This is a genomic window from Methyloversatilis sp. (assembly GCF_030698125.1).
Classification (GTDB): Bacteria; Pseudomonadota; Gammaproteobacteria; order Burkholderiales; family Rhodocyclaceae; genus Methyloversatilis.
The window spans coordinates 55,925-112,498 of sequence record NZ_JAUYNV010000004.1; the positions used below are offsets into that span (position 1 = coordinate 55,925).

Annotated in this window: 52 protein-coding genes and 1 tRNA gene (2 of these 53 only partly in view); 33 read left to right on the forward strand and 20 right to left on the reverse strand. The window is 66.1% G+C overall.

Annotated features, from left to right (window positions below):
* A protein-coding gene (locus Q8Q80_RS00945; RefSeq protein WP_305631129.1) for a type 1 glutamine amidotransferase crosses the window boundary here: on the reverse strand, positions 1–383 show its 5' portion. The gene continues 322 nt to the left of window position 1, outside the view; the window shows 383 of its 705 coding nt (coding positions 1–383); the start codon lies at positions 381–383; the stop codon falls past the left edge of the window.
* Between the two features lie 28 nt (positions 384–411).
* Between Q8Q80_RS00945 and Q8Q80_RS00950 the strand changes: the two genes are divergently transcribed.
* The 15 genes from Q8Q80_RS00950 (at position 412) to pelG (ending at position 20,866) form a co-directional block, all read left to right on the forward strand.
* Positions 412–1,029: a TIGR02281 family clan AA aspartic protease gene (locus Q8Q80_RS00950; protein ID WP_305631130.1), complete on the forward strand. Its 618-nt coding sequence runs from the start codon at positions 412–414 to the stop codon at positions 1,027–1,029.
* The gene (locus Q8Q80_RS00955) at positions 1,029–1,643 is read left to right on the forward strand and encodes a CoA pyrophosphatase (protein WP_305631131.1); all 615 of its coding nucleotides are present in this window, start codon (positions 1,029–1,031) and stop codon (positions 1,641–1,643) included. Before Q8Q80_RS00950 ends, Q8Q80_RS00955 begins: the two co-directional genes overlap by 1 nt.
* A 99-nt stretch (positions 1,644–1,742) precedes the next feature.
* The gene (locus Q8Q80_RS00960) at positions 1,743–2,669 is read left to right on the forward strand and encodes a CobD/CbiB family protein (RefSeq protein ID WP_305631132.1); all 927 of its coding nucleotides are present in this window, start codon (positions 1,743–1,745) and stop codon (positions 2,667–2,669) included.
* Between the two features lie 43 nt (positions 2,670–2,712).
* The gene (gene bktB / locus Q8Q80_RS00965; protein WP_305631133.1) at positions 2,713–3,900 is read left to right on the forward strand and encodes a beta-ketothiolase BktB; all 1,188 of its coding nucleotides are present in this window, start codon (positions 2,713–2,715) and stop codon (positions 3,898–3,900) included.
* Between the two features lie 222 nt (positions 3,901–4,122).
* Complete coding sequence (locus Q8Q80_RS00970) at positions 4,123–5,544, forward strand: circularly permuted type 2 ATP-grasp protein (RefSeq protein ID WP_305631134.1); 1,422 nt, start codon at positions 4,123–4,125, stop codon at positions 5,542–5,544.
* Between the two features lies 1 nt (position 5,545).
* Positions 5,546–6,496 carry an alpha-E domain-containing protein gene (locus tag Q8Q80_RS00975; protein ID WP_305631135.1) on the forward strand — a complete coding sequence of 317 codons (951 nt, stop codon included), beginning with the start codon at positions 5,546–5,548 and terminating at the stop codon, positions 6,494–6,496.
* 139 nt (positions 6,497–6,635) lie between these two features.
* A complete protein-coding gene (locus tag Q8Q80_RS00980; RefSeq protein WP_305631136.1) occupies positions 6,636–7,448 on the forward strand; it encodes a transglutaminase family protein in 813 nt (270 codons plus the stop codon).
* 112 nt (positions 7,449–7,560) lie between these two features.
* A complete protein-coding gene (locus Q8Q80_RS00985; RefSeq protein ID WP_305631137.1) occupies positions 7,561–8,292 on the forward strand; it encodes a proteasome-type protease in 732 nt (243 codons plus the stop codon).
* Between the two features lie 282 nt (positions 8,293–8,574).
* The gene (locus Q8Q80_RS00990) at positions 8,575–11,316 is read left to right on the forward strand and encodes a bifunctional glycoside hydrolase 114/ polysaccharide deacetylase family protein (RefSeq protein ID WP_305631138.1); all 2,742 of its coding nucleotides are present in this window, start codon (positions 8,575–8,577) and stop codon (positions 11,314–11,316) included.
* On the forward strand, positions 11,279–14,992 hold the full coding sequence (locus Q8Q80_RS00995; RefSeq protein ID WP_305631139.1) for a tetratricopeptide repeat protein: 3,714 nt from the start codon (positions 11,279–11,281) through the stop codon (positions 14,990–14,992). The genes Q8Q80_RS00990 and Q8Q80_RS00995 overlap by 38 nt, the downstream gene beginning before the upstream one ends.
* A gap of 31 nt (positions 14,993–15,023) precedes the next feature.
* Entirely contained in the window at positions 15,024–15,551 is a 528-nt protein-coding gene (locus Q8Q80_RS01000) for a penicillin-binding protein activator LpoB (RefSeq protein ID WP_305631140.1), read from the forward strand.
* Positions 15,552–16,943 carry a PelD GGDEF domain-containing protein gene (locus Q8Q80_RS01005; protein ID WP_305631141.1) on the forward strand — a complete coding sequence of 464 codons (1,392 nt, stop codon included), beginning with the start codon at positions 15,552–15,554 and terminating at the stop codon, positions 16,941–16,943.
* Positions 16,933–17,934, forward strand: coding sequence for a hypothetical protein (locus tag Q8Q80_RS01010; protein ID WP_305631142.1), 1,002 nt, complete (start codon positions 16,933–16,935; stop codon positions 17,932–17,934). Before Q8Q80_RS01005 ends, Q8Q80_RS01010 begins: the two co-directional genes overlap by 11 nt.
* A complete protein-coding gene (pelF, locus tag Q8Q80_RS01015; RefSeq protein ID WP_305631143.1) occupies positions 17,931–19,496 on the forward strand; it encodes a GT4 family glycosyltransferase PelF in 1,566 nt (521 codons plus the stop codon). Before Q8Q80_RS01010 ends, pelF begins: the two co-directional genes overlap by 4 nt.
* Positions 19,496–20,866 carry an exopolysaccharide Pel transporter PelG gene (gene pelG / locus Q8Q80_RS01020; protein ID WP_305631144.1) on the forward strand — a complete coding sequence of 457 codons (1,371 nt, stop codon included), beginning with the start codon at positions 19,496–19,498 and terminating at the stop codon, positions 20,864–20,866. Before pelF ends, pelG begins: the two co-directional genes overlap by 1 nt.
* A gap of 28 nt (positions 20,867–20,894) precedes the next feature.
* Here pelG and Q8Q80_RS01025 read toward each other — a convergent pair whose 3' ends face one another.
* The 4 genes from Q8Q80_RS01025 to Q8Q80_RS01040 form a co-directional block, all read right to left on the reverse strand.
* Positions 20,895–21,806: a transglutaminase family protein gene (locus Q8Q80_RS01025; protein ID WP_305631145.1), complete on the reverse strand. Its 912-nt coding sequence runs from the start codon at positions 21,804–21,806 to the stop codon at positions 20,895–20,897.
* Positions 21,807–22,002: 196 nt separating this feature from the next.
* On the reverse strand, positions 22,003–22,818 hold the full coding sequence (gene rsgA, locus Q8Q80_RS01030; protein WP_305631285.1) for a ribosome small subunit-dependent GTPase A: 816 nt from the start codon (positions 22,816–22,818) through the stop codon (positions 22,003–22,005).
* Between the two features lie 44 nt (positions 22,819–22,862).
* On the reverse strand, positions 22,863–23,198 hold the full coding sequence (locus Q8Q80_RS01035; RefSeq protein WP_305631146.1) for a 4a-hydroxytetrahydrobiopterin dehydratase: 336 nt from the start codon (positions 23,196–23,198) through the stop codon (positions 22,863–22,865).
* Positions 23,199–23,216: 18 nt separating this feature from the next.
* The gene (locus Q8Q80_RS01040) at positions 23,217–24,449 is read right to left on the reverse strand and encodes a M48 family metallopeptidase (protein WP_305631147.1); all 1,233 of its coding nucleotides are present in this window, start codon (positions 24,447–24,449) and stop codon (positions 23,217–23,219) included.
* Between the two features lie 136 nt (positions 24,450–24,585).
* Here Q8Q80_RS01040 and orn point away from each other — a divergent pair, with 136 nt between their 5' ends.
* Entirely contained in the window at positions 24,586–25,134 is a 549-nt protein-coding gene (orn, locus tag Q8Q80_RS01045; protein WP_305612859.1) for an oligoribonuclease, read from the forward strand.
* Between the two features lie 4 nt (positions 25,135–25,138).
* Positions 25,139–26,755, forward strand: a complete 1,617-nt coding sequence (locus Q8Q80_RS01050) for an NAD+ synthase (RefSeq protein ID WP_305631148.1) — start codon at positions 25,139–25,141, stop codon at positions 26,753–26,755.
* Here Q8Q80_RS01050 and Q8Q80_RS01055 read toward each other — a convergent pair.
* A complete protein-coding gene (locus Q8Q80_RS01055; protein WP_305631286.1) occupies positions 26,737–26,970 on the reverse strand; it encodes a response regulator in 234 nt (77 codons plus the stop codon). The genes Q8Q80_RS01050 and Q8Q80_RS01055 overlap by 19 nt on opposite strands.
* A 108-nt stretch (positions 26,971–27,078) precedes the next feature.
* On the opposite strand from Q8Q80_RS01055, the gene Q8Q80_RS01060 reads away from it, so the two are divergent.
* Positions 27,079–27,417: a P-II family nitrogen regulator gene (locus tag Q8Q80_RS01060; RefSeq protein WP_069039828.1), complete on the forward strand. Its 339-nt coding sequence runs from the start codon at positions 27,079–27,081 to the stop codon at positions 27,415–27,417.
* Positions 27,418–27,445: 28 nt separating this feature from the next.
* Here the strand turns inward: Q8Q80_RS01060 and Q8Q80_RS01065 are convergent, their stop codons facing one another.
* Together Q8Q80_RS01065 and trxB are read right to left on the reverse strand one after the other, a co-directional pair.
* Positions 27,446–28,024: a Smr/MutS family protein gene (locus Q8Q80_RS01065; RefSeq protein ID WP_305631149.1), complete on the reverse strand. Its 579-nt coding sequence runs from the start codon at positions 28,022–28,024 to the stop codon at positions 27,446–27,448.
* 22 nt (positions 28,025–28,046) lie between these two features.
* On the reverse strand, positions 28,047–29,003 hold the full coding sequence (trxB, locus tag Q8Q80_RS01070) for a thioredoxin-disulfide reductase (RefSeq protein WP_305631150.1): 957 nt from the start codon (positions 29,001–29,003) through the stop codon (positions 28,047–28,049).
* Between the two features lie 415 nt (positions 29,004–29,418).
* Between trxB and Q8Q80_RS01075 the strand changes: the two genes are divergently transcribed.
* From Q8Q80_RS01075 to Q8Q80_RS01090, 4 genes are all read left to right on the forward strand, one after another.
* Entirely contained in the window at positions 29,419–30,042 is a 624-nt protein-coding gene (locus Q8Q80_RS01075) for a Crp/Fnr family transcriptional regulator (protein ID WP_257079929.1), read from the forward strand.
* Between the two features lie 143 nt (positions 30,043–30,185).
* Positions 30,186–32,414, forward strand: coding sequence for a DNA translocase FtsK (locus Q8Q80_RS01080; RefSeq protein WP_305631287.1), 2,229 nt, complete (start codon positions 30,186–30,188; stop codon positions 32,412–32,414).
* A gap of 2 nt (positions 32,415–32,416) precedes the next feature.
* Positions 32,417–33,052 carry an outer membrane lipoprotein chaperone LolA gene (gene lolA / locus Q8Q80_RS01085; protein WP_305631151.1) on the forward strand — a complete coding sequence of 212 codons (636 nt, stop codon included), beginning with the start codon at positions 32,417–32,419 and terminating at the stop codon, positions 33,050–33,052.
* A 24-nt stretch (positions 33,053–33,076) separates the two neighbouring features.
* Entirely contained in the window at positions 33,077–34,441 is a 1,365-nt protein-coding gene (locus Q8Q80_RS01090) for a replication-associated recombination protein A (RefSeq protein ID WP_305631152.1), read from the forward strand.
* Between the two features lie 214 nt (positions 34,442–34,655).
* On the opposite strand, the gene Q8Q80_RS01095 is transcribed toward Q8Q80_RS01090, so the two are convergent.
* From Q8Q80_RS01095 to Q8Q80_RS01115, 5 genes are all read right to left on the reverse strand, one after another.
* Positions 34,656–35,420 (reverse strand): TIGR01458 family HAD-type hydrolase, encoded by a 765-nt coding sequence (locus tag Q8Q80_RS01095; RefSeq protein ID WP_305631153.1) that lies wholly within the window; start codon positions 35,418–35,420, stop codon positions 34,656–34,658.
* 102 nt (positions 35,421–35,522) lie between these two features.
* On the reverse strand, positions 35,523–36,185 hold the full coding sequence (locus Q8Q80_RS01100) for a response regulator transcription factor (RefSeq protein ID WP_305631154.1): 663 nt from the start codon (positions 36,183–36,185) through the stop codon (positions 35,523–35,525).
* Entirely contained in the window at positions 36,182–37,369 is a 1,188-nt protein-coding gene (locus Q8Q80_RS01105; protein ID WP_305631155.1) for a PAS domain-containing sensor histidine kinase, read from the reverse strand. The genes Q8Q80_RS01100 and Q8Q80_RS01105 overlap by 4 nt, the downstream gene beginning before the upstream one ends.
* Before the next feature lie 113 nt (positions 37,370–37,482).
* The gene (locus tag Q8Q80_RS01110) at positions 37,483–38,895 is read right to left on the reverse strand and encodes a sigma-54 dependent transcriptional regulator (RefSeq protein WP_305631156.1); all 1,413 of its coding nucleotides are present in this window, start codon (positions 38,893–38,895) and stop codon (positions 37,483–37,485) included.
* A complete protein-coding gene (locus Q8Q80_RS01115) occupies positions 38,892–40,388 on the reverse strand; it encodes an ATP-binding protein (RefSeq protein ID WP_305631157.1) in 1,497 nt (498 codons plus the stop codon). The genes Q8Q80_RS01110 and Q8Q80_RS01115 overlap by 4 nt, the downstream gene beginning before the upstream one ends.
* Before the next feature lie 466 nt (positions 40,389–40,854).
* Between Q8Q80_RS01115 and ccmA the strand changes: the two genes are divergently transcribed.
* The 9 genes from ccmA (at position 40,855) to ccmI (ending at position 47,686) form a co-directional block, all read left to right on the forward strand.
* The gene (ccmA, locus tag Q8Q80_RS01120) at positions 40,855–41,505 is read left to right on the forward strand and encodes a cytochrome c biogenesis heme-transporting ATPase CcmA (RefSeq protein WP_305631158.1); all 651 of its coding nucleotides are present in this window, start codon (positions 40,855–40,857) and stop codon (positions 41,503–41,505) included.
* A complete protein-coding gene (gene ccmB / locus Q8Q80_RS01125; protein ID WP_305631159.1) occupies positions 41,499–42,167 on the forward strand; it encodes a heme exporter protein CcmB in 669 nt (222 codons plus the stop codon). Before ccmA ends, ccmB begins: the two co-directional genes overlap by 7 nt.
* 173 nt (positions 42,168–42,340) lie before the next feature.
* Entirely contained in the window at positions 42,341–43,135 is a 795-nt protein-coding gene (gene ccmC, locus Q8Q80_RS01130) for a heme ABC transporter permease CcmC (RefSeq protein ID WP_305631160.1), read from the forward strand.
* Positions 43,132–43,329, forward strand: coding sequence for a heme exporter protein CcmD (gene ccmD, locus Q8Q80_RS01135; RefSeq protein WP_305631161.1), 198 nt, complete (start codon positions 43,132–43,134; stop codon positions 43,327–43,329). The genes ccmC and ccmD overlap by 4 nt, the downstream gene beginning before the upstream one ends.
* Entirely contained in the window at positions 43,326–43,772 is a 447-nt protein-coding gene (ccmE, locus tag Q8Q80_RS01140) for a cytochrome c maturation protein CcmE (RefSeq protein WP_069039841.1), read from the forward strand. The genes ccmD and ccmE overlap by 4 nt, the downstream gene beginning before the upstream one ends.
* Before the next feature lie 51 nt (positions 43,773–43,823).
* Positions 43,824–45,839 carry a heme lyase CcmF/NrfE family subunit gene (locus Q8Q80_RS01145; protein ID WP_305631162.1) on the forward strand — a complete coding sequence of 672 codons (2,016 nt, stop codon included), beginning with the start codon at positions 43,824–43,826 and terminating at the stop codon, positions 45,837–45,839.
* Positions 45,836–46,363: a DsbE family thiol:disulfide interchange protein gene (locus tag Q8Q80_RS01150; RefSeq protein ID WP_305631163.1), complete on the forward strand. Its 528-nt coding sequence runs from the start codon at positions 45,836–45,838 to the stop codon at positions 46,361–46,363. Before Q8Q80_RS01145 ends, Q8Q80_RS01150 begins: the two co-directional genes overlap by 4 nt.
* A gap of 1 nt (position 46,364) precedes the next feature.
* Positions 46,365–46,838 carry a cytochrome c-type biogenesis protein gene (locus Q8Q80_RS01155; RefSeq protein WP_305631164.1) on the forward strand — a complete coding sequence of 158 codons (474 nt, stop codon included), beginning with the start codon at positions 46,365–46,367 and terminating at the stop codon, positions 46,836–46,838.
* The gene (ccmI, locus tag Q8Q80_RS01160; RefSeq protein ID WP_305631165.1) at positions 46,835–47,686 is read left to right on the forward strand and encodes a c-type cytochrome biogenesis protein CcmI; all 852 of its coding nucleotides are present in this window, start codon (positions 46,835–46,837) and stop codon (positions 47,684–47,686) included. Before Q8Q80_RS01155 ends, ccmI begins: the two co-directional genes overlap by 4 nt.
* Positions 47,687–47,826: 140 nt before the next feature.
* Here the strand turns inward: ccmI and Q8Q80_RS01165 are convergent, their stop codons facing one another.
* The 3 genes from Q8Q80_RS01165 to Q8Q80_RS01175 all read right to left on the reverse strand — a co-directional run bounded on the left by Q8Q80_RS01165 (position 47,827) and on the right by Q8Q80_RS01175 (position 49,875).
* Positions 47,827–48,141, reverse strand: coding sequence for a hypothetical protein (locus Q8Q80_RS01165; RefSeq protein WP_305631166.1), 315 nt, complete (start codon positions 48,139–48,141; stop codon positions 47,827–47,829).
* Between the two features lie 125 nt (positions 48,142–48,266).
* On the reverse strand, positions 48,267–48,755 hold the full coding sequence (locus Q8Q80_RS01170) for a hypothetical protein (protein WP_305631167.1): 489 nt from the start codon (positions 48,753–48,755) through the stop codon (positions 48,267–48,269).
* Entirely contained in the window at positions 48,748–49,875 is a 1,128-nt protein-coding gene (locus Q8Q80_RS01175) for a cupin domain-containing protein (protein WP_305631168.1), read from the reverse strand. Before Q8Q80_RS01175 ends, Q8Q80_RS01170 begins: the two co-directional genes overlap by 8 nt.
* A gap of 83 nt (positions 49,876–49,958) precedes the next feature.
* On the opposite strand from Q8Q80_RS01175, the gene rlmD reads away from it, so the two are divergent.
* The gene (rlmD, locus tag Q8Q80_RS01180) at positions 49,959–51,278 is read left to right on the forward strand and encodes a 23S rRNA (uracil(1939)-C(5))-methyltransferase RlmD (protein ID WP_305631169.1); all 1,320 of its coding nucleotides are present in this window, start codon (positions 49,959–49,961) and stop codon (positions 51,276–51,278) included.
* A gap of 70 nt (positions 51,279–51,348) precedes the next feature.
* On the opposite strand, the gene Q8Q80_RS01185 is transcribed toward rlmD, so the two are convergent.
* On the reverse strand, positions 51,349–52,038 hold the full coding sequence (locus Q8Q80_RS01185; RefSeq protein ID WP_305631170.1) for a Bax inhibitor-1/YccA family protein: 690 nt from the start codon (positions 52,036–52,038) through the stop codon (positions 51,349–51,351).
* 148 nt (positions 52,039–52,186) lie between these two features.
* Here Q8Q80_RS01185 and Q8Q80_RS01190 point away from each other — a divergent pair.
* Positions 52,187–52,274: transfer RNA gene (locus Q8Q80_RS01190), tRNA-Ser, on the forward strand.
* A 135-nt stretch (positions 52,275–52,409) separates the two neighbouring features.
* Here the strand turns inward: Q8Q80_RS01190 and Q8Q80_RS01195 are convergent.
* The 3 genes from Q8Q80_RS01195 to Q8Q80_RS01205 all read right to left on the reverse strand — a co-directional run.
* Positions 52,410–53,738, reverse strand: a complete 1,329-nt coding sequence (locus tag Q8Q80_RS01195) for a DASS family sodium-coupled anion symporter (protein WP_305631171.1) — start codon at positions 53,736–53,738, stop codon at positions 52,410–52,412.
* A 187-nt stretch (positions 53,739–53,925) separates the two neighbouring features.
* On the reverse strand, positions 53,926–54,582 hold the full coding sequence (locus tag Q8Q80_RS01200; protein ID WP_305631172.1) for a hemolysin III family protein: 657 nt from the start codon (positions 54,580–54,582) through the stop codon (positions 53,926–53,928).
* Positions 54,583–54,846: 264 nt separating this feature from the next.
* Positions 54,847–56,574 carry the 3' portion of an adenosylcobalamin-dependent ribonucleoside-diphosphate reductase gene (locus tag Q8Q80_RS01205; RefSeq protein ID WP_305631173.1) on the reverse strand. The gene runs 1,161 nt beyond the window's last position, so only the last 1,728 of its 2,889 coding nucleotides appear in the window; its start codon lies beyond the right edge, outside the window — the gene reads right to left on this strand; the stop codon is at positions 54,847–54,849.

Here is a 56,574-nt window from a genome sequence, read left to right on the forward strand (position 1 = left end):
CGGTCGCCGAACCACTCGCGCGCAGCCGGACCTTTGAGCGTCACGTCGTGCCAGCCGATTTCCTTGACCGGATTGGCGCCCACCGTGCCACCCAGCGCCTTCGACATCAGCTGCCCGCCCAGACAGTGACCGATGACCGGGATGTCGGCGTCCATCGCGCGGCGGATCAACGCAAGCACCTCAGGTATCCAGGGTAGCGGGTCGTTAACACTCATCGGGCCGCCCATGAAACACAGGCCGGCGAACGCTGTCGGATCGTGTGGAACGGCATCACCGCGGTCGATGGCGACCATCTTGATGTCGCGGCCTATGCCTTTCATGTATGTTGCGATATGCCCTGGCCCCTCGGTCAGGCTGTGACGGAAAACTGCAATGGGCTTCATCAATAGACCTCCTGCGCACATTCTAGCGATGCTTCTGTCGCTGGCGGGCGGTTCTGCCTACTCGGCGGACCTCTCGCTGGCCGGCGTGTTCGGCGGCAAGGCGGTGCTGGTGGTCGATGGCGGCGCGCCGCGCACGCTCGCCGTCGGAGCCCGGTCGCCGGAAGGCATCCGGCTGTTGTCGGTCGACCGCGACAGCGCGTGGGTTGAAGTCGAAGGGCGGCGCGTGCAGTTGCGCATCGGCGAAAACGTCGCGTCGTCGCGCAGCAGCGACGCCGGCGCGGCCGCCATCCACCTGAACGCCGATTCGCAGGGGCACTTCCTGTCCGATGGCGCCATCAACGGCACGCCGGTGCGTTTCCTGCTCGATACCGGCGCCACGGTCATCGCGCTCGGGCGCAGCGATGCGCTGCGCGCCAACATCCGCACCGCGTCTGCCCCGGTCATGACGGTGCAGACCGCCAATGGCGTGGTGCGCGCCTGGCGGGTCAAGCTGGCCAGCGTCAAACTGGGCAGCGTGACGCTGAGCAATGTCGAGGCGGCAGTGATGGAAGCCGACATGCCGCATGTGCTGCTGGGCATGAGTTTCCTGAACCGCATGGACATGCAGCGCTCGGGCCAGATCATGACGCTGAAGCAGCGCTTCTGATGGACACGCCCCTGCTTTCGTCTGCGGGTTTCGATCCGCAAGGTTTGCGCAGTCGCCTGCGCGCATTGCCGTCGTGTCCGATCGACGAGCGCTTCGCCGGCTTCACGCCGGCCGCCGTGCTGGTCCCGGTGGTCATCGGCGGTGCCGAGCCGACCTTGCTGCTGACCCGTCGCAGCGCGCATCTTTACGATCACCCGGGCCAGATCGCGTTTCCGGGGGGCCGGGTCGATCCCGGCGATGTGTCGCCCGAAGCCACCGCGTTGCGCGAAGCGCAGGAAGAAATCGGTCTGGCGGCCGAACAGGTCGAACTGCTCGGACGCCTGCCCGACTATTTCATCACGGCGAGCGGATTCCGCGTGACGCCGGTGGTCGCCCTGCTGCGTACGCCGCTTGCGTTGCAGCTCGACCCGTTCGAGGTTGCCGAGGCCTTCGAAACCCCGCTGTCCTTCCTGCTCGATCCGTCCAACCGCAAGCGCGGCCGCATCGAGCACGAAGGCGTGATGCGCGAGTATTGGGCCATGCCCTGGCAGGGCTACGACATCTGGGGGGCGACCGCCGGCATGATCGTCAGTTTCACCGAGCACCTGCGCGCCGATCAACCACTGCGGCGGTGACAACGGGCTGTGTTGACTTCTGGCCGCTGACGCCCGCCCGGCGCCGGATTCCGCGGTGTGCTATCGTCCGCAGGCTGGCACGGCAACTGACGCTTCTTCATGACCTGGCTGTCCCTCTTCGTCGCACTCCTGATTGAGCAGTTCAAACCGCTGTCCTACGAACGCGTAGTGGCGGGGCCGCTTGCGCGCTACGCCTTCTGGTTCGAGCAGCGGCTCAATGCCGGTGAAGCCCGGCATGGCGTGATCGCGTGGGTGCTCGCTGTCGGTCTGCCGGTGTTCGCCGTGTGGTGCCTCTACCTAGTGCTGGTGTGGGTCAACCCCTTGCTCGGCTGGGCACTCAACGTACTGGTGCTCTACGCCACCATGGGTTTCCGCCAGTTCAGCCATCATTTCGAAGCGATTGCCGATGCATTGCGCGCCGACGACCCGGACACGGCGCGACGCGAGCTGTCGGACTGGCTGCAGCGCAATACCGACCGCCTGAAGACCGAGGAAATCGCCCGGCTGTCGATTGAGCAGGGCATCCTCGCGGCGCACCGGCACGTGCTGGCCCCGCTGGCGCTGTTCGCGCTGCTGCCCGGACCGACCGGCCCGCTGCTGTATCGCCTTACGGAACGCCTGTCGTGGTCGTGGGCGCGGCGGGAAAATATCGAATTCGGTGCATTCGGCCGCTTTGCGCGCCGCATGTACGAATGGCTGGACTGGGTACCCGTGCGCATGACCGCCGCCACGTTCGCCATCGTCGGCGATTTCGAGGATGCGGTGCATTGCTGGCGTACTCAGGCGGCAAAGTGGCCTGAACAGGCGGCCGGCATCCTGCTGGCCAGTGGCGCCGGCGCACTGGGCGTCAAGCTCGGCGCGCCGTTGTTCGAGCTCGGCGAGGTGGCCGATCGGCCCGAACTGGGCGTGGGCACCGACGCCGATGTTGATCTGATGCAAAGCGCGATTGGCCTGGTCTGGCGCACACTGGTGTTTTGTCTGATCCTGCTTGGCTTGCTGACGCTGGCCGGCTATATCGGAAACTGATTCGAAACGTGTTCGGAAACTGATTTCAAGGGAGGTTGTGGCGATGGCTGACAAGAGAGAAGTGGTGATCGTGGGTGCAGCGCGTACGCCGATCGGTGCCTACGGCGGTTCGCTGAAGGATTTCACGGCATGTGATCTGGGCGCGCACGTCGTCAAGGCCGCCTTTGCGCGCGCCGGTGTCGATGCCAAGGAAGCACAGCACCTGGTGTTCGGCAACGTGATCCACACCGAAGCACGCGACATGTACGTTTCGCGCGTGGTCGCGCTCAATGCCGGCATGGCCCAGGAATCCTGCGCAATGGGCGTGAACCGCCTGTGCGGGTCCGGCTTCCAGGCCATCGTGTCGGCCGCCAACGCCATCCAGCTCGGCGACGCCGAATGTGCAGTCGGCGGTGGCGTCGAAACCATGAGCCGCGGCGGCTACCTGATGCCCGCTGCGCGCTGGGGCGCCCGCATGAACGACACCAAGATGATCGACATGATGGTCGGTGCGCTGACCGATCCGTTCGAAACGACCCACATGGGCATCACGGCCGAAAACATCGCCAGCCAGTTCGGTTTCGGTCGTGAAGAGCAGGACGCGTTCGCTGTCGAATCGCACCGCCGCGCTGCCGCCGCAACCGATGCCGGCCATTTCAAGTCGCAGATCGCGCCGCTTGAAGTGCAGACCAAGAAGGGCACGACGGTCATCGACACCGACGAGCATTTCCGGCGCGACGCCACGGTCGAAGGCATGGCCAAGCTGCGCCCGGTGTTCAAGAAGGACGGCTCGGTGACTGCCGGCAATGCTTCGGGCATCAACGACGGCGCGGCCGCCATCGTCATGATGGAAGCCGGTGCTGCTGCGCGCGCCGGTGCCAGGCCGCTGGCCCGCCTGGTGTCCTATGCGGTCGCCGGCGTCGCGCCCAGCATCATGGGCACGGGCCCGATTCCGGCCGTCAAGCTGGCGCTCGCGCGCGCCGGCCTGAAGGCGTCCGATCTCGACGTGATCGAATCGAACGAGGCGTTTGCTGTGCAGGCAATGTGCGTGACACGCGAACTCGGTCTCGATCCGGCCAAGGTGAACGTCAATGGCGGCGCGGTGGGCCTCGGTCATCCGGTCGGTGCGACGGGTGCCGTCCTGACCGTCAAGTGCCTGTACGAACTGCAGCGCACGGGCGGCCGATACGGCCTGATCACGATGTGCATCGGCGGCGGGCAGGGCATTGCCGGCATCATCGAACGCATCTGAGCGCGGGTTGCTTCAACACTCCGGAACGCCCCGCACATTGCGGGGCGTTTTGTTTTGCGGCTCTGCACCAGATGAATCCGGGTGCTGCACCGTTGTGGTGCAAAAAGCCACTCGGGCCAGAGGTTTTCAGGTATCGACGCGGCTTTGGGGCATGGCACATTTCTCGCTGTGCTCCCGATGAAGTCAGCACAAGCGCCACATCACCACCGAGACAACACGATCATGGCAAATCCGTCGTCGATCTATGACGAAATGAACAGTGCCGACGGCACGGTGCGCAGTCACTACGCCGGATACAAGAAGTGGCTTGCGGAAACGCCCCCCGAGCGCATCGCCCAGAAGCGTGCCGAAGCCGACCTTGTCTTTCACCGCGTCGGCATCACGTTCGCCGTCTACGGCGAAGAGTCCGGCAAGGAACGCCTGATCCCGTTCGACATCGTGCCGCGCATCATTCCGGCCCAGGAATGGAAGCAGCTTGCGGCCGGCCTGCGCCAGCGGGTCAAGGCGCTGAACATGTTCCTGAATGACGTCTATCACGACCAGGAAATCATCAAGGCCGGTCACATGCCGGCCGAACAGATCCTGTCCAACAGCCAGTACCGCCCGGAAATGCAGGGCGTCGATGTGCCCGGCGGCATCTATGCCCACATCGCCGGGGTCGACGTGGTGCGCGCCGGCGCCGGCGAGTTCTACGTGCTGGAAGACAATCTGCGCGTGCCCTCCGGCGTGTCCTACATGCTGGAAGACCGGCGCATGATGATGCGGCTGTTCCCGGAACTGTTCTCGCGCTATCGCGTGGCGCCGGTCGAGCACTACCCGGACATGCTGCTGACCAATCTGCGCGCTGTCGCACCGGCCGGGGTCATCGACCCGACCGTCGTCGTGCTCACGCCGGGCGCCTACAACTCGGCCTACTTCGAACACGCTTTCCTCGCGCAGCAGATGGGCGTCGAACTGGTCGAGGGGCAGGACCTGTTCGTGCGCGACGAGCACCTGTACATGCGCACCACGCAGGGTCCGCAGCGGGTGGACGTGATCTACCGCCGCATCGACGACGACTTCCTTGACCCGCTCGCCTTCCGGCCCGATTCCATGCTCGGCGTGCCGGGTCTGCTGCAGGTCTATCGCGACGGACACGTCACGCTGGCCAATGCGATCGGTACCGGCGTGGCCGACGACAAGTCGATCTACCCCTACGTGCCGGACATGATCCGTTTCTACCTTGGCGAAGAACCGTTGCTGAACAACGTGCCGACCTTCATGTGCCGCAAGCCGGACGATCTGGCTTACGTGCTGTCCCATCTGGACGAACTGGTCGTCAAGGAGACGCACGGCGCAGGCGGCTACGGCATGCTGATCGGCCCGCGTGCCACGAAGGAGGAGATCGAACGCTTCCGGCAGCTCATCATCGACACGCCGGAGCGCTACATCGCCCAGCCTACGCTGGCGCTGTCTGCCTGCCCGACCTTCGTCGATGCCGGCATCGCGCCGCGCCACATCGACCTTCGCCCCTTCGTGCTGTCCGGCAAGGACATCAACATGGTGCCGGGCGGCCTGACCCGCGTGGCACTGCGCGAAGGATCTCTGGTGGTGAATTCGTCGCAGGGCGGCGGCACCAAGGACACCTGGATACTGGAAATCTGACATGCTGAGCCGCACCGCAGATCACCTCTACTGGATGGCGCGCTACATCGAGCGCGCCGAAAACGTCGCCCGCATGCTGGACGTGAATTACCGCATGTCCATGGTGCCGCAGGCAGAAGGCGGCATCGACGCCGGCTGGGGGGCGACACTGTCGATCACCGGTCTGGAAGACGCTTTCCGCTCCAAGCACAGTGCGGCCACGATGGAAGCGGTGCTCGAATTCATGGTGTTTGACGGCACGAATTCGTGCTCCATCATGAGCTGCCTGCGCATGGCACGGGAAAACGCCCATGCGGTGCGTGGCACCATCACGTCGGAAATGTGGGAAACCACCAACGACACCTGGCTCAAGATGCGCGACTACCCGCGCTGGAAACTCGCCGGCAGCGAAATCGGCGAGTTTTTCGAATGGGTCAAGTTCCGCTCGCACCTGTCGCGCGGCGTCACGCTGGGCACCATGCTGCGCGACGAGGCCTTTCACTTCATCCGTCTCGGTACCTTCCTCGAACGGGCCGACGCGACCGCGCGCTTCATCGACGTGAAGTACCACATGCTGGTCGACGGTGCGGCACCGCCCGATACCGCGGCCGATTACTACCAGTGGAGCGCGCTGCTGCGCTCGGTGTCGGCATTCGAGGTCTATCGCAAGGTCTACCGTGACCTGATCACGCCGGTCAAGGTCGCCGAACTGCTCATCCTGAACGACCAGATGCCGCGCTCGCTGCGCACCAGCATGGTCGAAGTGTTCGAAAACCTGAATGCGCTGTCGAACTACCGTTCGAGCGAAACCGAAAGGCGAGCCGGCGAACTGCAGGCCAGCCTGAAGTTCGGCCGCATCGAGGATGTGTTCGCGCGTGGCCTGCACGAATACCTGACGCAGTTCATCGTGCGTGTCATCGATCTGGGCAACCGGGTGTCCGAAGACTTCCTGGTGCCGATGTCGTCAAGTTGATCACCCCTCGGGGGGGCGGGCCGGCGACGAATTGACTGCCCCCTGGGCCGTCCTGCGTCCGTCCCGCCCGCGAGGGGGGGGCAAGTCGTCTTGGGGCGGCCCGGCGACGACTTGTCTGCCGAAATCAGAGGAGATAACCATGCTGCTCGACATCCGCCACGAAACCACGCTGCGCTACACGCGGCCGGTGCAGTACAGCATCCAGCAACTGCGACTGACGCCGCGCGAAGATTCGACCCAGCGGGCGCTGGCCTGGAAGGTTCAGGCGCCGGGCAACGCACGCCGCTCGATCGATGCGCATGGCAATGTCGGCCACCTGCTGACGCTTGACCGCCCGCACAGCGAGTTGTCCATCCTGGTCAGCGGTACGGTTCGCATGACCGACGCTGCGGCGTGGATGCCGCGTGATGCGGGCACGCTGTCGCCGCTGTCCTATCTGGCGACCAGCCGTCTGACGGAAAGCGACGAGCAGGCACATGCGATGGCGGCCACCCATCTTCGCGCCCGACGCGACACCGTGGGCGAACTGCTCGATCTGAGCGGCGCGGTCTGCGGCGCGGTACGTCACCAGCCTGAATGCGTACCGCCGGCCGGTGCCGCCAGTGCATTCGAAGCCGGGCGCGGCTGCGGCGCCGACATCGCGCACGCTTTCATCGCATGCTGCCGTGCCGCCGGGCTGCCGGCGCGTTTCGTCAGCGGCTATCTGGTCGACGCGGCAGGAGAATGGGCTGCGCCGCACACCTGGGTCGACGTCTGGCTGGCCAGCGGCCCCGCCGCCGGCGGCGAAGCAGGCTGGGTCAGCGTCGATGTTCTGGAACGATCGCTGGCCGGGCAGGGCTACTGCAGGCTGGCCGTCGGTCGCGATCATCTCGATGCCTGCCCGGTGCGTCTGAGCGACACGGCTGACCATGCCGTGATGACGGTGACGCGGGTGTCTGTGCACCGCCACTGAACGGTCGGCCTTTCCGGATGGGCTCGCCCGGCTGTGGCTTTTCTGGCCGCACCGCGCACAGGCCCGCCGACACGGATAACATTCCTTTCCCACACCTGCCGGAACTTCTGCCATGACTTACTGCGTGGGCATGCTGCTCGACGCCGGGCTGGTCTGCCTGTCCGATTCCCGTACCAATGCGGGGGTCGATCACATCAATACCTTCCGCAAGATGAATGTGTTCGAGCGGACGGGCGAACGCGTGCTCGTGCTGATGAGCGCCGGCAATCTCGCGGTCACGCAGACGCTGGTGAGCCTGTTGCGCGAGCGCCTGACCACCGACGGCCCGAACCTGCACACTGTGGCGAACCTGTTCGAAGCGGCCCGCCATGTCGGCGACTGCCTGCGCGAGGTGTATGCGCGCGACGCCGATGCGCTGCAGGAATTCGGCATCGAATTCAACGCGTCCTTCATCCTCGGCGGTCAGATACTGGGTGAGGTGCCGCGGCTGTTCCAGATCTACTCGGCCGGCAATTTCATCGAGGCGACACGCGACACGCCTTACTTCCAGATCGGTGAGGCAAAGTACGGCAAGCCCATCATCGACCGCGTCATCCGCCCGGAAACCTTGCTCGACGATGCGGCCAAGTGCGCGCTGATCTCGATGGATTCGACCATACGGTCCAACCTGTCGGTCGGACTGCCGCTCGACCTGCTGGTGCTGCGCCGCGACGGACTCAAGGTGTGCTCAAGCCTGCGCATCGACAGCGATAACGCCTACTTCGAAATGATCCGCAGCCGCTGGGGCGAAAGCCTGCGCGAGGCCTTCCACGCGCTGCCCTCGCCGGACTGGATACCGGGCTGATACGCTCGGGCCCGGTGCGCTGCGCTGAATCGTGCGTTGCGCGGAACGGGGCGTTGTCCTTCCGGGCATTTCTGCCGGCCCGCCCGTAAAGCTAAAGGTTCCCGCAAGGCCGTCGTTAATCGGGATTCCAACCACGAACCTGTCCGGAGCATGTCCGCTCAAGCCGACTGGCACTGCGCACGCGCAACCGATGTGTGCGTTACACCGCATACCCTTGTGCCACGGGGGTTGCGAGGTGTTCTGTACTTCCTGCTGTGTCTGAGCGCTGCAAGCTTCGCATGCGTGGCTGCAGCGCGCGCAGCTGATCTGCCGTCCATCGCTTTGCACTATGGCAAGCAGGCGCCGCTGGCTTCGCTGAAGGCGTTCGACATTGCGGTAGTCGAACCCGACCACGGGTTCGATCCGGCCGCCTACCGTGCCGGCAAGGCAGGCGGTACCGGCGGTGAACTGTTCGCCTATGTCAGCGTCGGCGAAGTGCATCCGTCGCGCGGCTACGCCTCGCGCATTCCTGCAGCGTGGCGCATCGGCAGCAACACCGACTGGCAGTCCATCGTGATCGATCAGGCGCAGCCGGACTGGCCGGCCTTCTTCGCCGAACAGGTCATCGCACCGCTGTGGACGCGCGGCTACCGCGGCTTCTTTCTCGATACGCTCGATTCCTACCACCTGGTGAAGAACGCAGACGTTGCGGCACAGCAGGCCGGTCTGGTGGCGGTCATCCGCCTGATGCGAACGCGCTTTCCGGGCATCCGCCTCATCATGAACCGCGGCTTCGAAGTGCTGCCCGCGCTGCAGGGCGAGGTGTTTGCCGTGGCCGCCGAGTCGCTCTACCGCGGCTGGGACGCGAAGAAGAAACGCTATGTCGAGGTGTCGCAGGCGGATCGCGACTGGCTGCTTGGCCAACTCGTGGCGGCACGCGAGCAGCACGGCGCCGCAGTGCTGGCGATCGACTACGTGGCGCCGACAGACCGCGCGCTGGCGCGCGACACGGCCAAACGTATCCTGTCGCACGGCATCGTGCCCTATGTCACCGATGCGGCGCTCGAAACCACCGGCGTCGGCCTGATCGAAGTGCTGCCGCGCAAGGTGATGTTCCTCTACAACAGCCGTGAGTCGTCGCGCATCAACGCGTCGAGTGCGCATCGCTATGCTGAAATGCCGGTCAATCATCTGGGTTATGTGGCCGAGTATGTCGACGTCAATGGCAGCCTGCCGGACGTGGTGTCCGCCGGCGACTACGCCGGCGTCGTCGCCTGGTTCGATGGTTACGTTGCGCCGGATCGGACCGGCGCGCTGTCGAACTGGCTGGCCGCGCGCATCGCCGAAGGTACGCGGGTTGCGGTATTCGGCAGTTTCGGCTTCCAGCCAGCCGGCAGCTTCGTCCGCGCCGCGGGGCTCGAAGACGCCGGGCCGCCGAAAGGCGCGCTGAAGGTTGTCACCAGCGATGCGCTGATCGGCTACGAATCACCGGCACTTCCGGAGCGTCGGGGCGTCGAGGCGATACGGGTGTCGGCGCCCGGCGCACGGGCGCTGCTGCGCCTGTCGGACGCCAACGGCACGCACTACGACGCGGCGGCCTTCACCGCCTGGGGTGGCTATGTGCTGAACCCGTTCGTCGTGCGCGTGCTGCCGGGCGAGGACGAACAGTCGCGCTGGATCGTCGAACCTTTCGCCTTCATCCGTCAGGCGCTGGCGCTGCCCGCGCTGCCGGTCGCCGACACCACGACCGCGACCGGCCGCCGCATGTTCTTCGCCCACATCGACGGCGATGGCTTTCCGTCGCGTGCCGAAATGCCGGGCCGCCGTCTGGCCGCCGAAGTGCTGCTCGACGATGTGCTCAAGCGCTACGCGGTGCCGCATGCGATGTCCGTGATCGAGGTCGAAACCAGCCCTCAGGGCGCGTATCCGAAAGAGTCGCCGCTGATGGAAGAGGTGGCGCGCCGCATGTTCGCGTTGCCGCACGTCGAAATCGCGTCGCACAGCTACACGCACCCGTTCTTCTGGGACAGCGTGGAACGCGGCGAAGTGCGCGAGTCACTGCAGGGCTATTCACTGGCACCCAAGGGCTATGTGCCGAGCCTGCAGCGCGAAATACTGGGTTCGAGCGAATACATCCGCAGTCGTCTGGCACCGCCCGGCAAACCGGTCGGACTGATGTTGTGGACCGGCGATGCGTCGCCGACCGAAGCGGCGCTGGACATCGTCGACGCGGCAGGCATGGTGCAGATGAATGGCGGCTACACGGTGGCCACCCGCAACTACGCCAGTCTTGCCGCGGTGTCCGCGCTGGGGTCGTGGCAGGGCCGGCGCTTCCATGTGCATGCGCCGATCATGAACGAGAACGTCTATACGAACTTGTGGACCGGCCCGTTCTACGGCTTCCAGCGCGTCATCGAAACCTTCGACTACACCGGCGCGCCGCGCCGCCTGAAGCCGATCAACATCTACTACCACACGTATTCGGCCAGCAAGCGTGCGGCGCTCGACGCGCTGCACAAGGTGTACCGCCATGCGCTGGCGCAGGACGTTCACCCGGTCTTTCCGAGCGAGTACGTGCGCATCGCGATGAACTTCAACGATCTGGTGCTGGCGCGCTCGCTGGATGGCCAACGCTACCTGGTGCGCAATGCGCCGCATCTGCGCACGCTGCGCCTGCCGCCCGAACTGGGTTATCCGGATCTCGCCGCAGCGTCCGGTGTGGCCGGTTTCAACGCCGGGCCGGAAGGCCGCTATCTGCATCTGGCCGCCGAAGAGGCGAGCTTCGGCCTGCTGCCGACGGCGCCGGCGGCACCCGCGCTGTCGAGCAGCAACGGGCGCATCGCCGCCATGACGCGCGACGGCGACCGGCTGGTGCTGGACCTGCGGGCCCACGTACCGCTTGAATTCGTGCTCGCGAACATCGACCATTGCACCGCCAGCGCGGATGGCAAGGCGCTCAAGCCCTACCGCCGCGACGCAGCACTTTCACACTTCAGACTGACCGCGCATGCTGCGACGATCGAATTACGCTGCCGCCTCGCTTGAGCGGCCGCGGCTGGTCGCGCCGCATGTGCTGCTGGGCATCGCGCTGCTGGTGGCGCTGCTGCTGGTCGTGCTCTATCCGTATCGCGAGCTGGTGCAATACACGCTGAATGCGACCCGCGGCGACACGCTGACGATCGCCTATCTGCGCAATCTGCTGCGCACCGATCCGGACAATCCAGAATTGCGCCTGGCGCTGGTGCGACAGGCGCTGGCACGGCGCGACTACGACGGTGCGCGCCTCGCGCTCGCGCCCCTGCTGTCCGCTACGCCAGCCGGCGCTGCTGGCACCGAAGCGCGCTGGGTCGAATGGACGGTGTTCGAAAGCGAACTGCTGGCCAGCCTGCCCGGATCTGCACGGCGCGCCGAACTCGAGGCGACCTTGCCCGAAAAGTTGCGCCGCACCGTGCTGATCGATGGCCTGACCGACCAGAACCGCATGGCGCTGGTCGAACGTGCGCTGTCCTGGGGGCAGGCGGTGCTGGCGCTGGAATTGCTGTCGGGCTTCACGCGCGAAGGTGTGCGGCCCGACGCGCGCATCTATCGCGAGGCGGCGAAGGAATTGCTGGGTCATGGCGAATACCAGAACGCCGCGAAAATCCTGCTGCTGCTGCGTGCCGCCGAACCTGATCCCGCCAGCCGCCGCCAGCTCTACCTGCAGGCCATCCGCATACTGCAGTCGGGCAATCTGCTGGCGCTGGCGCTCGAAACGGCCGAACGCGAACTGGGCGAACTGTCGGGCGACACCGAAGTGCTGTACTACCTGGTCACGCTGGCGCGCGCCGCCAACCGTCCCGACGCGGCAGCGCGCTTTGCGCGCTCCATGCTGAAGCTGTCGCTGCAGCAGCAATTGCGCCGCATGCTGCTGGCGCAGTCGGGTTTCGACGCGCGGCCCTGGCGGGTGGCGACGAATGGCGCGCCCGAGCTGCCGTTCGACGACCGCATCTACACGCTCGGTTTCGAGGCCTTCCTCGGCAACCGCCAGCTCGACGACGCGCAGCGCGTCGCCGCATCGGCGGTGCGCCAGGCGCCCGACAGCATGATCTGGCGCGAGCGCCTGGCCACGTCGTCCGAGTGGTCCGGCAAGCCGCAGGAAGGGCTGGATCAGTGGCTGGTCATCGCCCGGCGCACCGGCCGCGAAGACGCGTGGGACGCAGTGCTGAGGCTGGCGCCCGGCCTGCTCGACGACGAGGCGCTGCTGGCCGGCCTGCGCCACCGCATTGCGCGCCAGCCCGGCGACAGCCGCCTGCTGAGCGCCATCATCGCCACCTATGAACGGCTCGGCAAACCGCGCGAGGGCATCGAATTCCTGCAGGGCGTGGGCGGTGCGAACCCGCCACTGCCGGTACTGGTTGCGCTGGCCGATCTGGCCGAGCGCGCAGCCGACATCGATCTCGCACTGGCCACGCTGGCGCGCATCGATGCCACCGCCACGCCGGACGTGCGTCGCACATCGCGCCGCGCGGGCCTGCTGATCTCACGCAATCGCTTCGATGAGGCCATGGCGGCGCTCGAAGCAGTCCGCCCGGCGGCCACCGACGCCGACCGTGATTACTGGCGACTGTATTCGTCGCTGGCACAGCTACTGCAGGACGACGACCGGGCGCGCGATGCGCTGGCCCGCATCACGCGCTTCGACGATGTCGAGGTGTCCGAACTGCAGGATCTGGTCGAACTGCTGCTGGATGTCGCACCGCTGCAGGCGGCGCGCGAAGCCGAGCGCGGCTGGCGCCTCCATGGCGATCGCGTGTGGCTGATGCGTACGCTGGATCTGTATGTGTTCACCGGCCGGCCGCAGGACATCGGCCGCATCATCGGTGAGCTGTCGGACGCCCAGCGGCGCGATGCGGAACGCCTTCCGCTGTTCCTGCAGATCCGTGCGCGCTGGCATCAGGCCGCGGGCCGCAAGGCGCAGGCGCTGGACGATTTCAGCGCCGCGCTGGCCATCGACCCGGGCTCGGTCGACGTGCGCTCGGCGCTGCTGTGGCTGTTCATCGACGGCAACGACACGCTGGCGCTGCGCGAACTGCTGGCGCGCCACGAACAGGCGTGGGCGCGCGAACCGCTGCTGCATGACGCGCTGGCTGCGTCCTGGCAGGCGTTGTCGCGCCCGCAGACTGCGCTCGAACGCTATCTGCTGCCGCGCATCGGCGCGCAGCGCGGCGACTTCCTGTGGATGATGAACGTTGCCGATGCACTGGAACAGAATCAGGAAACCGAGCGCGCCTGGCGGCTGCGCGAACAGCTGTGGCGCGCCGAACGGCCGAAGCTGCGCGTGCTGGCCGCCGACGACATCGCGCAGCTGCAGCGACTGGCGCGCGTGCGCCTGGCGCGCGCACAGCAGCCGGGTGACGCGTCGCATGCGCTGCTGCGCGAGGTGCTGCGGCTCGATCGAGCGCCCGATGGCGAATGGCTGCCCGCGGCGAAGGAACTGGCGCTGTCATGGTTCATCGATCATGGCGAGTACGAAGCGGTGCGCGGCTTTCTGTGGCACCAGTACGGTCGCGCGCTGAACCGTCCGCTGTGGGCCGACATCACGGCCGCGCTCGGTCAGGGCGACGTCGCGGCGGTCGGCGCGCTGCTCGAGCAGTGGGACGAACGCCTGCCGCGCTACGACCGCGTCAACAGCGCGCGTCTGGTCGGCGACGTGCGGCGTGCCCAGACAGCCGCCTTCGAAACGATGGACGCACAGCGCGACGACGCGCCGCTGCACCTGCAACTGAGCGACGCGCTGCTCGATTACGCCGACCGCTTCGACCTCGACATCGCACAGCGGGAACTGGCCGGCATCGACGAGCGCCAGCAGTCGGCCACGCTCGACATCGGTGTCGCGCCCGACCTGCGGTTCAGCGTCGAATTCGGCTCGATCACGCGCGGTCGCGGTGACAACGTCGATTTTTCGGCAGTGCCCGACGAACGCGAATACCTGCTCGGCCGGCTGGCCTGGGTGCACGATGATGGCGTGACCCGCATCACCGTCGGCCAGCGCGACGGCTTCGAAACGATTCATCCGTTCGCCATCGAGCGCGAGCAGCGCATCGACCGGCGCCTGTCCGGATCGCTGGGCATCGGCCTGAACATGCCGGCCACCGAAAACCTCGGCCTGCGCGTCGCCGGCATGCGCGACCAGGTCGAACTGCGCGGCACCTATCGCGTGTCGCGCTACGACCGCATCGGTCTGCAGCTGTCGCGCTACCGCTACCAGGCGCAGAACGATCTCGACATCGGCCGCGGCCGGCTGTGGCAGGCGGAATACGTGCACTCGATCCGCACCGAACTGCCCGACCTTGAAGTCAGTGCCTATGTGGCGGGCTACCGCTTCAATCCGTCCGACATTGATCTTGCCGATGCGCGTGCCGTAGATCTCAAGAACCGGCTGTTCTTCGCCAGTGCCGCCGACGCCACCGCGCTGCGGCCGCAAAGTTTCAACCTGCACGGCGTGCGCCTGACCCACAACGTGCGGCTGGTGCGCGACTACACCAAGGCGCTGCGGCCCTTCGGCTCGGTCGGCGTGCTCAACAACAGCGTGTCGGGTGCCGGTTACGACGTGGCATTCGGGCTGGCCGGCAGCGTGCTCGGCACCGATCATTTTTCGCTGTCCTGGCGACAGAACAAGGGCGGTGGCGGGCTGTTCGCGCGCACCACCGAATTTGCGCTTCACTACCGGCTGTTCTTCTGACGGCCGCCTTTCTAGAACAGGGAGATACACCATGACCCGCCTGATCCATCGCACTCTCGGCCTGCTGGCCTGCGTCACGCTGCTTGGCGGCTGTGCCGTCATCGACCACTCGCCGCCGTCCGGCGCCGACAAGAGCGCCGCCTGGGTGGTGCTGCCGTTCGCCAACGCGACCGAAACGCCGTTCGCCGGCCAGCGCGCCGAAAGCGTCACCGAAGGGCTGTTGCGTTCGCTCGGCGTGGCCAACCTGAAGCGCTACCCGGTGAGCCTGCAGAACGACAACCTGTTCGAATCCGGCAAGCCGAAGGACGCCGACAAGGCGATGGACTGGGCGAAGGAGCAGGGCGCGCGCTACGCGGTCACCGGCACCGTCGACGAGTGGCGCTACAAGGTCGGCGTCGATGGCGAACCGGCGGTGGGCGTGGCGCTGCAGATCGTCGAGATCGACGGCGGCAAGGTGGTGTGGAGCGGCGTCGGCGGCAAGAGCGGCTGGAGCCGCGAATCGCTGTCCGGCGTGGCGCAGGAACTGATCAAGTCGCTGCTCGTGCCGGCCCTGAAATAAATGAATCCGCGCGCGCCCGGCGAGAAGCCGGTCATCCGCCGTGTCGATGAGCCGCTGGTCCGGCGCATCATCGACCGCTTCACGCCGACCGGCTCCGGGGCCGGCGCATCGGCGCTGACCGAAACGCTGGTGCTGCCGGTGCTGGCACTGGCACTGGCGTTCTGGCTGAATCCGCTCGACCCCTTCTTCCTGCGCTCGCAGTTCGCGTGGGTGTGGCTGGGCCCGGTGCTGGTGGCGCTGCGCTACGGCCCGATACCGGGCCTGGCTGGCAGCGCCATCGTGTTCGGTGCCTGGTTCGTGTTCGCCGAGCTGGGCGTGGCGCTGGGCGAACTGCCCAAGCTGTACTTCCTCGGCTGGCTGATCACGGTGATGATCAGCGGCGAGTTCTCATCGCTGTGGCGTGGTCGCGTGCGGCGTGCCGAAAGCGTGCAGGCCTATCTCGAACAGCGGCTCGAATACCTGACGCACCAGCACTATCTGCTGCGCCTGTCGCATGACCGGCTGGAACAGGACCTCATTTCGCGCCCGGTGTCGATGCGCGATGCGCTGGTGAGCCTGCGCGGGCTGGCGTCGGCACCGGCGGCAGCGGGTACCTCGCTGCCCGGAGCAGCCGAACTGCTGCGGCTGGTGTCCCAGTACTGCCAGATCGAGCGCGCCGCCCTGTTGCAGGTCGATCAGAACGGCCATGCGGACGGTGCCGTGCCGGTTCATCTGGGCGCGCCTTTCGACATCGACATGGCGGACCCGCTGGTGGGCTTCGCCTGCGAACGTCGCCGCCTTGCCCACATTGCGCTTGATGAGGAACGCGCGCTCAGCGGCTCGCGCTACCTGGTCGTGGCGCCGCTGACCGACATGAGCGGCGACATGCGCGCGCTGCTGGTGGTCGACGGCATGCCGTTCTTCGCGCTGCATGACGAAACGCTGCAGATGCTCAACCTGCTGCTCGGCTATTACGCCGACGGCCTGTCGGCGAGCGAACTGGCGGCGCCGGTCCGCGCGGTGTACCCGGACTGCCCGCCCGACTTCGCCTTCGAACTGGCGCGCATGTGGCGCGTGCGAGTCGAATCCGGGGTGGCCAGTGCACTGGTCACGCTCGATTTTCCGGCCGCCGCGCCGGAAGACGATCTGGCGCTGCAGATCAGCCGCATCCAGCGTTCGCTCGACGTGGTCTGGCTGGTGCGCAGCGCTGCGGGTTCGCAGCTGATCACGCTGATGCCGCTCGCCGGCAGTGCGGCGGTCGAAGGTTATCTCGCGCGCATCGATGCCTGGCTGGCGCAGCACCGCAACGGCGGGCTGGATGCGAGCGGCGTCGGCAGCCGCATCAATCTGATCGATACCGTGGAACCGCTGACGCTGCTCGAACGGCTGCTGAAAGGCCGCCATGGGCGCTAGCAAATTCGGCCTGATGGCCCTGCTGACCGAGCTGGGCGCGCTGCAGGCGCTGCTTGTGATCGAGCATGCCGATCAGGCCTTGCTGGCCTACCTGGCGATTCACGCGCCGGCCAGCGGCCTGCTTGCGCTTGCCGTCTACCTGCTGATTCCGGCGCAGCAATCGAAGCCGCGCGCCAGCGTGCTGGCGCTGCTGTTCAGCTGCATCTTCTTCGTGCCGCTGCTCGGTTTCGTCGGCGTGGTCATCGGTGCGCTGTTGCGCCACCTGCTGCCGCGGCTGCGTGCGCCGCAGCGGTTCACCGCGGTGCGCCTGCCCGATCTCGATACGCACGAAAGCAGCGAAAAGTCGTCCACCGGATTCCGCCAGGCCGGCGTACGCCAGTTCCTGAAGAACGAACGTGCGCCGGTGCCGCAGCGCCTGCGCGCGATGGTGGCGCTGTCGCACGCGCCGTCGCGCATCGGCTCGCCGGTGCTGCGCGAACTGCTGGGCGATGCCGAAGACGACCTGCGCCTGCTCGCCTATGGCCTGCTCGACGGACGCGAGAAGCAGCTCAACGCCTCCATCCACGATGCGCGCCAGCGCCTCGCGGCCAGCCGCGACGTCGCGGAACGCAGCACGGTCGCGCATCAGCTCGCCGCGCTGTACTGGGAACTCATCTATCAGGGTCTGGTGCAGGGCGACCTGCTGGATTACGCGGTCGGCGAAGCGCTGCGCCACACCGAAACCGCGCTGCAGGGGCTGACCGATGACCCGGCGCTGCACCTGCAGCACGGCCGGTTGCTGCAGCAGCTGCAACGCTTCGACGAAGCCGACACCGCCTACCGGCGCGCGCGCGAACTGGGCCTGCCCGCGTCGCGCGTGGTGCCCTATCTGGCCGAACTGGCGTTCGCCCGGCGCGACTACGCGCGGGTGAAAACCCTGCTGGCAAGCATGCAGGACTGGGAAGGCCTCTCGCGCCTGCAACCGGTGCTGCGTTTCTGGGGACATGCATGAACGCGCTGACAAAACCCGCGGGCGTCGATGTGGCGCTGCTGCTCGAAGGCACGTTTCCGTACGTGTCGGGTGGCGTGTCGAGCTGGGTGAACCAGATCATCCGCGCTTTTCCCGACCTCACGTTCGCCGTGGTGTTCATTGGCAGCCGGCGCAGCGATTACGGCGACATGCGCTACACGCTGCCGGACAACGTGAAGCACATCGAAACCCACTACCTGCATGACGACCTGGGCAGCGCCAGCGCACATGACCGCAAGACCGGCATGGCGGGCGACACCGAAGGCTTCGCCCGCATGGCGGCCCTGCACGACACCTTCCGCAGTGGTGGTGACGCGCTCGACCTGTTCGGCGCGGCGTGCCGCGAAATCAGTCCGGGCGGCCGGGTCAGCCTCGATGACTTCCTGCGCAGCGAAGCCTCGTGGGACATCGTGACCGACCGCTACCGCAAGTACTGCAGCGACCCCAGCTTCGTCGACTATTTCTGGACCGTGCGCATCATGCACCAGCCGCTGTGGCAGCTCGCGCGCGTCGCGCACGGGCTGATTCCGGCGAAGGTCTATCACAGCGTATCGACCGGATACGCCGGCTTCCTCGGCGCCATGCTGGCGCAATCGACCGGCCGGCCGCTGGTGCTGTCGGAGCACGGCATCTACACCAAGGAACGCAAGATCGACCTGTACCAGAACGAGTGGATACGGGACAACCGCAACGTGTTCCAGAAGGACGCGTCCGAACTGAGCTATTTCCGCCAGCTGTGGATACGCTTTTTCGAATGGCTGGGCCGGCTGACCTATGGCGCGGCCGACCCCATCATCGCGCTGTATGAAATCAACCGTTTGCGCCAGGTCGCCGACGGGGCCGACACCGCGCGCACGCGCAACATTCCGAATGGCGTGGCGATCCACAAGCTGGCGCCGCTGCGCGACAAGCGGCCCGACAGCGTTCCGCCGGTGCTGTGCCTGATCGGGCGCGTGGTGCCGATCAAGGACATCAAGACCTTCATCCGTGCGATGCGTCGCGTCGTGAACCGCATGCCCGAGGCGCAGGGCTGGATCGCCGGCCCGGCCGAAGAAGATCCGGCCTATGCCGAAGAGTGCCGCAACCTGGTCGACAGTCTGGGCCTGAACGACAACGTGCGCTTTCTCGGCATGCAGAAGATCGACGAATTGATGCCGAAGATCGGTCTGGTCGTGCTGTCGTCGATTTCCGAGGCGCTGCCGCTGGTGCTGCTGGAAGGCTATGCCGCGGGCGTGCCGGCGGTGTCGACCGATGTGGGCTCGTGCCGGCAACTGATGTACGGGCTGGGTGAGGACGACGAGGCGCTCGGTGCGGCCGGCCGCGTGGTCGGCATTGCCGACCCGCAGGCGCTGGCCGATGCGGCGCTCGAACTGCTCGGTGATCCGGTCGCCTGGGCATCCGCGCAGCAGGCCGGCATCGCGCGCGTCGAACGCTACTACAGCGACACGCAGATGTTCGACCGCTATCGCGAGGTCTACACGCAGGCGCTGGCGCGCGAGGGGCGCACCGCCGGTGGCTGCCCGTTCGGGCACGGAGCGCGCTGATGGCCGGCATCGGTTTCGAACTGCGCAAACTGCTCAAGAAGGACAGCCTGCTCGGGCTGGCGCAGGCCTACAGCTACGCCGGCGTGATCGGCTCCGGACCGTGGGTGCTGTCCATCGTCGGCATCCTGATGGTCGGTCTGCTGTCGCGCGCCGTCGTGGTGCCCGAATTCCTGGTCACGCAGTTCCAGGTGTCGGTGACCTATCTCATCGCCACCTCGCTCATCCTGACCGGCCTCGTGCAGCTGGCGTTCACCCGTTTCGTGTCGGACCGCCTGTTCGAGAAGCGCGACGACATCATCATGTCGAACTTCAACGGTTTGCTGCTGTGGGTGATCGCGCTGGCCGGCATCATCGGGCTGGTGCTGGCGTTCACGCTGTTTTCCGGCCTGTCGGTCGCCTACCGGCTGCTGATGCTGTCGGGCTTCGTGCTGCTGTGCGGCATCTGGGTCGCCACGATCTTCCTGTCCGGGCTCAAGATGTACCGCGCCATCCTGCTGCTGTACGCACTGGGTTACGCGATCACCGTCACCGCTGCGCTGCTGGCCCGGCCGTGGGGGCTGGAAGGCCTGCTCGGCGGCTTCGTGCTCGGCCATTTCGTATTGCTCGTCGGCATGTGGATCATGACGTCGTGGCACTACCGCTCGGCGGTCACCATCTCGTACGAATTCGCCGACCGCAGCACGCGCTATCCGACGCTGATGGCGATCGGCCTGCTGTACAACCTCGGCGTGTGGGCCGACAAGTTCATGTTCTGGAGCTGGCCGGAAACGTCGGACGCCATCATCGGGCCGCTGCGCGCCTCGGTCATCTACGATCTGCCGGTGTTCATGGCCTACCTGTCCATCATTCCCGGCATGGCGGTGTTCCTGGTGCGCATCGAAACCGATTTCGTCGAGTACTACGATCGTTTTTTCGATGCGGTGCGCGCTGGCGGATCGCTCGAATACATCGAGGACATGCGCGACGAAATGGTCTATTCGATCCGCCAGGGCCTGGCCGAGATCGGCAAGATCCAGACGCTGGCCATGCTGGCGGCCATCGTGGCCGGCCCGGCCGTATTCGCGCTGCTGGAGATTTCCGAGCTCTATCTGCCGCTGCTGTACATCCAGACGCTGGCAGCCAGTCTGCAGGTCGGCCTGCTGGCGCTGCTGAACGTGTTCTTCTATCTGGACCAGCGCCGGCTCATTCTTGGCCTGTGCGCCTTCTTCTGCGTGTCGAACATCGTGTTCACCGCGCTGTTCTTCAAGCTGGGTGCCAGCTTCTACGGCTACGGCTATGCGTTGTCGGTGCTGCTGACGCTGCTGTTCGGCCTGTATGCGCTCGACCGCAAGCTCGGTCGGCTGGAATACGAAACCTTCATGCTGCAGTGATCGCAGGACCGGACATCGGCCCTGAAAATCAGGCCTGACGCCGTCCGTCCTGCTCGGCCAGTGATCCGCCGCGCGTCAGGTCTGGCGCGGCGGTCGAAATCGCGCGCAGCGCGTCCGAAGCGTCGGATTGCATGTCGCTGGCGTCGCACAGCGTCGTGATCTGCAGACGGCCACCCGTCTGCTGCGCCTCGCCCTGCATGCTGATGGCCGGCAGGTCGCTGGCGTCACGTCCGGTGCCGATGCGGATCAGACGGCCGATCGGCGCCGTGCCGGTCGGGTCGAACAGATACCAGCGATCTCCCAGAAACACCTCGATGCAGCAGTGCAGACCGGACAGCCCCTGCGCCGCGCTGCTGCCCGGCCCGGTCACGCTGACCAGCCGCGCCGGGATGTAGAGCGCACGGCACAGCGCAATCGCCAGATGGGCAAAGTGTTCGCTTGCGCCGCTCTTGTCCAGCAAGGTGTCCATGACCGACTTGTCGGCACCGGCCTGGGCCGGGTCGAAGCAGGTGCGATCGCGCACGCACTCGCACAGTGTGGCCACGCGCCCATAGCCGGGCTTCATGCGGCCGAAGGTGCGGAAGGCCAGATGGGTCAGCGGCTCGGTCGGGCAGAACGGGCTTTCGTGCAGGAAGGGCAGTACATCGAACGGCAGTTCGGCGACACCGATCTCGGCCAGCGCGGCCGGGTCGGCCAGGTGATGCGTGGTCAGCACGCGCGCCGAGTAGTCGATTTCGAGCGGCCCGGGCGGCGCCTGCACGTGCAGTACGCGCTGGCCGAGGCGGCCATTGACGATGCGGCTGCGGGCGCCGAGCGACGACACCAGCGACTCGCCGCTCACCTTTTGCTGGGGTGTGGCGGCGGGCAGGATGCGCAGCGCTAGACTGCCCGCGGTGCCGACGTCGTAACGCAGTGAAACAGTGACGTTCATCCTGGGCATGGGTACGGCTCCGGTATCGAATTGATGCGACCGGCCGGATGCTAGACGTGCAGGGTGCACAAGGCTGTAGGACGGGGACTACCCGCCTCCGGGCGGGACCCGGAACGGAAGATTTCTGCACAGGGCGCCGGTCCCAGGTCAGAACTGGATGAGAAAAGCGATCAGGAAACGGATCAGGAAACCGACCAGAACCGGTTCAATACAGCGGCCGCTGCAGTTCGCTCCGCAGGATGCGGTAGAGCGACATGCGTCCGGGGGCGACGTTGTCGCGCAGCGCGCAGTCGGGCTCGCGGTCGTGCGCGCAGTCGCGGAAGCGGCACTTGCCGAGCCAGGGACGGAAGTCGACGAAGGCGTATTCCAGCGCCGGCACGTCGAGGTGCGACAGGCCGAATTCCTGCAGGCCGGGGCTGTCGATCAGTTCGCCGCCGCCCGGCAGTTCGTACAGGCGGGCGTAGGTCGTGGTGTGCTTGCCGGAATCGAGCGCAGCCGATATTTCGCGCGTCGCTGCCGCGGCACCGGGGATCAGCGCGTTCACCAGTGTCGACTTGCCCATCCCCGACTGGCCGATGAACACGTTCAGCCGGCCCTTCAGATGGCTGGCGAGCAGCGACACGTCCTGCTTCGCCGACAGCTCGAGCACCGTGTAGCCCATGGCGGCGAAGCCGGCGAGTTGCGCGCGGGCGCCCGCAAGACCTTCGGCGAGGTCGCACTTGTTGAGCACGATCAGGCCGTCGACGTCCTGCGCACCGATCGCAATGAGGATGCGCGCCACCAGATCGGCGTTGAAGCCGGGTTCGGTCGCGGTGACGATCACCACCTGGTCAACGTTGGCGGCGACCGTCTTCTGCTTGAAGGCATCCTTGCGGTAGAGCAGGCTGCGCCGTTCGTGAATGCGTTCGATGCGCGCCTGATCGGCCTGCAGCGACAGCTCGACCCGGTCACCGCAGGCGACTTCGGAACGTTTGCCGCGCGGAAAGGCCTGCAGCACCTGTCCGTCGTCGAGCCGAACCATGTAGTGCCGGCCGTGCGCCGACACGACGCGACCTGCAACGGTGTTCAAAGGTCGCGCATCGCTTCGATGCGGGCGGCGCAGATCAGGTCATTGATGGACACGCCGCGCACGCTGTGCGTCGTGAACACCACGCGCACCCGGTTGAAGCCGAACATGATGTCCGGGTGATGATCTTGGGCTGCCGCCAGTGCCGCCACCTGGTTCACGAACGCAACCACCTGCGCGTAATCGGCGAACTGGAAGTCCTTGGAAATGTGGTTGTCCGCCTCGATCCAGCCCGGCACGCTGCGCAGGTGGGTGGCCAGGGTGTCGCCGGTCAGTCTCTTGTGCGCGCCTTTCTGCGGCGTGCAGTGCTGCTGGGCAAGTTCGTGTGCGTTCATGAATGAAGGTCGTGGCAGTCAGAGCGTCTGCAGTTTCGCCACGCGCAATGCGGCGGGCGGGTGCGAATCATAGAAGCTGGAGTACAGCGGATCGGGCGTCAGCGTCGAGGCGTTGTCGCGGTACAGCTTGACCAGCGCCGACACCAGCCAGCCGGAGCGGGTCTGCGCCGCGGCATAGGCATCGGCTTCGAATTCATGCTTGCGCGACATCAGCGACATGATGGGCGACAGCGGGAAGGAGAACACGGGCATCACCAGCGCGAACAGCATCAGCGCGATCACGTTGCCCTCGCTGCTCACCCCCAGCTGCGCGTAGAACCACGGCTGGTCGATCAGCCAGCCGAGCAGGGCGAAGAAGGCCAGACTGCCGCCGCCGATCAGCGCCACGCGCTTCCAGATGTGGTGGTGCTTGTAGTGGCCCAGTTCGTGCGCCAGCACGGCTTCGATCTCGTCGCCGCCGAGCCGGTTGAGCAGGGTGTCGAAGAACACGATGCGCTTGCCCTTGCCGAAGCCGGTGAAGTAGGCGTTGCCGTGCGCCGAGCGGCGCGAGCCGTCCATGACGAACAGGCCGTCGGCGCGGAAACCGCAGCGCTCGAGCAGGCCTTCGATGCGGCTGCGCAGCTCGCCGTCCGGCATCGGCTCGAACTTGTTGAACAGCGGCGCGATCAGCGTCGGGTACAGCAGCATCGCGGCCAGACTGAACGCCAGCCAGAACGCCCAGGCGTACACCCACCAGGCACTGCCCAGGCTGTCCATGATCCACAGTACCGCGGCCAGCACCGGCGCGCCGATGGCGGCCGCCACCAGCCCGTGCTTGATCAGGTCGCCGAAGAACATGGCGGGCGTCATCTTGTTGAAGCCGAAGCGCGCTTCGATGACGAAGGTGCGGTACAGCGTGAAGGGCAGATCGATCACGCCGGACGCCAGGGTCAGCACGCCGACGAACACCAGGTCGCGCAGCAGGCCGTCGCCGGCAAGGCTTCCGGCAAGGTTGTAGAACCACTGCAGGCCGCCGCCCAGCGTCAGCACCAGCAGCCACAGTGCGCTCACCACCACGTCCGCGCGGGCAAGGCTCACGCGCGCAATCGTGTAGTCGGCCGCTTTCTGGTGGGCGTCCAGCGGAATGCTGTCGCGGAAGGCCTGCGGCACTTCGGCGCGGTGCGCCGCGATGTGCGCGCGGTGGCGGGTCGCGAGCCACAGGCGCACGCCGGTGGTCAGCACGAGTGCAAGGATGAAGATTTCGGTCAGCATGATGGAGAGCCTCGGGTGGATGCGGTTCCTGTCGGCACTCCGATTTAGACGGAGTCCAGGTCACCTGAGTGTGACAAAATCAGGCCGATCCGCGTTCGGACGAACGCATTAATCCCGCTTGGAAATTTTCTCGATTATGGCACAGGACCCCACCTACCTCGTCTGGCTGGACATGGAAATGACCGGTCTCTATCCGGACAGCGACCGCGTCATCGAACTGGCCTGCGTGGTCACCGACGCGCATCTGGAAGTGGTCGCCGAAGGGCCGGTGATTGTCGTGCACCAGTCCGACGAAGTGCTCGCCGGCATGGACAAATGGAATACCAGCACGCACGGCAAGTCCGGCCTGACCGAGCGCGTGCGCGCCTCGACCGTTACCGAAGCGGCCGCCGAAACCGACATGATCGCGTTTCTGAGCCAGTACCTGCCCGAGCGCACCAGCCCGATCTGCGGCAATTCGATCTGTCAGGACCGCCGCTTCCTCGCCCGCCACATGCCGCAGCTCGAAGCCTGGTTCCACTACCGCAATCTCGACGTGTCGGCGCTGAAGGAGCTGTGCAAGCGCTGGCGGCCCGAGCTCGCGGCGCAGTTCAAGAAGGCGCAGCGGCACGAAGCGCTGGCCGACATCTACGAATCGATCGACGAACTGAAGTTCTACCGCGAACACTTCCTGCGCATGGAGTGAGGCCATGAGCACCCTCCGCATTGCGGTTGCGCAGATCAACTGCGTGGTCGGCGACCTCGACCACAACGCCCGCCTGATTCTCGACGCCGCGCAGCGCGCGGTGGAGCAGGGCGCCCGGCTGCTGCTGACACCCGAACTGGCGCTGTGCGGCTATCCGCCGGAAGACCTGCTGCTGCGGCCGGACTTCATCCGTGGCTGTGCCGCCGCGCTGGCGCGTCTGGCAGCCGAAGCGCCGGCCGGCCTTGCGCTGCTGGTCGGGCATCCGCACGCGACGGGCGATCGCCTGTACAACGCCGCCAGTGTCGTGCGGGGCGGCCGCGTTGAAGCGACCTATTTCAAGCAGCGCCTGCCCAATTACGAAGTGTTCGACGAACAGCGTTATTTCGACGAAGGCACGGCCCCGCTGGTGTTTGAAGTTGCCGGCGTGAAGGTCGGCGTGAACATCTGCGCCGACGTGTGGGAAGCCGGCGCGCCGGAAGCCGCGGCGGCGGCGGGTGCCCAGCTGCTGGCCGTGCTCAACGCCTCGCCCTACCACGTCGACAAGCCGGTCACGCGCGAACAGGTGCTGGCCGAACGCGTGCTCGCGACCGGCATGCCCGCGGTGTACTGCAATCTGGTCGGCGGTCAGGACGAACTGGTGTTCGACGGCGCCTCGTTCGCGCTCGACCGGCTCGGCCGCCTCGCCTGGCGCGCGCCGCATTGCCGCGAACACTTCGCCACGGTCGAATTCAGCGAGGGCGACATCGTCGCCCAGCCGCTGGCGCCGGTCACGCCGGTCGAGCAGGACTGTTACGAAACGCTGGTGCTGGGCGTGCGCGACTACCTCGGCAAGAACGGCTTCAAGCAGGCGCTGATCGGCCTGTCGGGTGGCGTCGATTCCGCACTGACGCTGTGCATCGCTGTCGATGCGATCGGCGCCGCGAACGTGCGCGCCGTCATGATGCCGTCGCCCTACACCGCGCAGATGAGCCTCGACGACTCGCGCGAACTGGTGCGCAATCTGGGCGTGCGCTACGACGAAGTGTCCATCGCCCCGGCCATGGCCACTTTCGAGCAGATGTTGAAGCCGCTGTTCGGCGACGCTGCGGCCGACACCACCGAAGAAAACGTGCAGGCACGCGCCCGCATGATCATGCTGATGGCGCTCTCCAACAAGACCGGCGCCATCGTGCTCACCACCGGCAACAAGAGCGAAATGGCCGTCGGCTATTCCACGCTCTACGGCGACCTGGCAGGCGGTTTCGCGGTGATCAAGGACATCTACAAGACCTTCGTCTATCGCCTGTGCGCCTGGCGCAACAGCCAGCGCCCCGACATCCCCGACAACATCCTGACCCGCGCCCCGTCCGCCGAACTGCGCCCCGACCAGACCGACCAGGACAGCCTGCCGCCCTACGAAACCCTCGATGCCATCATCCAGGCCTACATGGAGCGCGACGAATCACCGCGCGAAATCATCGCTCAGGGTTTTGCCGAAGCGGATGTGAAGCGGGTGATCGGGTTGCTGAAGCGCAATGAGTACAAGCGCAGACAGGCGCCGCCGGGGGTGAGGGTGACGGAACGGGGGTTCGGGAAGGATTGGCGGTATCCCATCACCAGTCGCTATGTCGACGAAACCTGAGCAAGCTTCTCGGCCATCTGAGCAAAGTTGATCGGCTTGGCCAGAAAGTCGTCCATGCCGGCGTCGATGCACTTGCGGCGGTCGGTGTCGAAGGCGTTGGCGGTCAGCGCGATGATGCGCGGCTGCGCTCCGGCGTGTGCGCGGATGGCGCGGGTGGCTCCGAGGCCGTCCATCGCCGGCATGCTCATGTCCATCAGGAACACGTCGTGGCGCAGCCGCCTTGATGACTGCGTCCATCAGTTCGGGCGAGTAACGCGCCTAACGGCGCTGTCAGTGAGGCTTGAAGCCTTTATACTTCGCGGCCTTAGCGAGGAGAACGCACCATGAAAAAAATCGAAGCCGTCATCAAGCCATTCAAGCTCGATGAGGTCCGTGAAGGGTTGTCCGAAGTGGGCGTGACGGGTCTGACGGTGACCGAAGTGAAGGGTTTCGGCCGGCAGAAAGGCCATACCGAGCTGTACCGGGGCGCCGAGTACGTCGTCGATTTCCTGCCCAAGATCAAGATCGAAGTCATCGTGGCGGACGAAACCGTCGATCGCGCGGTCGAGGCCATCATCAAGGCCGCCCGCACCGGCAAGATCGGTGACGGCAAGATTTTCGTCATGTCGGTCGAACAGGTCATCCGCATCCGTACCGGTGAGTCGGGCGAAGAAGCCATCTGACGCCGCCGGGTTCCGCGGCGAGCCGGGCCTACTGGCCGGACATCGGTTTGAGCAGCACCATCAGGGCCCCTGCGCCGCCTTCGTGCGGCCGGGCCTGACAAAAGGCCAGCACCTCCTGGCGGTGCATCAGCCAGCCCAGCACCAGTCCTTTCAGCACCGGCTCCCGCCCGGGCGAACCCAGCCCCTTGCCGTGAATGACCCGCACGCAGCGCAGGCCGCGCCGGTGCGCATCGTGCATGAAACCGACCACCAGATCGTGTGCGGCATCGCGCGTGGCGCCGTGAAGGTCGATCTGCCCCTGCGACACCCAGCGGCCGCGTCGCAGGTCGCGCAGCACCTGCTTGCCCAGGCCGGCGCGCAGGAACGACGGTTCCTCGCCGCCTTCCAGACGCAGATCGGTCGACAGCGGTCCGCGGATCGATTCGGCCAGCACCGAGCGGTCGTCCGCTTCACGCTGCACCGGCCAGGCGCGCGGCGGCGGAGTTTCGAGCAGGATGCGGTCCGTGGATAGACGATGCACGCCTTCCACCGCCTGCCTGAACAGCGCGATATCTTCAGCGTCGGGCAGCGCCGGCGCCGGGTGGCGCCGCCTCTTGTTGGACGACATCGCGCTTCATGTCCACCCGGGTTCAGGCCAGACCGAGGCTGTCGAGGTAACGCTCGGCATCGAGCGCGGCCATGCAGCCAGTACCGGCGCTGGTCACTGCCTGACGGTAGATGTGGTCCTGCACGTCGCCGGCGGCAAATACGCCGGGGATGCTGGTTGCCGTGAAATCGCCCTGACGTCCGGCCTTGGTGACGATGTAACCGCCTTCCATGTCGAGCTGCCCCTCGAACAACGAAGTGTTCGGCTGGTGGCCGATCGCGATGAACACGCCGGACAGCTGGACGTCTTCGGTCGCGCCGTCGAGCGTCGATTTGACGCGCATGCCGGTCACGCCGGTCTTGTCGCCCAGCACCTCGTCCAGCGTGCTGTGCCAGCGGATCGTCACCTTGCCCTGCTTCTGCTTGTCGAACAGCTTGTCCTGCAGGATTTTTTCGGACTTGAACTTGTCGCGACGGTGCACCACGGTTACGTGGCGCGCGATGTTGGACAGGTACAGCGCCTCTTCGACCGCGGTGTTGCCGCCGCCAATGACCGCGACATCCTGGTTGCGGTAGAAGAAGCCGTCGCAGGTCGCGCAGGCCGACACGCCCTTGCCGGCGAAGGTCTCTTCCGATGGCAGGCCCAGATATTTGGCGCTGGCACCGGTCGCGATGATCAGCGCGTCGCAGGTGTATTCACCATTGTCGCCGACCAGCCGTATCGGCTTTTCGGTCAGATGGGCAGTGTGGATGTGGTCGAACAGCAACTCGGTTTCGAAGCGCTCGGCGTGGCGCTGGAAGCGCGCCATCAGATCCGGGCCCTGCACGCCTTCGGCATCGGCCGGCCAGTTGTCGACATCGGTCGTGGTCATCAGCTGGCCGCCCTGGGCCATGCCGGTGATCAGCACGGGTTTGAGATTGGCGCGCGCGGCATAGACCGCAGCGGTGTAGCCGGCGGGGCCGGAGCCCAGAATGAGAAGACGCGAGTGCCGTGAAGCCATGACTTGATTCCGGTGAGGTGGAAGATCGACGAAGCCTGAAAACTGCCAGCGCCTGAAATCGCGGGCGCTCTGCAAAGCCGGGCGCGCCGGAAACGGGGAAGAGCGGAAGCGACGGATTATAGCGATCGCGCCCGCGCACAATCGCTCTCAAGTTCTTGTGTCATCCGCCCGATAAACAAGACAGATATTGGGGCAATTTGTTTCCACTGTGGAAAAGTCCCTATAATCAGGGCCGCATCAGTGTTTGTGGCTCAACCCCACCTCCGGCGACGACGCAGTGGCCCGGAGAATGACCACAGGCGCGACGATCCATTCAAAGCGGCGCAGCCTGTTCCTGTCAGGCATGCTCGCATCAGGAGGTCTTGAGATGGTAACGGCTCACCCCGTTTCAGTTACGGCTTTGCGCACGTTTTCGATGTTCAGCGGGCTGCCCGACAGCTCACTCGACCCGGTCGCCAAGGTATCCAACATGCGGCGCGTGCCGCGCGGTTCCATCGTGGTCCGCGCCGGTGACAAGACGGATTTTGTCTATCTCATCCTGTCCGGCAGCCTGAAGGTGCTGGTGAGCGACGAGGAGGGTCGCGAAGTCATCCTGTCGATGCTCGGCCCGGGCGAGTTGTTCGGCGAGATGGGCGTGCTGGACGACAACCCGCGTTCGGCCACCGTGGTGTCGGTGGTGCCGAGCGACCTGATCGTCATTGCCAAGAGCGACTTCAAGCGCGTGCTGCAGGAGAACTTCGACGTGTCGATGTTCATCATGCGCAATCTGGTGGCGCGCCTGCGCACCGCCGACCGCAAGATCGAAAGCCTGGCGCTGATGGACGTCTATGGTCGCGTGGCGCGCCTGCTGCTCGAAATGGCCGACGAGGTGGATGGCCAGAAGGTCGTGAACCGCAAGATTTCCAAGCAGGACATCGCCAAGATGATCGGCGCGTCGCGCGAAATGGTGTCGCGCGTCATGAAGGACCTGCACCTGCAGGGCCTGATCGAAGAAGCCAACGGCAAGATCCACCTGCGCGAACGTCTCGAAACCGTTTGACGCTTCCAGGTTGCCGCTTTCCGACACGGGCCGCTGATGCGGCCCGCGTCTTATAATCGGGCTTGTTTTCACCCCGGCCCCGCGCCATCTCCCCTGTGGCGAAAGACGCTCAGCAACTTCCCCTTCCCGAACGCATCGCTGCCGTGCTGCACGAGGCCCGCTGGCTGGTCCTTGCCGCGCTGGCGCTCTACCTCGTCATGGCGCTGGGCGGTTACGACCGCGCCGATCCGGGCTGGTCGCATGCCGCCGCGTCCGAAGGGCTGTCCAACCCGGCCGGTCGTTTCGGTGCCTGGCTGGCCGATCTGGCGCTGTTCCTGTTCGGGCTGTCGGCCTGGTGGTGGGTGGCCCTGCTGATCGGCGGCTGCGTCTGGCTGTCGCGCGCGAGCGAGCGCCGGCTCGATCGCCGCCCGCTCTACGTCGCGCTCGGAGGTTTCCTGCTGGTGCTGCTGTCGAGCAGCGCGCTCGAAGCGGTGCGCTTCCACAGCCTGGCCGCCGAACTGCCGGTCGGGCCGGGCGGCATGCTGGGCAACGAACTCGGGCAACTGCTGAGCAGCGGATTCGGCTTCACCGGCGGCACGCTGCTGTTGTTGGTGTCGCTCGGCGTCGGGCTGAGCGGCATGACCGGCGTCACCTGGCTCGGTGCGGCCGAAGCGGTCGGCCGGGCGCTGGAACTTGTGTGGTTCGGCAGCGTGCGCGCCTTCACCACCTGGCGCGACCGACGGGTCGGCCAGCAGGTGGCCGAGCAGCGCGAAGCGGTGGTCGAAGCCGAGCGACGCAAGCCGTCGCGCCGGCGCGAACCGATCCGCATCGAAGTGCCCGAAGTCGAGGTGCAGCAGTCGGAACGGGTCAATCAGGAGCGCCAGCAGACGCTGTTCGCCAACCTGCCCGGATCGCTGCCGCCGCTCGCCCTGCTCGACGAAGCGAAGCCGGACATCGAACCGCCCAGCCCGGAAACGCTGGAACTCATTTCGCGCCAGATCGAACGCAAGCTGGCCGATTTCAACGTCGAGGTGAAGGTGCTGGCCGCCTATCCGGGCCCGGTCGTCACGCGCTACGAAATCGAGCCGGCGACCGGCGTCAAGGGCAGCCAGATCGTCGGTCTGGTGAAGGATCTGGCGCGTGCGCTGTCGGTCACCAGCATCCGCGTGGTTGAAACCATTCCGGGCAAGAGCTGCATGGGGCTGGAAATCCCCAACGCACGCCGGCAGATCGTGCGCCTGTCGGAAATCCTCGGTTCGGTTGCCTATCACGACATGGTGAGCCCGCTGACGATGGCGCTCGGCAAGGACATCGGCGGCCTGCCGGTGGTGGCCGATCTGGCGCGCATGCCGCATGTGCTGGTCGCCGGTACGACCGGCTCGGGCAAGTCGGTGGCGATCAACGCGATGATCCTGTCGCTGCTGTACAAGGCTGATCCGAGCCGCATCCGGCTCATCATGATCGACCCGAAAATGCTGGAACTGTCTGTTTACGAAGGCATTCCGCATCTGCTGGCGCCGGTGGTGACCGACATGCGCCATGCCGCCAACGCACTCAACTGGTGCGTCGGCGAAATGGACCGCCGCTACAAGCTGATGTCGACGCTCGGCGTGCGCAATCTGGCCGGCTTCAACGCCCGCCTGCTGGAAGCCGAGAAGGCCGGTGTGCCGCTGAACAATCCGTTCTCGATCACGCCGGACACGCCGGAACCGCTGCAGACCCTGCCGATGATTGTCGTCGTCATCGACGAACTGGCCGACCTGATGATGGTGGCCGGCAAGAAAATCGAAGAGCTGATCGCCCGGCTGGCGCAGAAGGCGCGCGCGGCTGGCATTCACCTGATACTGGCGACGCAGCGACCGAGCGTCGATGTGATCACCGGCCTGATCAAGGCGAACATCCCGACCCGCATCGCGTTCCAGGTGTCGAGCAAGATCGACTCGCGCACCATCCTCGACCAGATGGGTGCCGAGGCGCTGCTCGGTCAGGGCGACATGCTCTACCTCGCGCCCGGTACCGGTCTGCCGACACGCGTGCACGGCGCCTTCGTCGCCGACGGCGAGGTGCACAAGGTGGTCGATCACCTGAAAAGTACCGGCGCACCGGACTACATCGAAGGCCTGCTGACCGGCGCCACCGATGACGACGGCGGCGAGCTGCAGCTCGAAGGCGCGGGGGGCGGTGCCGGCGGCGAAGCGGACCCTTTGTACGATCAGGCGGTCGAAGTGGTCGTCAAGACGCGTCGGCCGTCGATTTCGCTGGTGCAGCGTCACCTGCGCATCGGCTACAACCGCGCCGCGCGCCTGATCGAGCAGATGGAGAAGTCCGGGCTCGTGTCACCCATGAATGCCACCGGCGGTCGCGAAGTGCTGGCGCCGGTGCGGGAGGAATGATCATGGTGCATCCATGGCTGGCGTCAGTTGTCGGCGCTTTGTGTCTGCTGGCGCTGCCGGCTTCGGCCGCCAGCGGCATCGAGCAGTTGCGCTCGTTCATCGACTCGACCCAGTCGGGTCGCGCGAGCTTCGAGCAGCGGGTGACCGCAAAGTCCGGTCGCAAGCCGCAGGAAGCAAGCGGCACGATGGCGTTTTCGCGCCCGGGCAAGTTCCGCTGGACCTACGACAAGCCGTACTACCAGTTGCTGGTCGGCGACGGCGAGAAGCTGTGGGTGCATGACCGCGATCTGAACCAGGTCACCGTAAAGACGCTCGGCGACGCGCTGGCGTCGACGCCTGCTGCGCTGCTCGCCGGTCGCAACGAGCTCGAACGCAATTTCGAACTGCGCGAAGGTGGTGTTGAAGACGGCCTGAGCTGGGTGGACGCCACACCCAATGCAGCCGAGGGCGGTTTCGAGTCGGTACGCATCGGTTTCTCCGACGGCATGCTGCGCGGCATGGTGCTGCGCGACAGCTTCGGTCAGACCACCTTGCTGCGTTTCAACAGCTTCGAACGCAATCCGAAGCTTGATGCAGCACAGTTCCGCTTCACGCCACCTGCCGGCGCCGATGTGATCGGCGACGACGTGAAAAAGTGAGTCCTGCCGTCGTGACCCGAGCGCATGGCTGATCTTTTCGGCATGCCGGACGAGCCGGTGGCGCCCGCGCGCGCAAGTGCTGCGCCGGGCGAAGCGAAAAGTCCGGCGCACGCACCCCTGGCCGAACTGCTGCGCCCGCGCACGCCGGACGAGGTGATCGGCCAGCAGCACCTGCTCGGGCCCGGCAAGCCGCTGCGCCTGGCGTTCGAATCCGGCATTCCGCACTCGATGATCCTGTGGGGCCCGCCGGGTGTCGGCAAGACCACGCTGGCACGCCTGATGGCGACAGCGTTTGACGCCGAATTCACCGCGCTGTCAGCCGTGTTTGCCGGCGTGAAGGATATCCGCGAAGCGATGCAGCGCGCCGAAGCGGTTGCCGCGAGCAGCGGCCGGCGCACGATCCTGTTCGTCGATGAAGTGCACCGCTTCAACAAGGCGCAGCAGGATGCCTTCCTGCCGTATGTCGAATCGGGCACCGTCACCTTCATCGGGGCAACGACCGAAAACCCGAGTTTCGAAGTCAATTCCGCGCTGCTGTCGCGCGCCGCCGTGTACGTATTGCAGAGCTTGAATGAGGACGAATTGCAGGCGTTGTTCGAGCGCGCCCGCACCGGCGCCCTGAACGGGCTGGCTTTCGACGACGACGCGCGCGCCCGGTTGATCGGCTTTGCCGATGGTGATGCCCGCAAGTTGCTGAATCTGCTCGAACAACTCGATACCGCGGCGCGCACCGCCAGGGTCGATCCGGTCACTGCGGCGTTCGTCGACAGCACGCTGTCGCGCAATCTGCGCCGCTTCGACAAGGGCGGCGACGCCTTCTACGACCAGATTTCGGCGCTGCACAAGTCGGTGCGCGGCTCCAACCCGGATGCCGCGCTGTACTGGTTCGTGCGCATGCTCGACGGTGGCGCCGATCCGCTCTACCTGGGCCGGCGCATCGTGCGCATGGCGGTCGAGGACATCGGTCTGGCCGACCCGCGCGGGCTTGAACTTTCGCTGCAGGCTTGCCAGACCTACGAGCGGCTCGGTTCGCCCGAGGGCGAACTGGCGCTCGCCCAGGCGGTCATCTTTCTCGCCTGCGCCGCCAAGTCGAACGCCGTCTACATGGCCTATAACGCGGCCCGCCGCTTCGTGGCCGAAGACGGTTCGCGCCCGGTGCCGATGCACCTGCGCAACGCGCCGACGAAAATGATGAAGAACATGGGCTTCGGTGCGGAGTACCGTTATGCGCACAGCGAGCAGGACGGCTATGCGGCCGGCGAGCACTACCTGCCCGACGGCATGCCCGAGCCGCAGTGGTACCAGCCGACCGATCGCGGCATGGAGGCGAAGATCGCCGAAAAACTGGCTGCTCTGCGCGAGCGTGACCGCAAGGCACGCGGCGACTGATCGACGTGTTGATCGCGACCGGGGGGCGCTCCTACAAGGGCGTCGCGGTTTTCCTGTAGGAGCGAGCCCTGCTCGCGATCCGGTCGCCAAAACACGCGACGGCGCAGGATCGACGTGTTGATCGCGACCGGGGGTCGCTCCTACAAGGGCGTCGTGGTTCTCCTGTAGGAGCGAGCCCTGCTCGCGATCCGGTCGTCAAGCACGCGACGGCGCGTCAAGCAAGGCAGGCGGCGAGATGGGCGAAATCGTCGTGGATGGCATCCGGGCGGATGTCCGGGTGACTTTCGTCCGCGGGTGAGTACTTGCCGGTGCGCACCAGCACGCCGGCGATGCCCAGCGCCTGTGCACCGCCGATATCGTCGCGCAGGTCGTCGCCGACCATGATGGCGTCGGCGGCCGCCACGCCGAGGCGGTCGAGCGCGGCCTGGAAGAAGGGCGCCGCAGGTTTGCCGGCGATTTCCGCCGCGACGCCGGTGCTGTATTCGAGTGCGGCGACGAAGGCGCCCATGTCGAGCGACAGGCCGTCTTCTTCCTTGAAAGTCCGGTTGCGCGCCATCGCGATGAAGGGCAGTCCGCGCTGGATCAGGCGGAAGGCGGTGTTCAGGGTTGCATAGTCGAAGCAGGGCCCGGCATCGCCCAGCACGACCGCATCGGGCTCGGTGGCATCGGGCCCGACTTCGCTGCGCAGGTCGGGGTGCACGACCCAGTGCGGATGCAGCCTGCGCGAACGCACCAGATTCAGCGTGGCGCCCGGTGCGGTCAGCAGTTCGTCCTCCTGCATGGCGAAGCCGAGCGCATTCATCTTGGCGACCAGCGTGCGCAGCGGCGTGCGCGTCGTGTTGGTCAGGAACAGCAGCGGCAGACCGGCGGCGCGCAGCCGGGCGAGCGCTTCGATCGAACCGGGGATGACCTGGTCGCCGACATGCAGCACGCCCGCCAGATCGATCAGCAGGGCCTTGGGGTGGGCGGGCAGTGACATGGTGGGTCTCCCGGATGAGTCAGTGATGGCGGCCTGATCGCGGCGGGAACGCCGCTCACGGCACCACCGCAAGCTTCCTGCTCGCCGGTCAGGCACGAAGGATCACAGCGTCACCAGTTGATGGCGGGCGGCAAAGCTCACCAGTTCGACCGGGTTCTTGATGTCGAGTTTTTCGAACAATCGCGCCCGATAGGTGCTGATGGTGTTGGCCGACAGCGACAGTTCGCGCGCGATGTCGCCCACGCTGTGGCCGCTGGCGAGCAGCTTGAGCACCTGCATTTCGCGGTTCGACAGGCTGTCCAGCGGGCTGGCGGGGGTGTCGCTGCGCACGCCGAAAGCCAGCCGCTCGGCCAGTTCGGGTGTCACGAACAGGCCGCCGCGCGCGACGCGGGCGATGGCGTCGAACAGCTGTTCGGTCGAACAGCCCTTGTTCAGGTATCCGGCTGCGCCGCTCTTGAGCGCGCGCACGCCGAACTGCGATTCCGGATAGGTGGACAGCATCAGCACCGCGACCTGCGGGAATTCGCTGCGCAGCTGCTTCAGCACGTCGAAGCCGTCGCGGTCATTCAGCGCGATGTCGAGCAGCACCACGTCGGCACCGTCGGTGCGCAACAGTCGCATCAGGTCCGGGCCGCCAGCCGCTTCGCCGACGACGGCGATGGCCGGGTTTTCACCGAGGATCTGCGCGATGCCCCGGCGCAACATCAGATGATCGTCAACGATGACGACGCGCGTGGGGCGGGTGGCGTCCATGAAGGAATTCATCGGGTCGAATCCGGTACGCGCAGCGTGACCGTCGTGCCGGCGCCCGGTGCGCTGTCGATCTGCAATTCGCCGCCCAGCACGCGGGTGCGTTCGTACATGCCGAGCAGGCCGAACGAGGTGGGCTGTGCCGGCACCTGCATGCCGCGACCGTTGTCGCAGATGCGCAATTCGATGTGGCTGGCCGCGCCGGTCACCTCCACCTGCACTTCGGTGGCGCCAGCGTGACGCGCGATATTGGTCAGCACTTCCTGTACGACGCGATACACCGCCACTTCGGCGCTGCGCCCGAGCCGGCGCTCCGGCCCGGCGTCAGGCACGTGCAGCGTGCAGCGCACGCCGCTGCGCGCCTGCATTTCTTGCAACTGCCACTCGATCGCCGCCCACAGGCCGAGGTGGTCGAGCACGCCGGGCCGCAGGTCGGTCAGGATGCGCCGCACCGCGCCCAGCGCCTGCCGGGTCACGCCGACCATGTCGTCGAATTTGCGTTCGAGCGTGTCGTCGCGCGCCAACTTGGCGCGCAGCCAGTTCAGGTCGAACTGCAGCGCGGTCAGCGACGCGCCCAGTTCGTCGTGGATTTCGCGTGCGATGTGGGCGCGCTCGTCCTCGCGCACCTGCTGCAGGTGCGCCGACAGCCGTTGCAGCGCGCCGTGCGATTGCTGCAGCCGTGCGTTGGCCTGTGACAGCGCGGCGGTGCGTTCCGACACGCGCCGTTCCAGTTCGGCATGATTGGCGCGCAGCACCGCCTCGGCCTGCTTGCGTTCGCTGATGTCGGCGAAGGTGACCACGGCGCCGACAATCTGGCCGGCGTCGCGGATCGGGTAGGACGTGTACTCGGCCGGAAAGGCGCTGCCGTCGCGCCGCCACAGCACTTCGGATTCGACCCGCACGCCGCGCCCTTCCTGGAAGGCACGGAAGATCGGACAGTCCTCGACCTCGTAACAGCGGCCGTCGGAATGCGCGTGGTGGATCAGGTAGTGCATGTTGCGGCCGAGCACTTCGTCGGCGTCGAAACCGATCAGTTCGGCGCCGGCGCGATTGATGAAGATGCAGCGGCCACGCTGGTCGATGCCGTAGATCCCTTCGCCGGCCGACTCCAGCAACATTTCGAGCTGGTGCCGCCAGGCAGCGTGATGCGACAGGTGGTGGAGGTTGGCAAACACGGTGCGCACGTCGAAGCGATGCACCAGCCCTGCATCAAGCGTGCCAAACGGTGCACCGGTCGTCTTCCATGCACCGGCGCGGGTTTGCCTGCGATCGGCCGATGCACGCAGACGGTGCGCGCACCGATCTGGTGCAATCAGGCAGGCGCGTCGCGCAGCCGCAGTGCGCCGTCGGTGTCGCCGGCTTCGATCAGCCCCAGTTCTTCATAGCGGCGCAACTTGCGCCACAGCGACACGCGGTCGATGCCGAGCAGGCGCGCTGCCATGGCGCGGTTGCCGCCGACTTCGGCCAGCACGTCGAGGATGTGCGAGCGCTCGACGCTTTCCAGCGTGCGGATTTCGCCACCCGTGCGGCTGCCCGCATCGCGATGAACCGCCGACGCGGCAAATCCGGCCGGCAGGTCCGCCTCGCCCAGCATGCTGCCGCTGGCCAGTGCCACGCCGCGTTCGATCAGGTTTTCAAGCTCGCGCACATTACCCGGGTAGTCGTAGGCGCAAAGCTTCTGCATCGCCGACGGCGCGATGGCGGTGACCGGCTTGCCCATCGCCAGTGCGGCGCGTCGCAGGAACTGTTGCGCCAGCAGCGGAATGTCTTCGCGCCGGGCACGCAACGGCGGCAACTGCAGCGTGACCACATTGAGCCGGAAGTAGATGTCCTGCCGGAACGTGCCGGCTTCGACCGCACTGCGCGGTTCGCGATTGGTGGCCGCGAGAAAACGCACGTCGGCACGCACCGGCTCGGTGCCGCCGACCCGCATGTATTCCCGCTCCTGCAACAGTCGCAGCAGCTTGACCTGCATCGCCGCAGACATTTCGGTTACTTCGTCGAGAAACAGCGTACCGCACTGCGCCGCCTCGACCAGGCCGCCGCGCGATTGCTGGGCGCCTGTATAGGCGCCCTTTTCGTGACCGAACAGTTCGTTGGCCAGCAGGTCTTCGCTCAGCGCGCCGCAATTGATCGCCACGAAAGGCCCGCCGGCGCGTCGACTGTGCGCGTGCAGGTGGCGCGCCAGCAATTCCTTGCCGGTACCTGTTTCGCCGACGATGAGCACGTTGCAATCGGTCGGCGCCACGCCGCGCGCGATGTCGAGAATGGCGCGCATGCCGCCGTCGCGCGTGATGATGCGTTCTTCGGCGGCCTGCTCGACCAACTGGCGCAAACGGTGGTTTTCGGCGCGCAACTGCGCCTTGTCGGCCGCCTCGCGCACCAGCTTGCGCACCTCGCCCAGCCGGAATGGCTTGGAAATGTAATAGAAGGCGCCGGTGCGCATTGCCTCGACCGCCGATTCGGTGGTCGCAAAGCCGGTCACCACGAGCACTTCCATGTCGGGCCAGGCCTCGCGCGCGCGGCGCAACAGATCGAGGCCATCCATGCCGGGCATGCGCACGTCGGTCAGCATGACCTCGAAGTCGCGCGCGCGCAGCAGCGCCAGTGCGCTGTCGCCGTTGTCGGCGGTCGTGACATCGAAGCCGTCGCGCCGCAGGGCAGTGGCCAGCCCCTCGCGGGCAACCGCCTCGTCATCGACCAGCAGTACGCGTGCTCCACTCATGATGTTTCCTCCGCTGGTATCCAGACCGTGACGCAGGCGCCGCCGTCCGGTTCGAGAGCGATGCTGACCCGGCCGCCGTGTTCGGCCGCGATTTCATGCACCACGAACAGCCCGAGCCCGGAGCCCTTGCCGACCGGTTTGGTCGTGAAGAAAGGGTCGAACACGCGCTGCAGATTGCCCGGCGCAATGCCGGGGCCGTTGTCGCACACTTCGATCGCCGTGCCGCCGTCGCGCTGCATGCCGCTGACCACGATGTGGGGCGTGGTCGCGGTTTCGTCGCAGGCTTCGAGCGCATTGCGGATCAGGTTGAGCAGCGCCTGCTGGATGCGCTGGCCGTCGGCGTGGATTTCCAGCGCCGGGTCGATGTGCAGCGTGACGGCGTCGCCGGCGTCCGGCTGTTCGGCGCGCAGCAGCGCGATGGTTTCCTCGACCAGTGGCCGCAGTGGCTGGCGCACCAGCGCGAAGTGGCTGTCGCGCGCGAAGGCGAGCAGCGTGCGCACGATGCGCTGGGCGCGCTGCACCTGATCGTCGATCTGTTCGACAAAGGCATTGAGCGGGGTGGCGTCGCTCCGCTCGGGTTCTTCGAGCAGCAGCTGGGCGTTGAGCGAAATATTGGACAGCGGGTTGTTCAGCTCGTGTGCCACGCCGGACAGCATGGTGCCCAGCGAGGCCAGCCGCGCGGTGCGCAGTACGGCCAGCTGGCGTTCTTCGAGGTCGCCGAGCGCCCGATTGAAGGCGTCGACCAGCGCCGCGATCTCGTCGTCGTGGTCGCGCGGCGTCAGGCGCGCCAGATTGCCGGTACCGACCCGCGCCAGATCGCTTTCGACCTCGCGCAGCGGTACCACGACGCGCCGTGTCACCAGCTGGCCAATGCCCAGTACCAGCACGATGGCGGCGAACATGATCACGTACAGCCGCGATTCCTGACCGGTCAGCGCGCTGCGCATGGCTTCGCGCGCCTGGTCGGACAGGCGTTCGCTGCTGTCGAACACCTGTTTGCCGACGGCCTCCATGCGCTCTTCCAGCGGCGAAATCGGGTCGGTCGGCTTGATGCGGCGCTGCAGGCGGTCGTCCAGCAGGTCGCGCCAGTCAGTCAGCGACTGCTCAAGTTCGTCGAGCGCAAAGCCGGGTGCGGCGCGCTGCATCAGCGGGCGGTCGCGCCCGATCAGCGCCAGCGCCTCTTCCGCCTTGCTCACTGCCGCCTTCAGTTCCGATGGTTTGCGGAACAGCAGGTAATTCTTCTCCAGCCGGCGCGCCTCGCGCACCACATCGTGCATGCGCGTGACCTTGTATTCGTCGTCGACGTGCGACAGCAGGCCGCGCACCTGTTCGAGTGCTGCGAACACCAGCAGCACGAACAGGCCGCCGAGCACGATGTAGCCGAGCAGGATCTTGCCGTGCAGCGATCGGGGCAACAGTTTCATCAATTGCATGTTGAAACGTTGCGTTGCGGATTTCAACGGTAATGCGAACGGCGCATCGGTCAGTTTCATGCGGGTTTTCGTCGGTCGGACAGGCATGAATAGCCCGGGCCGCTGCATTGTGCAACGTCTGCTGAATGCGAAAACCGGGGCGGGATGAGAGAACATAATGAAATCAGAGACTTGAGATATTTTATTGGACTGGCACATCCCCTGCTAGAACTTCCGTGCCAGCTCTGTGGCCACCGCCCGACGGCTCCTCGGACGGTGGCCGGTGGCAGGGGGCAATGGGGAGGCCGGTTTGCCAGCGGACTGAACCGGTTCTTTTGTGCGGCTCGCGACTCCTTCGCGAGCCGTTTTTCTTTGTGTCGTTTCCGTCCCTTTACTGCTTTCGCGATTCGTCCTGCCTCGCTCCGGGCCCGCGACGCGATGCCGGAGCCCCTGCCCGCTCACATCACCAGACCTTCGCGCACCGGTTTAACGGATAATTCGCGGCCGCCCACCCGTCGCGGCGCCGTTCATGCTGTCCGAACCGTCCATGCCTGAATCTTCCGCCCCGCTGCTTGAAACCCGCGCCCTGACCTGTGTGCGCGGTCGTGCGCGGCTGTTCGCCGGGCTCGACCTGACGCTCGGCGAGGGTGAGTTGCTGCACGTCGCCGGTGCCAACGGCAGTGGCAAGACCAGCCTGCTGCGCATCCTGTGCGGCCTGTCGGAACCGGAATCGGGCGAGCTGCGCTGGCGTGGCCAGCCGGCCCGGTCGGTGCGCGACGACTGGCGCGGCGGCATGCTGTATCTGGGTCACCGCAACGGCGTGAAGGACGATTTCACGCCGCTGGAAAACCTGCACGCGAGTGCCGCCATCGCCGGCGAGCGCATCGCCGACACAGTGCTGCTCGAGGCGCTGGTCGACATCGGTCTGGCCGCGCGTCTCGATGTGCCGGCGCGCAGCCTGTCGCAAGGTCAGCGCCGGCGCGTGGCGCTGGCGCGCCTGCTGGCCGATACGCGCAGCGCGCTGTGGATACTCGACGAACCTTTCACTGCGCTCGACGTGCGCGCCGTTGCGGTGCTGGCTGCGGCGATGGCCGCGCATCTGCGACGGGGTGGCGCGCTGATCTACACCACGCATCAGCCGGTGGACATCGAAGCCGAGCGCCGGCAGACACTCAATCTGGATGATTACGCATGCTGAGGCTGTTCGTGTCGGTGGTGCGCCGCGACCTGCTGCTGGCCTGGCGACGGCGCTCCGACGTGCTGACCGCGCTCGGCTTCTTCCTGCTGGTGACCAGCCTTTTTCCGTTGGGAGTCGGGCCGGAACCGGAGCAACTGAGCCACATCGCGGCCGGCGTCATGTGGGTCGCCGCGCTGCTGGCGACGCTGCTGTCGGTCAGCCGGCTGTTCGAATCGGACGAAGCCGACGGCACGCTGGAACAGATGCTGCTGTCGGTCGAGCCCTTGCCCGTCATCGTGCTGGGCAAGGTATGCGCCTACTGGCTGCTGACCGGCCTGCCGCTGGTCGTGATTGCGCCGCTGATCGGGCTGCAGTTCAACCTGTCGGCCGACGAAACCCTGATCGTGTGCGCCACGCTGCTGGTCGGCACGCCCTCGCTGTCGCTGCTCGGCGCAGTCGGTGCCTCGCTGACTCTGGGCCTGCGTGGCGGTGGTGCGCTGATCGCGCTGCTGGTACTGCCGCTGTACGTGCCGGTGCTGATCTTCGGCGCCGGTGCGCTCGATGCATGGCGTGCCGGACTGGGCATACAGTCGCATCTGGCGCTGCTGTCGGCGGTGCTTCTGGTCGCCCTGGCGGTGTGCCCTCTGGCCAGCGCCACCGCGCTGCGGATCGCTCAGGATTGAACTGTTTTTGCAGCATTCGGGCCAAAGCAGCGAGTCGGTTAAACTGTCCGCCGCTGATGTGGCAGGCGGTCGCTTTCAAAGGTGACCGGGCCTGTACCGTACGACCGCCATTCCCTGCCACACCCCGGTCACCCCACCGCGCAACCTGAACCCGGATCAACCCGAAACTGCTGATGTCTGATTCACCGCTTACTGCCACGCGCGCGCCGTCGTCCGGCTTCAGCCTCTTTTACTACGCCAGTCCGCAAACCTTCTTTCCGCTCGCCGGCAAGCTGCTGTGGCCGACCTGGATCATCGCCATCGTGCTGACGATCGCCGGTCTCTACACCGGCTTCTTCATCGCGCCGACCGACGCCACCCAGGGCGACAGCTACCGCATCATCTTCATCCACGTGCCCGCCGCGTGGATGTCGATGGTGATCTATCTGGTGATGGCCTTCTGGTGCGCGGTCGGGCTCATTTTCAACACCCGGCTGTCCTTCATGATGTCGAGCGCGCTGGCGCCGACCGGCGCGCTGTGGGCCTTCATCGCGCTGTGGACCGGCGCGCTGTGGGGCAAGCCGACCTGGGGCACCTACTGGGTGTGGGACGCGCGACTCACTTCGGAACTGATCCTGTTCTTCCTGTACTGCGGTTACATGGCGCTGCAGGCGGCCATCGACGATCCGCGCCGGGCTGATCGCGCTGGCGCGCTGATCGCCATCGTCGGTGCGATCAACGTGCCGATCATCTATTTTTCGGTGAAGTGGTGGAACACCCTGCATCAGGGAGCGTCTGTAAGCCTGACGCAGTCACCGTCGATGGCCAGCACCATGCTCACCGGCATGCTGCTGATGGCGCTGGCGGCGTGGGCTTACACGATAGGTGTGGCGCTGGTGCGCGTGCGCGCCATCATGATCGAACGCGAGCGGCACACCGACTGGGTGCGTCAGCTCGGCAATGCAACAGCAGGAGGCAGCAAGGCATGAACTGGGAAAGCGCCAGCCACTTCTGGGCGATGGGCGGTTACGGATTTTTCGTGTGGGGCTCGTACGCGGTGACCGCGCTGCTGATCGGCGCCGAACTGGTGCTGGTCGCGCGGCGCATGCGCGCAGCGTGCGCCGGCGCGGCACGCGACGTGGCCATCGAACGCATCGATGCCGACCGGCGGGGGCGCGCATGAAACCGCGTCAGAAACGCTTTGCCCTGATCGCGGTCGGCGTGATCGCGCTGGCCGGCGCGGCCACGCTGGTGCTGACCGCGTTCGAGGACAACATGGTTTTCTTCTTCACGCCGAGCCAGGTGGCGGCGCGCGAAGCACCGCAGGGCCGCACCTTCCGCATCGGTGGCATGGTGGAAGAGGGCAGCCTGCAACGCGGCGACGACGGCACGTCGGTCAAGTTCGTGGTGACGGACACGGCGCACAAGATTCCGGTTACGTTCACCGGCGCATTGCCCGATCTGTTCAAGGAGGGCAAGGGCGTGGTGGCGCAGGGCAAGCTGAACGACGGCGGTGTGTTCGCCGCCAGCGAAGTGCTGGCCAAACACGATGAGAACTACATGCCGCCGGAAGCCGCACACGCGCTCGAACAGGCGAAGAAGGCACAGGGCACGGTCGTCCAGTGAAGTTCAACACCGGCGCGCCCTGGCGCGTCCGGTTTCAGGGGTTGAGTACGCATGTATCCCGAGCTAGGTAATTTTTCGCTGTCCATCGCGCTGGCGCTGTCGCTGCTGCTGGGTATCCTGCCGCTGATCGGCGCGCAGCGGGGCGACGCGCGGCTGATGGCGGCGGCGCGTCCGCTGACCCAGGGCGTGTTCGTGTTCGTCACGTTCGCTTTCGTGTGCCAGATCCAGTCCTTCATCCTGAATGACTTTTCGGTGCTGAACGTCGCGACCAACTCGAATTCCACACTGCCGCTGGAATACCGCATCGCCGCTTCGTGGGGCAGCCACGAAGGATCGCTGCTGCTGTGGGTGTTCATGCTGGCGGGGTGGGCGCTGGCGGTCAGCGTGTTCTCGCGCCGCCTGCCGCCGGACATGGTGGCGCGCGTGCTCGCCGTGCTCGGCCTGATCACGGTCGGTTTTCTCGCCTTCATGCTGGCCAGTTCGAACCCGTTCGACCGCCTGTTGCCGGCGGCGGTCGATGGCCGCGACCTGAATCCGCTGCTGCAGGATCCGGGCATGATTTTCCACCCGCCGATGCTCTACATGGGCTACGTCGGCTTTTCGGTCGCCTTCGCCTTCGCGATCGCCGCGCTGATCGGCGGCCGTCTCGACGCGGCCTGGGCGCGCTGGTCGCGGCCGTGGACCACGGTCGCCTGGGTGTTCCTGACCTTGGGCATCGCGCTCGGCAGCTACTGGGCGTATTACGAACTGGGCTGGGGCGGCTGGTGGTTCTGGGACCCGGTCGAAAACGCGTCCTTCATGCCCTGGCTGGTCGGCACCGCGCTGATCCACTCGCTGGCGGTGACCGAAAAGCGCGGCGCCTTCAAGAGCTGGACGGTGCTGCTGGCGATTTCGGCCTTTTCGCTGTCGCTGCTCGGCACCTTCCTCGTGCGCTCCGGCGTGCTGACTTCGGTGCATGCCTTCGCCACCGACCCGGAACGCGGCGTGTTCATCCTCGCGCTGCTGGTGTTCGTCATCGGTACCTCGCTGCTGCTGTTCGCGATCCGTGCGCCGTCGGTCGGGCTGGGCGGCGGCTTCGCGCTCATTTCGCGTGAAACCGCGCTGCTCGGCAACAATGTGCTGCTGGCGGTGGCCACGTCGGCGGTGCTGCTCGGTACGCTTTACCCGCTGTTTCTCGACGCGCTGGGCATGGGCAAGATTTCGGTCGGTGCGCCGTATTTCGACGCGGTATTCGTGCCGCTGATGACGCCGGTCGCCTTCCTGATGGCAATCGGGCCGTTCGTGCGCTGGAAGAAGGACGGCGCGCCAAGCCTGGTGACCCGCCTGCGCTGGGCGTTCGCGGTCAGTGTGGTCAGCACGGTCGTCATGATGGTCATGTCGGGCGGTTTTTCACCGATGCTCGGTCTGGGGACCTTCATCGTGGTGTGGATCGTCGCCACCAGTGTGCAGCATCTGGTCGAGCGGCTGCGCGGTCGCACCGGTGACGGCAACTGGTTCGCCCGCGCCAGGGCACTGCCCGGCGGCTGGTGGGGCATGTGGTTCGCCCATCTGGGCATTGCGGTCACCATCGTCGGCATCACGCTGGTCAAGGGCTTCGAACAGAACATCGACCTGAAGATGGCACCGGGGCAGACGGCGACGCTGGCCGGCTATACCTTCCGTTTCGATGGCGCGTTCGCGCACGAAGGCCCCAATTACGACGCCGCGCGCGGACGTATCGAAATGACGCGTGACGGCCGGCCGGTCGCGATGATGTATCCGGAAAAGCGCATGTACCGCGTATCGCAGATGCCGATGACCGAAGCGGCGATCGACTCGGGCATCACGCGCGACATTTACGTATCGATGGGCGAGCCGCTGCCGGACGGCAGTACCTGGATCGTGCGCATCTTCTACAAGCCTTTCATCAACTGGATCTGGGTCGGCGCGCTCATCATGGCGCTCGGTGGTTCGCTCGCAGCGGCTGACCGTCGCTACCGCAAGCTCGCGCAACGTGACGGGCGGCAGCCGGCCGAGGCGCCTGCAACGGCGGTGAAACCCGGGCCGGCGCAGGAACAGCACGCATGAGTCGCTATCTGTGGCCGCTCGGCCTGTTCGTCGTGCTCGCCGGTTTCCTGTTTGCCGGCCTGTTCCTGAATCCGCGCGAGGTGCCCAGCCCGCTGATCGGCCGCGCAGTGCCAGCGTTCAGCGTCGCGCAGCTGGGCGCGCCGGACAAGACTTTCTCGCCGGCCGACATGAAGGGCAAGGTTTGGCTGATGAATGTGTGGGCTTCGTGGTGCGTGTCGTGCCGGCAGGAACATCCGCTGCTGGTCGAACTCGCGAAGACCGGTACCGTCGCGATGATCGGCCTGCACTACAAGGACGAACGCGACGCGGGCCTCAAGTGGCTGGCCGACTACGGCGACCCCTACCTGCTGTCGGCGCATGACCGCGACGGCCGCATCGCGATCGACTTCGGTGTGTATGGCACGCCGGAAACCTTCATCATCGATCGCCAGGGCGTGATCCGCCACAAGCACACCGGCCCGCTGACGCCGGCGCTGCTGCGTGACGACATCCTGCCGCGCATCCGGCAACTCGAGGCCTCCTGACATGCGCCACCTGTTCCTGCTGATCGCGCTGTCGATCTGCGCGCTGCTGCCTGCGCACGCCGATCAGGCGCCGACGCTGGCCGACGATCCGGCGGTCGAGGCGCGCGTGCAGCATCTCGGCGAAGAACTGCGCTGCCTCGTCTGCCAGAACCAGAACATCGCCGATTCGCACGCCGATCTGGCGATGGACCTGAAGAAGCAGGTGCGCGAACAGATCGCCGCCGGACGCACTGATCGCGAGATTCTTGACTATATGGTCGAGCGCTATGGCGACTTCGTGCTCTATCGCCCACCGCTGAAAGCCACCACGGTGCTGCTGTGGGCAGGGCCATTCGTGCTGCTTCTGGTGGTCGTGCTGCTGCTTGCCCGTCGCCTGCGCCGTCGTACGGTTCAGGCGGCTGCCGCCAATACATTGACTGCCGATGAGCAGCAGCGCGCGCGCGCGCTGCTGGCCGGCGAGGAGAAACAGGTTTGACGCAGTTCATGATAGGCGCCGGGCTGATGCTCGCCCTGGCGCTCGCCTTCGTGCTCGTCCCGTTGATGCGCGGGCGTGTCGGCGCAGTCCCCGAAGCCCAGCGTGCGCTTACGCTGGCCATTCACCGCGATGCCCTTGCCGAACTCGACCGCGATCTGGCGGCCGGTCTGATCGACGATGCGCAGTACCGCATTTCCTGCGCGGAGCTGGAGCGTCGGGTGCTCGACGAAGCGGGCGCCGCACCGACGTCGGTACGCAGTTCCGGCCGCTGGGTGGCCATCGTGTCGGCCCTCGCCGTGCCCGCGTTCGCGGTGCCGGTCTACCTTGCGCTTGGCAAGCCCGAAGCCGTGGATGCGCCGCGCAGCAGCCCGAGCGAACAGCAGGCCATGGGGCAGGAAGAAATCACGCCTGAACGCATCAGGGCGATGGTGGATCAACTCGCCGAGCGCATGAAGAGCGAGCCGGACAATGCCGATGGCTGGCAGATGCTGGCGCGCTCGTACAGCGCCATGGAGCGCTTCGACGAAGCGAGCGCGGCGTATGCAAATCTGGTGAAGATCGTCAGCGGTGACGCACAGGTATGGACCGACTACGCCGATGTGCTTGCGATGAGCAAGGGGCGTCAGCTGTCGGGCGAGCCGGAAGCCATGCTGGCGAAGGCGCTCGCCATCGATCCCGATCATCCGAAGGCCCTGGCGCTCGCGGGCAGTGCGGCGATGCAGCGCGGCGACAAGGCGGGCGCACGCAAGCACTGGGAGCGACTGCTGAAGTTGCTGCCGCCCGAGTCGCCGCTGATCCAGCCGCTGACCGAGAGCCTCCAGGATGCGGCGGAGACGCCGGCGAACTGAAAAGAAAATCGAACTGACCATTGGCGTCCGTCCGCGAGCGTCCTGCGTTATCAGGCAAGGACCGCGCGGTTGGCAGCGGATGGACGACAGACGAAAAAAAGCCGGCATCACGCCGGCTTTTTTCATCATGCATTGAAGAATTACTTCTTCATTTCTTCAGCAGCAGCCTTGGCAGCGTCGGCAGCAGCATCAACGGCTTCGCCGGCGGCCTTGGCAGCTTCGCCAGCGGCATCGGTGGCGGTCGCAGCAGCGTCGGAAGCGGTAGCGGCGGCATCCGTAGCGGTTGCGGCAGCGGCGTCAGCAGCAGCAGCGTCAGCAGCAGCCGGGGCGGGGGCAGCGTCAGCCGGGGCAGCGGCCGGAGCGGGTTCGGCAACCGGTGCCGGTGCTTCTTCCGGCTTCGAGCAAGCGGCGAGGGTCAGGGCGAGCAGGGCGGCGGCGAGGAGGGACTGGTTCATTTTGATTTCCTTGGCTGATGGCGACAACAAAAATTCTGTCTGACAAGATCGAACGTACAGTATCGATCAGCCCAAAATAGTAGCATGGGCGTCATGCATCAAGGTAGTGCGCGGGAAACATGACCTTACAGGCCAAACTTTGTTGTGCAGATGCAACATGAACAGGCATCCCACAATTCGCCGAAGCGCTGCTTGTAGGCGGCGTTTTCCTGCGTGTTGCCGACCAGCAGCTTGCCGCGGAAATGCATGCTGTGCGTGCGAATCAACAGGGGGCCGCCAATGCCGAGCATGAAGGTTTCGGTCAGGTGTCTCAGGGTGCGCGGGGTCTGCCGGATATGCACCCGATGGGATTGCGCAGCGCACAAATTCAATAGTCTCGGCATGCGATGCTGCAGCGCATCGGCGTCGTGCAGCACGACGCGCACGGTCATTGCCGGGTCGCGAGTCAGCGCGTCGGATAGCTGCGCCACGCGGGGCGAACTCGCCAGCGCGGTGTCCACCAGGTCGACGTCGAAAATGTCGAGGCCGAGCCGGCTGCGGTCGAGCAACTGCACCACCGCGGCCTGGTAGCCCGCCTGGTCGGCGAAGCGCAGCGGCTCGGCGTCGTCAGTCACCGCGCGCCCCCGGGTACAGGAAGCCGTCGCCATACCAGTCGTGCAGCAGCGCCAGCGTGCCGGCATGATCGGGCACCGCGACCAGCACGCGATCGCGGGCAAGCGCGGCGAGCGCGTCGCCGCTGCCGGGTGGCACATCGACCGCCTCACCGTTGATCCACACATGGCGGCCGCTGCGCAGCAGCTGTGTGCGGGTGTCGAGACGCACGCCGTGCTTTGCGACCTTCTGTGCGAAGCGCTTCAGACTCACCGTGTCCTCCGGCGGATCGAAGAACACATGCTGCTTCGGTTCAGACAGATAGCTGCCGAGGAACTGTTCGACGTCGCTGCGCGACCAGCGGATGGCGCCAAGCATGTCGGCTACGCGATCGATCATCGCCGTCGGCAGTCTGGCCGGGTCGTCCTGCAACGCGAGATCCGGGTCGGCATACATGCCATCAAGGCACAGACGGTCGCGCAGGTGGTCGAGGAAGGCCGTGCCAAGTTCATGCGCCGACGGGGCCCGGAAGCCGATCGAATACGTGGTGCATTCGCCGTCTGCAATACCGTCGTGCGCGTAGTGCGGCGGCAGGTAGAGCAGATCACCGGGTTCCAGCAGCCATTCCTGCTCGGGCACGAAATCGCGCAGGATGCGCAGCGGCGCGCCATCGACCAGCGTCAGATCCTTTTGCGCACTGATCTGCCAGCGGCGCCGGCCGCTGCCCTGCAGCAGGAACACGTCGTAGGAATCGAAGTGCGGCCCGACGCCGCCGCCATCGGTGGCATAGCTCACCATGACGTCGTCGAGCCGAGCGTACGGGATGAATGCGAAGCGACGCATCAGCGCGTCTGCCTGCGGCAGCACGAGGTTCAGTCCCTGCACCAGCACCGTCCAGGGCTGCGCCTTCGGCCGCTTCAACAGGTGCTTCGGCAGCGGGCCGCGTTCGAGCTGCCAGCCGGTGCTGTCGTGTGCGATGAAGCGCGATTCCACGTCTTCGTCACGCGCCAGATCGAACAGCGCGTCGCGGCTCAGCAGTCCTTCGAAGCCGGGAATCGCGCCGCGCACCAGCAGTGGCTTCTTCTGCCAGTGGTCACGCAGGAAGGTACGCGGGCTCAGCCCGCCGAGCAGTGTCTTGTCCATGACGCGGATTATCTCCGATGCACCGGCAGCGCGCGCGCAGCGGGTAAAATCCGCCTCCCCCAGGAATCATGCAAGGTTGAACGATGCCGGTCGTCCGTATCGAATCGATGGACCACGAAGGTCGCGGCGTCACGCACTTCGAAGGCAAGGTGATCTTCGTGGATGGCGCGTTGACGGGCGAGCTGATCGACTTTTCGCCCTACGTCCGCAAGCCTTCGTACGAGCTGGCGCAGATCAGCCGCATCCTCAAGCACAGCCCGCAGCGCGTGCAGCCACGCTGCCGTTACTTCGGCACCTGCGGCGGCTGCAGCATGCAGCACCTCGACGTGGTCGCGCAGGCGTCGGTCAAGCAGCGCGTGCTGGAAGACGCGCTGTGGCATATCGGCCGCGTGAAACCGGAGACGGTGTTCACGCCCCTGATCGGCCCAGGCTGGGGTTACCGTTACCGGGCACGCCTGTCGGTGCGTCACGTGTCGCGCAAGGGTGGCGTGCTGGTGGGCTTTCGCGAACGCAAGTCGAGCCATGTGACGAACATGTCGTCGTGCGAGGTGCTGCCGCCACACATGTCGGCACTGCTTCTGCCGCTACGCGGACTGATAAACGGCTTTTCGATCTGCGACCGGGTGCCGCAGGTCGAGGTGGCGATCGCCGGCGAGGGTGCGCAGCAGATGACGGTGCTGGTGTTTCGCGTGCTCGCGCCGTTGTCGGCGCAGGACGAAATTGCGCTGCGTGCGTTTGCCGACACGCAGCGGGTGTCCATCTATGTCCAGCCGGGCGGCCCGGACACGCTGGCGCCGTTCTGGCCGTTGCCGATGCCCGAGCTGGCGTACGAACTGCCCGATTTTGGCGTGCGCCTGGCGTTCGCGCCGTCCGAATTCACGCAGGTGAATCACGGCATGAACCGTGCGCTGCTGCGCCGCTCGATGTCGATGCTGGCGCCGCAGCGGGGCGAACGCATCGCCGACATGTTCTGCGGTCTGGGCAACTTTTCGCTGCCGATTGCGGCGCTCGGCGCCGACGTGGTCGGTATCGAGGGCGCCGAAGCGCTGGTGCAGCGCGCCGCGCGCAACGCCGAAGCGAACGGTCTGGCGTCGCGCGCGAGCTTTCGCGTCGCCAACCTGTTCAAGGCGACACCCGAGAGCCTTGCTGCGCTCGGCCACTTCGACAAGATGCTGATCGATCCGCCGCGAGAAGGCGCGTTCGATCTGGTCAAGGCGCTGCCCCGGGCAGATGCCGCAGGGGCGCTGCAGCGCATCGTGTACGTGTCGTGCAGCGCGGCCACGCTGGCGCGCGACGTGGCGGTTCTGGTCAACGAAAAGGGTTATCGCTTCCGCGGCGCCGGCATCGCCAACATGTTTCCGCAGACCTCGCACGTCGAGTCGATCGCGCTGATCGAGCCCTGACCCGGTCGCCTGCGGCAGCAGAAATGAAAAAGGCGGCCGAAGCCGCCATTTTCATCCCGTACTGCCGGGGTCAGTCGCGCTGACCGGTCAGGGCCATCAGCAGATGCAGCAGACTGACGAACATGTTGTACAGGTTCAGATACACCGACAGCGACGCCGACACGTAGTTGGTTTCGCCGCCGCGCACGATGCGCTGCACGTCGTACAGCATCCACGCCGCAGAAATCATCACGATGCCACCCGAGATCGCCAGCGAAAACACCGGCATCTTCAGGAAGATGTTGGCGACGATGGCGAGCAGCAGCACAATCATGCCGACCATCAGGAAGCTGCCCATGTTCGAGAAGTCGCGCTTCGTCGTGCTGGCGATCGACGCCAGCGTGAAGAAGGTGACCGCCGTGCCGCCCGCGGCCATCGCGATCAGCGAGCCGCCGTTCGAGAAGCCCAGCGCAACCTGCAGGATGCGGCTCAGCATCAGACCCATGAAGAAGGTGAAGCCCAGCAGCAGGGCGACGCCCAGACCGCTGTTCTTGTTCTTCTCGATCGCCCACATGAAGCCCCAGGCAATGCCGAGGAACAGCACGAGCGACAGGATCGGGCTGCCCGCCATGAACGAGAAGTTCATCTGGATGCCCACGACGGCGCCGAGCAGCGTCGGTACCATCGACGCGGCCAGCATCATGTAGGTGTTGCGCAGTACGCGATTCTGCCCGGCGCTTGCGGCGCCGGCAGTCTGGATGGTCTGGAATTGCGGTTGCATGGCGTGACCCCGAAGGATGATTAACACACTAAAGACTATCGCACAGGCCGTTAAGTTTCAACGCATTGGACGCGTGTTAGTATCCGGCCCCGAATGAAAAACAGGGTGTTGCACGCCGGGCCCCCGTGTTCATCGCGAGCAGTTCAGTGGAAGCTTGGCAGAGTGGTCGATTGCACCGGTCTTGAAAACCGGCATACCGCAAGGTATCCAGGGTTCGAATCCCTGAGCTTCCGCCAGAATCATGTGCCTGGCGGCATCACATGTGTCGCGGAAAGGCACTGGCGAACGCGTCCCGAAGGCGGTCGCACGGTGATGCGAGAACGTCGAACTGACGTTCGGGTAGCTGGCTTTGTCATCCTCTCCAGCCACCATCACAGCACGCGTGCGTAAAGCGTGATGACGACGATGCACACCCCGTTCAGCAGCAGTCCGCAGCGCATCATCGATGCCGCCGATACGTGGCCGGTGCCGAATACCAGCGCGTTCGGCGGCGTGGCGACCGGGAGCATGAAGGCGCAGGAGGCTGCAATCGCAATGGCGGCCGACAGCGCGCGCGGATCGAGGCCGAAGTCCGGGGCCAGTACAGCGAAAACCGGCACCAGCAAGGCGGCGCTGGCGGTGTTGCTGACCAGTTCGGTCAGCATGACCACGAAGGCCACGATGCCCAGCAGCACCAGCCAGTCGGGTGTGCCGCGCAACAGATCGGTCAGCGCGTTGGCCAGGAAGCGGCTCGCGCCACTCGAACCCATCAGGGCGCTCAGCGCCAGTCCGCCACCGAACAGCAGCAGCACGCCCCACTGCGTATGGGATTCGATGTCCGGCCAGTCGATGGCACGGCTGGCCACCAGCAGCACGATGGCGGCCAGCGCGACCACGGCGTCGATGTCCTGTTCGACGCCCAGCGCGCGCGCCAGCGGCGCACCGAACACCCAGCCGGCTACGGCGAACGCAAACACCGAAGCCGTGGCGATGCGTCCGGGCGTCCAGCCGTCTTCGCCGTCGTCGGCCGGCAGTTCGATGCGTCCGCCGAGCGCCGGACGCAGCACCAGCCACAGCGTCGCCGCCATCAGCGGCAGCAGCACGACGACCAGCGGCATACCGAAGCGCATCCATTCAGCAAAGCCGATGCCGGCCTGGGCCGCGGCAATGGCGTTCGGCGGACTGCCGACCAGCGTACCGATGCCGCCTATGCTGGCGCTGTAGGCCACGCCCAGCAGCACGAAGGTGCGTTCGCGCGGATCGGCATCAGGGCCGAGCAGGCCGAGTGCCAGCGGCAGCATCATGGCTGCGGTGGCGGTGTTGCTGATCCACATCGACAGCAGGGCGGTCAGCGCAAACAGCAGGGCCAGCGAGCTCACCCTGCGGCCGCCGGACAGTGCGAGCACCCGGCGGGCGAGCCAGCGATCCAGCCCGTGCCGCGCGAGTGCCGCCGCCAGTGCAAAGCCGCCGAGGAACAGGAAAATGATGGGGTGCGCGAATGACGCCAGCGCCTTCGACGGCGCCACACCGGCAAACAGCACCGCCAGCAGCGGCACCAGCAGCGCGGTCAGCGTCAGCGGCAGGGCCTGCGTCATCCACAGTGAACCAGTCAGCGCAAATATCGCCAGCGCGGCGCGCAGTGCGGGGTCGTCGGGCGCGAACAGCGCCACGGCGACTGCGAGCGTGATGCAGGCGGCGATGCGCCACGGCGATGCGGTCATGTTGCGGACGGGAATGAAAAGTGTGGCGTCAAGAATACCTGCGGAGATGCCTGCGAGCGTACGACGCGAAAGAGGGCAGGTCTGTGCCGATGCGCCCGGGCGGTGGACCTGAGCCGGTCGCATCCACAGTGCGTCGCGAGGCTGACGTCCGGGTCAACCGAGACGGGTTACCTTCACACTCCGATGGTCAGGCCGCGTACCAGAGCACGGCGAAGTAGTGACACGTCGTGCCGGCCATGACAAAAAGATGCCATGCAAAATGGCCATACTGCAGCCTGGAGTCAGTGGCATGGAACACGACGCCGGCGGTGTAGAACACGCCCCCGGCAAGCAACCACAACAGCCCGGACAACGGGACCCGGGTGACCATCGGATCGACTGCGATCACGACAAGCCAGCCCATCAGGAGGTAGAGGCCGGTTGAAAGAACGGGGTGGGATGCCTTGCCGACGGCCTTGAACACGATGCCTGCAACGGCAATTGACCAGACCAGACCAAACAATGTCCAGCCCCATGCACCACGGAGGACGCCCAGACTGAATGGCGCGTATGTGCCGGCGATGAGGAGGAAGATCGAGGAGTGATCCAGGACTCGAAAGACGCGCTTGGCCTTTCCGGCTGGAAGAGCGTGATAGAGGGTCGACGCCAGGTAGAGCAGCAAGACGGTTGCCGCGAAGATGATGACGCCGACAATGAAGGCGGCGTCGCCCTGTCGTGCTGCATGGACGACAAGTACCGGAGCTCCGACGAGCGCTGCGAGCAGTCCGACAGCGTGACTCGAGCTGTTTGCGATCTCCTCCGCACGCGATTGTTCGCGCTTCAGGTTCGCGTTCGACGGCTGCATTCCGGGTCCTGATGAGTCTTGACGACGCGACAGGAAAACCCGGTTCGTGGCAGGTGCCTGCGTCCGGCCAACGCCGGACTGCATTCGATCTTCATCGCGTTACTCCCGTTGCAGCCGCTTCGTCGGCGTCTTGGGCGCTAGGCCCGGACACGATTCGGCTGGCTGGTCATTGTCTTTTACGGCGTCGCGATGGACGCGGCGCTCATCGTCAGACCTTCAGCCGCACCCCAACACGCATCTGCGGGAGCTGCGGCTGAAGCCCGGTCAGCCGCAACTCCCCACCGCCCCGCAGGCGGTGCAGAAGTCGCAGCCGTCCTTGCGGATGACCGACTGATTGCCGCATTCGCCGCACAGCGCACCCTGCATCAGCTTCGGCTCGTCGTCGCCGCGCGGCGACTCCAGGATGCCCATTTCGCGCATCGGATAGCCCGCTTCGTCGAGGATGCCCAGCATGGCGTAGCGGTGGATGATCAGCCGGGCGACGTAGGCGACCGTCGACGGCCAGTTCTGCTGGCGGCGCGTGCCGGGCACGAAGGCCATGAAGTCGCCCAGCGGTTCCGGATAGCTGATGAGCTTGCGCAGCTTCATGCCGATCCAGGCCGGGTCCATCACGCGCATGTCGAGCGCGAGGATGCGTGTCAGCCCGTCGAGCGCGCGCGGGTAATTGCCCGACAGCCACACCGAGTACGGACGCGTTTCGCCGCCCGGCAGCGTGATTTCCTTCAGGCCGAGCACGAAATCCTCGCCGGTGGCCGGGTTGCTGATGTCGACCGTCCAGCTCAGCGTGCCGTCGGTGCCGGTTTTCGGCTCCTGCAGCGCGAACAGCGTGTCGAGCACCGGCGTCGGGGCTTCGCGTTCGAGCGCGCCCAGCTTGTCGCAGCGGTAGCGGATCACGTTGGCGAACGCGGCCACCACGCCCGGCATGCGGCGATGCTCGCCGCTGGGCGGCAGCGGCATGTCGAAACCCTGGTCGCTGGCGGTGCGCGCCAGCACGTCGAGCTTGAGCTTGAGCCAGCCCGGGTCGTTGGCGCGCATGTCCATCGACAGCGTCTTCGCGACGGCACCCAGGCCGCGCGGCTGGTCGGCGCCATTGACCCACACCTCGAACGGCAGGGTCTGCATGCGGCCATCCGCACCTTCGTTTTCGATGTGGCCGACGAACAGCGCGAATTCGCCGCCCGGCGTCTTCAGCATGTAGGTCCAGCTCGGGTTGCCGTCCGGCATGTCGGGCCGGCCGGGCCAGCGCAGGCTGGACAGCACGGGCGCCGGCAGCGCGCCGATCGACAGGCGCTGGTTGGTGCCAGTGATGATTTCGACGTCGTGCGGCTGCTTCTTCTCTTCCGTCTTCGGCGTGTCGACCGACAGCACGCTGCCCAGCACGCTGTTCGGCCGGTAGGTCGCAAGGCCCTTCAGGCCGGCCTTCCAGGCGGCGAGATAGAGATCTTCGAAGTCGGCGTACGGATAGTCGGCCGGTACATTCACCGTCTTGGAAATCGACGTGTCGATATAGGGGGCGACTGCTGCGACCATGTCCTTGTGCGCAGACGCGGAAATTTCCAGCGCGGTGACGAACCAGGGCGGCAGCTTCGTCACGTCGCCGCCGAGGTGCTTGTACATCCGCCAGGCGTAGTCCTCGACCGCGTACTCCTTGAAGGTGCCGTCGGCCATGCGCTTCTTGCGCGTGTAGGTCCAGGAGAACGGCGGCTCGATGCCGTTGCTCGCGTTGTCGGCGAAGGCCAGCGAAATGGTGCCGGTGGGCGCGATCGACAGCAGGTGCGAATTGCGCAGGCCGTGCTTGCGGATCTGCTCCTTCACCTCGGCCGGCAGGCGCGACGCGAAGTTGCCGCCCGACAGGTACATGTCGGCGTTGAACAGCGGAAAGCTGCCGCGCTCCTTCGCCAGTTCGACCGACGCCAGATAGGACGCGTCGCGCATCACTTCGGAAATGCGCGACGCCATCAGCCGCGCTTCCTGCGTGTCGTAACGCTGGCG

Bases quoted from the DNA above. Each gene is read 5' to 3' on its own strand.
- Q8Q80_RS00950 (WP_305631130.1), top strand. From the start codon at position 412: ATGCTTCTGTCGCTGGCGGGCGGTTCTGCCTACTCGGCGGACCTCTCG.
- Q8Q80_RS00955 (WP_305631131.1), top strand. From the start codon at position 1,029: ATGGACACGCCCCTGCTTTCGTCTGCGGGTTTCGATCCGCAAGGTTTG.
- Q8Q80_RS00960 (WP_305631132.1), top strand. From the start codon at position 1,743: ATGACCTGGCTGTCCCTCTTCGTCGCACTCCTGATTGAGCAGTTCAAA.
- bktB (WP_305631133.1), top strand. From the start codon at position 2,713: ATGGCTGACAAGAGAGAAGTGGTGATCGTGGGTGCAGCGCGTACGCCG.
- Q8Q80_RS00970 (WP_305631134.1), top strand. From the start codon at position 4,123: ATGGCAAATCCGTCGTCGATCTATGACGAAATGAACAGTGCCGACGGC.
- Q8Q80_RS00975 (WP_305631135.1), top strand. From the start codon at position 5,546: ATGCTGAGCCGCACCGCAGATCACCTCTACTGGATGGCGCGCTACATC.
- Q8Q80_RS00980 (WP_305631136.1), top strand. From the start codon at position 6,636: ATGCTGCTCGACATCCGCCACGAAACCACGCTGCGCTACACGCGGCCG.
- Q8Q80_RS00985 (WP_305631137.1), top strand. From the start codon at position 7,561: ATGACTTACTGCGTGGGCATGCTGCTCGACGCCGGGCTGGTCTGCCTG.
- Q8Q80_RS00995 (WP_305631139.1), top strand. From the start codon at position 11,279: ATGCTGCGACGATCGAATTACGCTGCCGCCTCGCTTGAGCGGCCGCGG.
- Q8Q80_RS01000 (WP_305631140.1), top strand. From the start codon at position 15,024: ATGACCCGCCTGATCCATCGCACTCTCGGCCTGCTGGCCTGCGTCACG.
- Q8Q80_RS01005 (WP_305631141.1), top strand. From the start codon at position 15,552: ATGAATCCGCGCGCGCCCGGCGAGAAGCCGGTCATCCGCCGTGTCGAT.
- Q8Q80_RS01010 (WP_305631142.1), top strand. From the start codon at position 16,933: ATGGGCGCTAGCAAATTCGGCCTGATGGCCCTGCTGACCGAGCTGGGC.
- pelF (WP_305631143.1), top strand. From the start codon at position 17,931: ATGAACGCGCTGACAAAACCCGCGGGCGTCGATGTGGCGCTGCTGCTC.
- pelG (WP_305631144.1), top strand. From the start codon at position 19,496: ATGGCCGGCATCGGTTTCGAACTGCGCAAACTGCTCAAGAAGGACAGC.
- Q8Q80_RS01025 (WP_305631145.1), bottom strand. From the start codon at position 21,806: ATGCCCAGGATGAACGTCACTGTTTCACTGCGTTACGACGTCGGCACC.
- rsgA (WP_305631285.1), bottom strand. From the start codon at position 22,818: ATGGTTCGGCTCGACGACGGACAGGTGCTGCAGGCCTTTCCGCGCGGC.
- Q8Q80_RS01035 (WP_305631146.1), bottom strand. From the start codon at position 23,198: ATGAACGCACACGAACTTGCCCAGCAGCACTGCACGCCGCAGAAAGGC.
- Q8Q80_RS01040 (WP_305631147.1), bottom strand. From the start codon at position 24,449: ATGCTGACCGAAATCTTCATCCTTGCACTCGTGCTGACCACCGGCGTG.
- orn (WP_305612859.1), top strand. From the start codon at position 24,586: ATGGCACAGGACCCCACCTACCTCGTCTGGCTGGACATGGAAATGACC.
- Q8Q80_RS01050 (WP_305631148.1), top strand. From the start codon at position 25,139: ATGAGCACCCTCCGCATTGCGGTTGCGCAGATCAACTGCGTGGTCGGC.
- Q8Q80_RS01060 (WP_069039828.1), top strand. From the start codon at position 27,079: ATGAAAAAAATCGAAGCCGTCATCAAGCCATTCAAGCTCGATGAGGTC.
- Q8Q80_RS01065 (WP_305631149.1), bottom strand. From the start codon at position 28,024: ATGTCGTCCAACAAGAGGCGGCGCCACCCGGCGCCGGCGCTGCCCGAC.
- trxB (WP_305631150.1), bottom strand. From the start codon at position 29,003: ATGGCTTCACGGCACTCGCGTCTTCTCATTCTGGGCTCCGGCCCCGCC.
- Q8Q80_RS01075 (WP_257079929.1), top strand. From the start codon at position 29,419: ATGTTCAGCGGGCTGCCCGACAGCTCACTCGACCCGGTCGCCAAGGTA.
- lolA (WP_305631151.1), top strand. From the start codon at position 32,417: ATGGTGCATCCATGGCTGGCGTCAGTTGTCGGCGCTTTGTGTCTGCTG.
- Q8Q80_RS01090 (WP_305631152.1), top strand. From the start codon at position 33,077: ATGGCTGATCTTTTCGGCATGCCGGACGAGCCGGTGGCGCCCGCGCGC.
- Q8Q80_RS01095 (WP_305631153.1), bottom strand. From the start codon at position 35,420: ATGTCACTGCCCGCCCACCCCAAGGCCCTGCTGATCGATCTGGCGGGC.
- Q8Q80_RS01100 (WP_305631154.1), bottom strand. From the start codon at position 36,185: ATGAATTCCTTCATGGACGCCACCCGCCCCACGCGCGTCGTCATCGTT.
- Q8Q80_RS01110 (WP_305631156.1), bottom strand. From the start codon at position 38,895: ATGAGTGGAGCACGCGTACTGCTGGTCGATGACGAGGCGGTTGCCCGC.
- Q8Q80_RS01115 (WP_305631157.1), bottom strand. From the start codon at position 40,388: ATGAAACTGACCGATGCGCCGTTCGCATTACCGTTGAAATCCGCAACG.
- ccmA (WP_305631158.1), top strand. From the start codon at position 40,855: ATGCCTGAATCTTCCGCCCCGCTGCTTGAAACCCGCGCCCTGACCTGT.
- ccmB (WP_305631159.1), top strand. From the start codon at position 41,499: ATGCTGAGGCTGTTCGTGTCGGTGGTGCGCCGCGACCTGCTGCTGGCC.
- ccmC (WP_305631160.1), top strand. From the start codon at position 42,341: ATGTCTGATTCACCGCTTACTGCCACGCGCGCGCCGTCGTCCGGCTTC.
- ccmD (WP_305631161.1), top strand. From the start codon at position 43,132: ATGAACTGGGAAAGCGCCAGCCACTTCTGGGCGATGGGCGGTTACGGA.
- ccmE (WP_069039841.1), top strand. From the start codon at position 43,326: ATGAAACCGCGTCAGAAACGCTTTGCCCTGATCGCGGTCGGCGTGATC.
- Q8Q80_RS01145 (WP_305631162.1), top strand. From the start codon at position 43,824: ATGTATCCCGAGCTAGGTAATTTTTCGCTGTCCATCGCGCTGGCGCTG.
- Q8Q80_RS01150 (WP_305631163.1), top strand. From the start codon at position 45,836: ATGAGTCGCTATCTGTGGCCGCTCGGCCTGTTCGTCGTGCTCGCCGGT.
- Q8Q80_RS01155 (WP_305631164.1), top strand. From the start codon at position 46,365: ATGCGCCACCTGTTCCTGCTGATCGCGCTGTCGATCTGCGCGCTGCTG.
- Q8Q80_RS01165 (WP_305631166.1), bottom strand. From the start codon at position 48,141: ATGAACCAGTCCCTCCTCGCCGCCGCCCTGCTCGCCCTGACCCTCGCC.
- Q8Q80_RS01175 (WP_305631168.1), bottom strand. From the start codon at position 49,875: ATGGACAAGACACTGCTCGGCGGGCTGAGCCCGCGTACCTTCCTGCGT.
- rlmD (WP_305631169.1), top strand. From the start codon at position 49,959: ATGCCGGTCGTCCGTATCGAATCGATGGACCACGAAGGTCGCGGCGTC.
- Q8Q80_RS01185 (WP_305631170.1), bottom strand. From the start codon at position 52,038: ATGCAACCGCAATTCCAGACCATCCAGACTGCCGGCGCCGCAAGCGCC.
- Q8Q80_RS01195 (WP_305631171.1), bottom strand. From the start codon at position 53,738: ATGACCGCATCGCCGTGGCGCATCGCCGCCTGCATCACGCTCGCAGTC.
- Q8Q80_RS01200 (WP_305631172.1), bottom strand. From the start codon at position 54,582: ATGCAGCCGTCGAACGCGAACCTGAAGCGCGAACAATCGCGTGCGGAG.